Origin of the sequence: Legionella jamestowniensis (genome assembly GCF_001467745.1) — a bacterium.
Taxonomy (GTDB): domain Bacteria; phylum Pseudomonadota; class Gammaproteobacteria; order Legionellales; family Legionellaceae; genus Tatlockia; species Tatlockia jamestowniensis.
On record NZ_LNYG01000013.1, the window covers coordinates 52,230 to 101,985 of the forward strand.

Here is a 49,756-nt window from a genome sequence, read left to right on the forward strand (position 1 = left end):
CCGGGATCTTCGAGGGAAGAAGCTACTTGAAAGAATGGGAGCGAAGCATTGATTTCATGCTTTGAGCATTGAAGTAGAATCCCCGACTGCAAGCAACCGGGCTTCTACACGTACTGGATACCGCTGACAAAGCCTAATTTTCAGTCCTACCTATTCAATTTTAGTGCAACATTTTCAAGATGATCTTTTAACGTAGACTCATGACCACTGGCCGAAAAGAAACGGCTGCCATCGGCATAAATTGTCATGCTTTCATGTAGCCTGACATAAGGCGGTGTCCCTGCTTGAATTTTTCCAATCATCTCATCCATTTTATTTTTCAATTCAGGGTATTCATTGCTTATACTGTTTAATCCATTCACTACATTTTGCTCAAGAAAACTACTACCTTTTGGAATTAAAACACGTTCGAAAATAGATTGATTATGATGCATAAACGTATGAGTAGCTTCTTTACCATACTTAAAACGCTTTTCCTGGACAGTGTTTAATAGCTCTGCGAGACATGTTAAAAAATCTTGTTTGTGTTCAACAAAGTCATGCTTCCCCTTATTTTGGATTAATGAATCTAATTGGGTATTGAAGTTTTCAACAGCCTTTTCAATCTCAGCTGTTAACTTCACGTTGGTAAAATTTTGTCGTAGCAAATCACTCTTATACCAAAATTCGTAGCATCTAGAGCGACGATGTTTCGTTCCATCCAAATATTGAAACCCTTTTCTAAACTCTTCTATGACTTTTTGCATGTCAGGTTTTTGCATGTCAGGCATAAATAACTCCCCATTAAACAATGATGAGCTATCTTACTCGAAATAAATTTAAGATGCCTAATTTTTTTGTTATTAAATTACTCTTAGTGGACAATCCATTAGCATTACAAGCGTTCAGCGAATAGATAGCTTGATGATATGGGTAATTTTACCCATATAACAAAAATAATACCATCTGTATAATATTAAATCTTTACGGCTTAATTATTATTTAGGTGTCACTATGCCTTCAGATTTAGATCTTTTTAAACAATATTGCATGGAAGGACGATCGAATGAGGTGAAAACACTGGTAGAACGAGCGAAAAAAACTGATCCTCTTCAAGTTTTCCCTATTGATATACCAGCAAAATTTGGGCAGCTGGAAATTGTTAAGTATTTATTTGAAACCCAAAATGTTGATCCATCAAACATCCTTTACGGTCTTTTATTTCACATTTGCTCATGCAATGATGAAACAAAGCGCCGTCATTTATTGAATTGGTTGCTTGAAAATGATCGTTACAAGAGATTAGGTGAAGGAATTAGTGAAGCTCACCTTCAAGCAGCGCTAGGGCTACCCTATAATCATTTACCCGCTGAAGCACATCGAGGTCTTTATCCTATCCATTATGCTAGTCTTGTTGGTAGTAAGAATTTGCTTCATTGCTCGACTGATGAGTTGAATAAACCTATTACAAGCGGAGATTTTGAAGGTATAACCCCTTTTTACTTGCTCGTGCTAGGAGGCTGCACAGAGGTTGTTAGTTTACTTGTTAAAAAAGGGATAGCACCGAAATCTTTAAATACTTGTTCTATCAAAAATGTTCCTGGTCAAGAATTAACTTTAGCCTATATTTTGGCGAGTTCCGGTAACTTTAATTTGCTCAACTACTGGGATAGTCAAACTGCAGAAGCGATTAATCTAAATGCAGGTCCCACCCATCCCACCCACCCTAAACAAGGGGAATCATTAGGTTTACTATTATGTTTGGCAGGACAGATTGATTTATTTTCCAAATTTGTCAAAAAAAATCCGCAAAGCCTGTCGCTCAGTAAAACAGTGCTTCAAGGCCCTAATAAAGGATGGAACATTGCCTATGCATTAGCTTGTCTAGGTCATTTCGACGTGTTAAGTCAATTGGTAAAAAATTCCCCTGAATTTATTGATTTAAATACAGAGTATGAAGGGAAAAAAGGAAAAACATTAGGCTGGATTCTTGCCTTTCATTCACAAAAAGATTTATTAATCCACCTCTCCCAAGACCAAAAGGAGACTTTAAACTTAAATACAGCCCCACCATCTGAGCCCAATAAAGAGGTTTCCCTGGCTGCATTGCTTGCTGACTTGAATATACTTGATCAATTTGTTAAACAAACTAGACAGCCTGTTAATTTACACGCTCGAACAACCCAAGGAAAAACGCTATTTCAACAGCTTGTAGCCAGCAATCGATTTGAACTCATCGACACCATTCTAGATGTCTACCTGGAGCAACCCAATTGTGAGGAGCTGATGACAACAGTTTTCAACAAACATAATACATTAGAGGGCAACAGTCTCCGTCTTCGTTTGGCAATGCGATGTTATGAAAAAATTAAAGACTTATTAAGTAAAAAAGAAGAATTGGGCAATACATTGAATACTTCTCTTGAAGTCTATCTTGCCCCTTTCCTAAAACATATTAACGCGATTTCGCAAAACTTACCTGATTATAAAGAGGCACAATCCTTAAAAGGACATCTATATCTAACCTTAGCCGAAGCCTATGAGGCTGATAACCGTATTAATTTACACCCGCAAATTACAGTCAACTCGCTTTATGCCAGTGCAGTGATAGCATTCACACAGGCTGCAAATACAACAATGAACCTTCTTGTATTCATGCGCCAGCGCGCCACAATTACAGCATTACGAGATGACAATAAAAAGCACCAATCAACCATTGCCACCTTACAAGAGGAAAGTAAAAAGCGACCATTGCCAACGGCTGAAAGTTCGATTTCTCTTCCTTCCTTTTCATTTTTTGATTCCCTTGCAGAATCTGCCAAAAGAAGAAGAGTGGAAGATCATGAAACACCTGAAAATAAGCCATGACAGTTAGAAAAGTAGGTTGGGTCGTTTTCGAGCCAACCTTACATTCCATGCATCCTGTGTTGGTTTGTTAACCACTAAACCTGATGCGGATCAAATGCATCCCTTACAGCATCCGCAAATAAATTACTGGCTAAAACCAGAATAAACATAAAGACAAATGCCGACATCATCGGCCACCACACGATGGGCTCCCTGGCTAATTCAAGGCGCGCGCCATTAATCATATTTCCCCAACTTATTGTCATGGGCGATACCCCTACCCCTACGTAAGAGAGTACCGCCTCCGCTAAGACAAGAAAGCTAAAATCTAACACCAGCGTAATAAGCACAATATGCATGACATTCGGCAACAAATGTTTGCGAATAATCGTTAACGCGCTGCTGCCTAATGCTCGACCGGCTGTGACATAATCCACTTCTCTTAATTTAAGGGTTTCAGCACGTAGTAACCGGCATAGACTTGTCCAGCTCGTTACCCCAAGGATTAAACACAAAGCAAATAAACGTGCATCAGCACTTTGAGCCAAGGTTGTAAACTGTTCAGGGTGGTTGGCAATGTAGGTTTGCATGGATAATACCGAGGCAGTGATTAATAAAACACCAGGAATTGAACTGAGCGTGGTATAGATATATTGAATAATATCATCTATCAAACCGCCAAAATAACCAGCGCTAATACCGAAGATTAAAGCCAATGGCAGCATAAAAAGTGTCGTTAAAATGCCTATCACAAGCCCCGTACGGATACTTTTCACGGTATAGTAAAAGATGTCCTGACCAATTTTGCCCGTTCCAAGAAGATGAAAATGACGGGATAACCAATAGCTGGCCAATACGATAAAGAAGCAAATGAAACTGGTCAGTAAAATACTAAGACCTGATTTACCCGGTGCCACTTGTAGTGTTTTAGTCAGAAACCCTTTGCTAACGACGATCACCAACCAAAGTAAGCCGATAAGAACGACAGCCATGAGTAATGCCTTCACCAGAATTGCAGAAATCATTTGATGCTTATCCTGGTTATTCTTCACTGTTTGTGACACATAATTTAAACGTGGATAAAGTTGTTTTACCTTATCATCAATAAGGACGGTTTCCACACTATAAAGCTTTAGTGCCAGGGGGGCTGAATAAGTCTTTTCATAAGTAGCACCAAGTGGCGCTAATAGTCTATCTAAAATAGAATCATTTTGACCTAACGGGGCATTACCGGAATTTAAATGAATGGAATCAAGTATTCCAATCGTTAGAAAAAAGAGAAGCACCACACCTGCACTCATTGCCAAAGGTTTTTTACCAATGCGCGCAAATGCAACGCGGATATGTTGTTTACGCAAACTAAAAAGAGTAATGACTAAACTGACTAGCAATACAGCAAGAAAACATTTATCTGTCCATAAAAATTCCATATTAACTAAACCTCACGCGTGGATCGACTAACGTGTAGGAAATATCAGTCAATATCAAACCAACAATGTAAAGAATAGAACCTAAAAATACCATCGCCCTGACAATCGCAAAATCTTGTTGTTGAATGGCATCTATAATATAACTGCCTAATCCGGGTACACCAAAAAAAGATTCCAAAACCAGGCTTCCCATAAATAGGGAGGGAATTAAAACAACGATTCCAGTAAGGATGGGGAGCATGGCATTTTTTAGTACATGCCGAAACAATACCCTTACTTCGGATAAGCCCTTTGCCCTGGCAGTTTTTACGTAGTCTCGATTCATTTCCTCTAGAAATAAACTGCGATACCATCGCGAACCAGCCCCCAAACCGGCAATGACCGCAACAAGTACTGGTAGTATAATAAATTTGATACTGTCCAATCCACTATCATAACCAGAAATAGGTACTAACCGTAACACTTTCCCAAAGAGGTACTGACCACCAATAATGTAGAACAAACTGGAAATAGACATGAGGATGATGCATAAAACCACACCGCTGATATCAAGTAAGGTCGTGCGAAAAAATGCCATTGACATGGCAAAAATGATATTCGCTATAATGCCCAAAATAAGCACAGGGAGGGCAATGGCAAGACTTGGCCACATTCGGTGAGAAATATCATAACTGATGTCCCGTCCCGCATCGGATACACCAAAATCAAAAGCAAACAATTTCAAGGATTTTTGAAAAAAAAGGGTTTGGGTAATTGTTGTTAGACCCGTTTCGTTGACGTTATAAAATAAGGGTAAATCATAGCCATGTTGTACTTTCCATTGCTGGATGACTTGAGGCTTTACATGTTTTTCCCCAAGCTGCATACGCGCCATATCATCCGGTGAATTAACCATAAAAAATAGCGCAAACGTAATGATATTAATTCCCAATAAAATGGGAATCGCATAGAGGATTCGACGGAATAAATACTGAATCATAATTTTATTCTCGGAGCACTGCGCCGCTCTTTTTGGTAATAGGCAAAAAGTAGGGGCAATAGTAACAAAATAACCATTAAAAATAACAGGCCGATTGGCCAAAGCACGGGCTTGTTCCATAGTTCACGCAATTGGCTGCGTAACCCAACATCAATTGCCATGTATTTTAATCCGCTGGTACCAATCGTATTAGGTTTTGTAGGAGAAACCCATTGCTGGCTTAATATCAAACTTTGCGTGTTAATTCCCCATGCCCAAGGGGCATCATGCCTTACGATTTCTACTAAGGTATCAATTATTTTTTGACGTTCGGCATCATTGCTTCGGTTTTTCATTAATTCAAATAACCTGTCAAAGCGCGGATTTTTATAATTCGCAGCATTTTCCCCATTGTGTTTGACTTTGCTATTGGGGCCATAAAGCATGAACAAAAAGTTTTCAGGATCAGGGTAATCGGCATGCCATCCCCAGCTGAAAATTTGTGCGTTGCCTGTTCGCATTTTGTCCTGGAACCGGTTGTATTGTGTTGCGCGAATATTTAAATCAATACCAATACTGGCAAATTGTTTACGCATCCAGTCAAGCATTGCTTTATCGTCAGGTCCACCTGAAATAGGTGCATCATAGTGTAAAATGAGTGGTCGTTGAGTTTTGGGATCAATGCCATCCGCGTAGCCCGCTTCACGCATAAGACGTTTCGCATCTGCAATCGAACGACGTTGGGGTTTATTGTCTTCCCATCGATAAACATAGGGGTTAATGCCCTCCCTCCCTTCTTTATAACCAAAAATACCAGGTGGAATAGGCCCCTGCGCTGTTTTACCACGACCATTATAGAAAATGGCAATGTATTCATCATAATTAACCGCAATGGAAATGGCTAAGCGGAGTTTACGTGCCCTTTCACTGTTTCCGCCCACCACAGGATCCAACATGTTAAACCCCATGTAAAAAATAGTAGGATCGGTGGTTTGTACTAAACGTATTTTCTTCTTCCGCATGCCAGTTGTTAATGTGGGCTTGCCTGCAGCATTAATTTGAATGGCTTGATCAAAACTGTCCGCACTAATTCCCGATAAATCGTAGTAACCTTGCAGGAATTTGTTCCAGCGAGGGATTGATTCCTTTTCAAGGATAAAAACCGCTTGATCAATTAAAGGGAGTTTTTCACCAGCATGTTGTAAAAAGCCCTCTTTTTCATCCTCCACAGAACCATGTGCTGGAAAAAAGTCGTCGCGAAAATTAGGATTTTTTCTTAAAACCATGCGACGATTTGGATTATTTTCAGTCAGCATGAAAGCACCAGTACCTATCGGATACCAATCAAAACTTAAATTTTTATCATCCATCCCCGGTTGAGAATAAAATTTGTCCGCTTCCCAAGGTATGGGTGCAAAAAAAGGCATCGCTAACCAAAACATAAATTGGGGATACAGACCTTTTATGGTGATTTCAAAGGTATAATCATCAATTTTATGAAGGCCTGCCATTGAGTAATTTCTCAAGTCTATAAAGCTTCCCTTAGGCAAGTTTTTGCCAAATTCATCAAAACCCTCAATATACTCACTCATCAACCCATAAATCGGAGAGTTAACGACAGGGCTTGCCAGGCGTTTGATTTGATAGAGATAATCATCCGCAATTAATTCACGCGTGCCTGTATTCTTAAAATCGGATAATTTATTAATGTCATTATCTTCGAGATAATTTGCATCAAGATTAAAATAAACGTATTCCCCTTTTGCATTTTTAGCCAGCGCGGGATGTGGTTGATAATAAATACCCGGCTTGATATGAAGGGTGTAAACAGAAAAAGCAATGTCTGCAGGATTAGGGTTGCGAAGGGATTGTCGATTTTTATTAAGATAACGCACCCTAGGCATTGCAGCAGCAATTAAAGGTGCCAGTGTGTAAGGTCTGATGAAATAATCATACTGCAAAGGAGGCTCATAAATTTGAGCGATAAACTGATACTCATTACTTGAATAAGATTTCGCCGGATCGAGTGTTTTTGGTTGCTCGGCAAACGAAGAATAATAAATTTTTGCAAACGCATCATCCGGATAAGGGTTATTTAAAATCCAGTGGTTCGCAAAGGAGACACCCGTACTTAGCAGTAACATAATAAAAATCCTTAATCTGCCAAGTACTTCCAAAGCCAAATCCTAAAATATTCAAAATCATTATGATGGAAGTCCGCGACTTTTTAGTCAAGTAAGCAAAGCAAGAAATTCATCTTCATTCAGCACCTTAACATTCAATTCCAAGGCTTTATCCAGTTTGGAGCCTGCTTCAGCCCCAGCAACAACATAATCAGTTTTACGTGACACACTGCCAGCAACCTTAGCCCCTACGGCCAACAGCTGAGCTTTCGCCTCCTCTCGTCCCATGCTGTTTAAAGTGCCGGTTAGAACCAGGGTCTTACCAAAAAATGGATGCTTTTCATCAACAAGCTTACGTTCTTCCTTAGGCCAATGCACCCCATAGGTTAATAATTTATCAATCACGTCACAATTGTGAGGCTGGGCAAAAAAATGCACCACATGGTGAGCACAAACTGGCCCTATATCCTTTAACGCCATTAATTGTTCAACAGAGGCAGTTTTTAAAGAGGGAATATCCGGAAATGCACTAGCCAGCACCCGGGCACTCACTTCCCCAACTTCCCGTATACCCAGCGCATACAAAAAACGAGGGAATGTCGTTTTTTTACTTTTTTCCAGCGCTTCTAGTAAATTCTCAGCAGATTTTTTGCCCATTCTGGGAAGATTAGCCAACGTATCCAAATCCAGTGTGTAAAGATCAGCAACATCTTTTACTAATTCTTCTTCCACCAGCAATTCAATGATACCGGCCCCCAATCCATCAATTGCCATTGCTCGTCGTGACGCAAAATGCCAAAGCATGCGCTTCAGTTGAGCACTGCAAAACAAACCTCCTGTACAGCGTGCGACCGCTTCGCCCTCCTCGCGAATTACATCGGCTCCACAGACGGGGCAATGAGCTGGTAAATGAATAGGGTGGGTTTCTGCGGGACGCTTTTCCACTACCACTGAAACCACCTCAGGAATTACATCGCCAGCACGGCGGACAATTACCGTATCACCAATACGAATATCTTTACGCTGAATTTCATCCATATTATGCAGCGTGGCATTGCTAACGGTTACACCAGCCACACTGACTGGCTTTAAACGGGCAACGGGTGTTAATGCACCCGTACGTCCAACCTGAAAATCCACCGCTAATAGCTCTGTTAGTTCCTCACTGGCAGGAAACTTATGGGCGCAGGCAAAACGTGGGGCTCGCGCGACATAACCCAGATCGCGCTGCAATTTGATGCTGTCAATTTTGTAAACAACACCATCAATTTCATAGGGCAAATCCATTCGCTGCTTTAGCATGTCATTATAATAATCAAGACAGCCTTGCAAGCCTCTCGTTGTTCGAGTTTCACTTGAAACCCTAAACCCCCAGTGCTTGAGCAGTTCAAGTTGTTCAAATTGACTATTTGGTAATTCAAAATTCTCACAAGCACCAATGCCATAAAAATAAATGGCTAAGGGGCGAGACGCCGTAATGGCGGCATTCAATTGCCGTAAACTTCCTGCAGCAGCATTACGCGGATTAGCAAATGTTTTCTCGCCGGTCATTCTAGCTTTCGCATTATAAGCTTCAAAACCAGCCTTAGGCATATACACCTCACCTCGAATTTCAACCAATCCAGGGGGATTTTCGGCTAATATTTTTAGAGGTACAGCAGCAATGGTTTTGATATTATTAGTGATATTTTCACCCACAGCCCCATCGCCACGAGTCGCTGCATACGCCAAAAAACCGTCTTTATACGTTAAATTAACAGCAAGGCCATCGAGCTTCGGCTCGCAGGTAAACAGTAAATCATGTTCTGTGCTATCCAATCTATCGACAACACGCTTCATAAACGCTTGCAGCTCTTCGTTAGTAAATACATTAGCCAGAGACAACATAGGCTTAACATGTATTACCTCTTCAAAAGTGCCCTCAGGACTTATACCAACCCGTTGGGTGGGTGAATCCGGACTAATCAATTGAGGATATTCATTCTCAAGATGCTGTAACTCTTTAAAACAGCGGTCATATTCGATATCAGGAACCAAGGGAGCATCCAATACATAATAGTGATAATCATACAAACGAATGCGCTCTCGTAATTCATTAATTTTTTTTAAAACACGCTCTTGACTCATCAAGCAATTTTCTCTGAATAAAAGATGGAGTTTAGCATTTTCTCATTAAAACAACACCGCACCCCCACGTTATCCTGAAAACGGCGTAGACGCTTGAAGTATCTCGTGAATTTAGCATAAAGGGTAGTATACTATTCTCCGAAGAATACTAGTTCAACTAGAGTCCATACCTGACAGGAAGTTATTATGCATACTGAGTCATACGTTTATCTATTAACTAATAAGCATCACAACGTTTTATACACTGGCGTAACGAATAATTTGATACGTCGCATTTATGAGCATAAAAATAAACTGGTACGTGGATTTACTCAAAAATACAATGTGGATCGCTTAATCTACTATGAGGCTTGCGAAAATATCGTCGTCGCTATTGGGAGAGAAAAACAAATCAAAGGATGGTCTCGAAAAAAGAAAGATGACTTAATTAGTACATTTAATCCTCAATGGGAGGACTTGTATAGGTCATTATGTTGAATTGTGCCACTACCAAGAGATCCTTCAAGCGGCTATGCCGCTTTCAGGATGACATACGTGAAGGAGGTAAACCGTGCTATTTACTATTACCTCACGTCATTCTGAAAGCAGCGTAAGCTGCTTGAAGAATCTCCGCAAAGGGCTCCCTGCCGCCACTTGCCGGGCAAAGCCAGTGTATGCTATAGATATCGCTTGGGTTTTAGACAAGGATGAAATATATGGACTTACGACGTTTTCTTGCCTGCCTTTTTTTATTGAGTTGTACTTTCTTTGGTTCCTTTTCTTTTGCTGAAAATATTGGCATTGCTTTTATTCATGGCACCAATGATCATCGTGAAGATGCTGATGGCGGATATTGGAAAAGGCCGTTCATTGATTCGGTCGCGAATGTCCTGCCCGATCCAGGCAATCATGTGGTAATAGCGTGTGACTTTAGCCGTTACATGTGGCATGAAGATGCCGCAGGTTGCGTAACCAACCAATTGCTAGACTTTATTAAAAATAAGCAAATTTCCAAACTAACCATTTACACCCACTCAAACGGCGCCAATATAATGCGCTGGATTTTATCCAATCCAAGTTTTGATGCACGTTATGCGGCAATTAGTAAAACAATAGGCCAGATTATTGCCATAGCGCCATCCAGTGCGGGTACACCTTTAGCAGACCTCGTAATTGATGGCCAAAGCTTTGAGTCGAAAGTGGGCTGGTTGTTAGGTTATAAAAATGATTCTGTCAAACAACAACGTATAGGGGATATGTCCATTTACAATGGCGAACTATTATTTGGCACCAGCGGACGTCCTTCTGTCCCTGTACCATTTCGTGTCATCATTGGCACCGATGTCACCGCATCGCCGCTTTCCAAAGCCAGTTATTGCAATGGATACTTGCTTAATACCGGCCTAAAACTTACTCAAGTATACTTGGACAACTGTTCAGATGGCTTCCTAAATTGCCGCTCACAAGCCGCAGCAGGTAAAATATGGTTTTATGATTGGCAAAAAACGAAAAACCAAACTCCTTTAAGCCACAACCAAAGCCGACACACTTGCTTTGGATTTGAAGATATAATTCGCACAGACTTAATTGCACAAGGAGGGTTGCAATGAAATCATCCCATTTAGTTTTTTTGGCAACTGCCGTAGGGTTTACTCCATTATTTGCAATAACATTACCTACACAATCGGTGGTTTCATACGAATGTACTCAGTGCGAAAACTTATCCCATGATGATTTAAATTCCAGTTGGGCGACTGAGGATGAACCATTGAATGATAATGTTCTGCATCAACAAACCAGCCGACAATATCGCATTAAAGCGACAGCGCAGCAATTAAATGAAGGTATTGCCATTCATACACAAGCACCAGGTGCTGTCATTCATATAGCGAAAGCAAATTCAACCTCGCAAACCATCCCGTCCTTTTACATTAAAAACAGCCACGGCAAACAATTTAATCTGGCAGAAGCATCACATTTGCTTTCACAAAATGAGGCACTGAATAATACTGCCTTAGAGGGACAATTATTGGCATTGCAATTCAAACAGGAGTTAGGTTCAGGAAAATTTATTCTGGGAAGTAATACTCGTTTAAGCAACGACGAGGGCTCTTTTATCATTCACGTTTTTGACAGGAATGCCCCTACCTATTTAAGTGTGGAAACTAACAAAGGCCGTTATCATTATGGGGATAAACTAACAGTGACCATCCACTTAAGTGATGATGAATTAAATTACCCTATTGATGAGATAACTGCTTCTTTAATTAATCCTTCTGGCGAAATCACCAGTATTAGTCTCGAACAAATCAGGGATAACCTTTATCAAGGCCATGTGGATTTAATGTCTGATAAAAACCCACAGGGAGAAAACTGGTATATTGATGTAGTAACCTCCACACTTTTAGGCGAGCAAACAATTATACGCCAGGCTCACACTGCCTTTTCCTATATTATTCCTTCAGCCACCATTTACAAAATTAAACCAATAGCCAATAAACCTCTATCCTTTTCGGCCAAGGTGGAAGTAGCGACCGGTAGTCGTTATGCCCTGGAAGCAGTTCTTTTTGGCAGCGATAATCAGGGCAAATTACACCCCATTACCGCGGTTCAATCTGCAGCCTGGCTTTCCCCCGGCAAACATGCCCTTAATTTTTCATTTGATTCTGGGCTAAAAACTGATTATAAAGCTCCATATTATCTAGGCTATCTTCATCTGATAGATTTTGGTCAGTTAAAACCAGTTTATGAATATAATACACCCATTGAATTAGCATCTTTAGGATAACATGACTTTTCTTACTTCATTTTCACTTCTGGAGAGCATGGCCTTAGCACTTGTTCTCCAAGTTTTTCTAGGCCTTTGGATCCTTTGGCGTCAAGCAAAACAACGCACATTTTCGGAAGCTCAAACTGAAAAAATCCAACAAGCATTTATTACACAACTTCATCAGGTACATCTCGATTTACAGCAATCTTACCAAGCCAGCCAGCATCATATCCAAGAAAAAATGACGCAAGGCCAACTGGCAAGCCAGCAGTTAATCAGCGACACTATTCAGCGGCAAATGACCGATGTCCGTGAACAAATGAACCATAGCTTTAAGCAGCACGCCAGTTCTTTAACCTCCCATTTGCAATCACTCACTGAAGAAATACGTAATCATTTACACAGTTTGACTCAACAAGTAAACCACAAACTGACTGAAGGTTTTGAAAAAACTTCGTCTACCTTTACAGATGTCGTCAGGCGTTTAACCATTATTGATGAAGCACAGAAAAAAATTACTGAATTATCAACCCATGTCGTTAGTCTGCAGGATGTGTTAGTGGATAAGCGTGCGCGTGGCGCTTTTGGTGAGGTACAACTGGCCACTTTGATTGCTAATGTTTTACCCAGCACCCATTATCGTATGCAATACACGCTAAGCAATCAGAAACGAGCCGATTGCATTTTATTTTTACCCGATCCAACTGGTAATGTTGTCATTGATGCTAAATTTCCTCTAGAAACTTATCAAAAATTAATGAACACAGATAATGCCTCAGTAGAAAGAAAATCTCTACAGCAGCAATTTCGACAAGACCTACAAAAACACATTAAAGACATCGCTGAGAAATACATTATTCCTAACGAAACGGCCGATGGTGCGGTGATGTTTATTCCAGCGGAAGCCATTTTTGCAGAAATTCACGCCAATTATCCCGAAATCGTAGCACTTTCCCAACGTTTAAAAGTGTGGTTGGTTTCCCCAAGCACATTGATGGCTGTGCTAACCACTGCAAAAGCCGTATTAAAAGATGACGAAACACGTAAACATGTGCATATTATTCAAAAACACTTACAAGCGCTGGCGGATGATTTCCAACGCTTTGAAAAACGTATGGATAAATTATCCAAACATATTGACTTGGCACATCAAGACGTCTCGGAAGTGAATACCTCCGCAAAGAAAATAACACAACGTTTTCATAAAATTGAATCAGTGGATTTGGATTTACAGGAATTGGCAGGAGCGGTCCCCGCCCTGGAAGAAAATTAAATACCATGTTTTCTACCCCCTGCCATAACCAATAGAATCCTATCTCTTGAGTCATGCAAATGACGTCGCTGAAAAAAATTGCTATCATAAATGTATTACTCGCATGGAAAATTAAAGCTTAGATTTTTTTCCTTGCTGAAATTAAAAGCTTGACTGGCCAATCCCCTTATGCGAATTAAATCTTTACTATTTTTCTTTCTTTTTCTTTTCAACACCTATTCCTTTGCTTTTCTCGGAAAAAAAATATCGGAAGCCCCTTTATTTAATAATTTAGGGACTTTAAATTTCTCTGTTTCTACAAAAAATCCGCTTGCGCAACGTTTTTTTGAGCAAGGTTTAATGTTGTATTATGGTTTTGAATGGGGGGAGGCCATTCGCTCTTTTAAAGAGGCGACACGGCTCGATCCTACTTGTGGGATGTGTTACTGGGGACTTGCTTTGGCCTTAGGCTCTAAAATTAATGCGCCAATGTCTGGCAATGAATATAAAGTTGCACGTGCCGCCATTCAAAAGGCTGTCTCTTTAAAAAATTATGAGACCCCCCACGAACAGGGTTATATCAATGCATTAGCCTTGCGTTTTCAGCATCCACCTAAAAAAATAACGTCAGCAAAAGTCACCACTTTTAGTTGCCATACTGCTAGCACTACTTTTGATAAATCGACGCCCAAGGAAATTTTGGCTTATTCTAACGCCATGGAAAAATTAATTAAAAAATATCTCAATGATCAACATGCAAAAGCTTTATATGCCTGGGCTTTATTCGAAACGATTGAATGGAATTTCTGGGATATCCAGGGCAAAATTAACCCTGTGACACCTAAAATTATCGCTATTTTGAAAGAAGTTCTCGATAAAGAACCCTTACATGCAGGTGCAAACCATTATTATGTTCATGTGATAGAAACCTCTCCAACACCGGAAGAAGCTTTAGAAAGTGCCAATCGTCTGCAGACCCTTGTTCCTGGTTCTGAACATCTAATCCATATGCCCACTCACATTTACATGCTAACAGGGCGTTTTCACGAAGGGAGTGCATCGAATTTACAGGCGACTGCCGTGTTCAATGAATATAACAATGCCTGCCGTGCCCAAGGGTTTGAGCCTGAAATTAACTATCTTTATTTTCACAATTACGACTTTCTAAGAAGTACCGCGACCTTTGAAGGTCGTAAAGCATTGGCCTTGTCAGCCGCACAATCAATGGTTAGCCCCCCTTTTGTTGCATGGTTAGCCAATGAGCCTTCCCTGCAATGGTATATTCCTATCCCCTCTTATGTTAAAGCTCGCTTTGGGATGTGGAAAGAAGTATTGGAGGAAGCCAAACCGCCCAAACGATATCAATATGCCCTCGGTATGTGGCACTATGTTCAGGGCATGGCGTTACTTCATCTTAATAATAAAATGGCAGCCCGCCAAGAGTTGGTTCAATTATCTCATATTATCAGGCAAGGCCCTAATAATGAGAATTTGCAAAAAAATGGTATTCATCTCTTGAAAATTGCAAAAGCAATTCTTCAAGCGAATATTACTGATGCCAACCATGATCCGCAAAGCACGTTTCATTACCTTCAGAAAGCCATGAAATTACAGCAAAACATGCGCTATCACGAACCGCCAGACTGGTATTTCCCTGTTATGGAAATACTGGCTGACGCCTACTTAAAGTGGGGTTATCCTGAAAAAGCAATAGAGTATTACCAACAAGATTTAAAACAATTCCCAAAAAATGGCTGGGCACTTTACGGTTTGGCGAAGAGCTTACAACAATTGGGTAAAACTCAAGAAGCAAATGACATTTTTCAGCAATTTTCCGAAGCTTGGAAATATGCCGATATAGTTCACCCTGTTTCTATGTTTGAAAATTAAGCATGTTTTTCTTCTTTACTTCCCCTGATTATTCTCTTTATCATTAATCAATGTTCTACAATGATTATAAAAGACTAACAATCAGGAATACCCTATGAAACAGTTACCTCAAAATCAAGACTCTAAAAAAAGGCTTTACCGTTCGCGTCGCGACAAAATGATTGCTGGTGTATGCGGTGGTTTGGCAGATTATTTTAATATGGATCCAACCGTAATGAGATTAATTTTTATACTACTTCTCTTACTTGGTGGCTCCGCTATTTTAGTGTATTTAATCATGTGGCTTGTGGTGCCCTTGGAGCCTGTGGCCGATTGAGAGACATTAACACTAGAGCTTTCCCTGTAAATTCTTGTCCAATGTTTTGTCCCAAAAAGGCTGAGGCACTCCCAAAAACGTCCGTCATGTTGAACGTAGTGAGACATCTCCTGATACAAAGCAGATCCCTCACTACGTTCGGGATGACGGTCTTTTTTTTTTGACGTTTACCATCGTGTTGGGATACTCAGGATGAGCATTTGTTTACCCTGATAAGGTAGAGCTTCTTTTTGTTTCCAGCTATGTTATTCTTAATAAAAATCAATTGTTGGAATAAACCATGCGGTTATTGTGTAGTCTATTCATTGCTATTACCTGTTGTTTATTTGCTCCATCAGTAATCGGTGGGACAAAGGTAAAAATGATCTGCGATAATTCCACTACCTATACACCCGAGTGTGACAAAATGAACTGTTGCGGCAACATGGGCGGCATTAATTATTGCGATACTTCCGCTGGTCGTTATGTTTGTACGAATGGCTACTATTCCTCTTGCTACTGTACCCGACATGCTGTGATGGATTTACAAAAAATTCAAGGTTGCTGTCTATGGCAAGGTGGCGTTTTAAAGGTGGATGAAACAACGGGGGTTATTGTCTGCAATAATGGCGGTATTTCTGAAATATGCAGCATACAAACCCTAACCCAACCCGTTTCCCTTTGGTAAGTGAATTGTTTATTTTTATCATTACAAAAACAATGGTCTGGACAAGTAGGGTTCCAGACCGCATAATTGCCCTTTTTAAAACCAGAGCCCATGACGCCACTTATAGAAATTAAACAACTTCATAAGTCTTATAATTCATCGCCAATTCTCGATAATGTCACTTTATCTGTTTTTAATGGAGAATTTTTGACGTTGCTAGGACCATCGGGCTGTGGCAAAACAACTTTATTACGATTGATATCCGGCTTTGAACAGCCAACTGCCGGGCATATTTATATCAATGGTCAGTGTGTTAACGCCCTGCCCCCTCAAAAACGGGATGTCCATACTGTTTTTCAAAGTTACGCCCTCTTTCCCCATTTGTCAGTTTATGAAAACGTAGCGTTTGCCTTGCGTTGCAGAGGCGTTAACGAAAAACAAATTAAAGAAAGGGTTCAAGAATCCCTGCGCCTTGTGCAACTGGAGTCATTCGCAGCCCGTAATATTAAGCAATTGAGTGGCGGACAACAGCAACGCGTGGCTATCGCGCGAGCTATTATTAACCGCCCACAAGTTTTATTGCTAGACGAACCTTTAAGTTCTTTAGATTATCGCTTGCGTAAAGACATGCAGTCTGAGTTAAAGCAACTTCAAAAGACGCTTAATATGACGTTTATCTTCGTCACGCATGATCAAGAAGAAGCGCTTTCCATGTCTGATCGCATTGTGATTTTTAACCATGGTCATATTGAACAAATTGGCACACCTAGAGAAGTGTATGAAACGCCTAAAAATATTTATGTGGCACAGTTTATAGGCGAAACCAATATTTTCGATATTGAAGTGATTGAAGCCTCTGAACACACCTTGCTAACTACAATTGAATCGATGCCTTTGCATTGCAAAAACACCAACCATTACAAACCTGGAGATAAATTGCATTTAATCGTTCGGCCTGAGGATATTCGCGTCTGGAGTCTATCTGAAGTAGAAGATACCAATGACATGATACCCGGTAAAATTATCGACATCATTTATAAAGGTTCAACAGTGGATTTAAAAGTTGAATTGGCTTCAGGTAAAATTATTAATGCTTCTGAGTTTTTTGATGAAGATGATGATAAATTAGAATACTCGCCGAATGAAACCGTCTGGGTACACTGGCTCACTGGCTGGGAAGTTTTATTGCCACGCTCTTAAATAGTTAAGCTGTTAAACGTGCAATCCCTTATACCATTAACGATGAATAGCAATGAAGACATTTATTTTTGAAAATTTTACTGCTGAATTGGCTCGGATAGAGTCATGAAAGTTCGCTCGATTTCAATTTATTTCATCTATACCTGGCTAGTTATTTTTTGCCTCGTACCGCTTAGTTTGGTATTAATAGCGAGTTTTCTATCCAAAGACAGTGTTCATTTGGTTTCCACACCATTTACCTGGGACAACTACTCTACCTTGCTAACACCTACGTTTGTGAAAATTTTTTTTCGTTCTCTATGGATAGCGTTATTAACTACAGGAGGATGTTTGCTGTTGGCCTATCCTTTTAGTTACTTGCTCGTTAAATCCAGGCATCAATCTTTATTATTGCTGTTAATTATTATTCCATTCTGGACAAGTTCATTAGTGCGAACCTATTCTCTAATTGCCATTCTAAAAGCAAAAGGTGTACTAAATACCATTCTGCTAAAACTACACCTGATTGATAGCCCACTTTCATTGCTCTATACCAACTTTGCCGTGATTACCGGCTTAATTTATAACTTGTTTCCTTTTATGGTATTACCCATTTTCACGAACATGGAGCGTTTTGACTTCAGGCTGATTGAAGCTGCCAAAGATTTAGGCGCCAGTAAACGTAATATATTTTTTCGCGTTTTTTTACCGAATACGGCGAGCGGTATCGCTGCCGGTTGTCTATTGGTGCTGCTCCCTGCAATGACGCTATTCTATATCCCTAATGTCTTAGGCGGTGCTCGCTCTATTTTGCTGGGCAATTTAATTCAAGACCAATTCCTTGTTTTAAGTAATTGGCCACAAGGCGCTGCAACCAGTGTCATTTTAACCACCCTTTTGTTATTTTTGTTAGTCCTATTTCGACGTCAAAATAAGGAGGATTTGCGGTGAAAACCTTTTCGCAAAAACTCTTTCTTTTTTTGATTTATTCGCTGCTTTATTTGCCCATTTTGGTGCTGGTCGTTTATTCCGTCAATGATGCGAAGTTTTCCCTGCAGTGGCATGGTTTTTCAATGCGCTGGTATAACGAGCTTTTCCAAGACCGCGGTTTATGGGCTTCGTTTGCCCACTCAGTCCTTTTAGGCTTAAGTGCTTCAACCATTGCTACCACAATAGGCTTGCTTACCTGTGTAAATTTGTTTCTTTTTCGTAGCCGCCACCAGCGCTCACTAAATGCCTTGCTGCTGCTTTTAATCATTATCCCCGATCTGGTGTTAGGTGTGGCTCTCCTTATATTTTTCAACGCCAGCAATATCCCTTTGGGGTTTTTTAGTTTGTTAATCGCCCATATTACCTTCTGCATACCTTTTGTTGTATTAACCATTAACAGTCGGATTCATACGTTAGATCCCAATGTCTATTTTAGCGCGCTTGACTTGGGGGCCTCACGCTTTGCCGCGCTAACAAAAATTTTATTACCCTTGCTGTGGCCTGCCGTATTAAGTGCTTTTTTGCTGTGTTTTACCCTTTCTTTTGATGATGTCATTATCAGCTATTTTGTAGCAGGTCCTGATTTTAACATTTTGCCCTTAACCATTTACTCCTTAGTACGGGCTGGAGTGACACCCGAATTGAATGCCTTATGCACTATTACCATTTTGGTATCCATGGTTCTAGTCATTATTTCACACCGTTTATCAGGTAAATCACCATGAATCGCATCATTCTACTCTTCGCTTTATTGCTTGCTGTAACTTCGACCTGGGCGCAGCGGGTTGTGAATGTCTACGTATGGGGAGGAGAAATTCCCAAGAAAGTGGTTCAGCAATTTGAGCAAGAGACAGGTATTCGCGTTAACTTCTCGACTTATGACAGCAACGAAACGATGTATGCCAAATTAAAAGCAAGTAGCAAAAGTATTTATGATGTTATCCTACCCTCTGCTTATTTTGTTGAACGTATGCAAAAACAGGGTATGTTAACGCGTCTTGACTCGCAGAAACTGCCTAATTTAAGCAATTTGGCAGAAAATTTTACCCATACCGATTATGACCCAGGAAACTACTATAGCGTCCCTATTATTTGGGGAGCTACGGGTATTTTTTATAATGAAAACTATGTAGCGAACCCACCAAAAACCTGGCAAGAACTTTGGCAAAAACGCTGGCGAAGGCAGCTAATGCTATTGGATGACTCTCGTGAAATCTTTGCAATTGCTTTAATGAGTTTAGGCTTTGATCCAAACGATACCAACCCTGAACACATTGATAAAGCATTCCATCATCTGCTGCAACTGGTTCCTAACATCAAGCTATTTGCCAGTGATAGCGTCCAGGCCATTATGATTGATGAAGATGCGATAGCAGGGTCTTCCTGGAATGGTGATGCATTTAAAGCCCAAGTAGAAAATAATAAAATTGCCTTTAATTACCCACAAGATGGGTTTGTCATTTGGGTTGACTGCCTTGCCATCCCCTCTAATGCCCCTCATTTGGAAGAGGCTTATGAATTTATCAATTTTATTTTAAGACCAGATATTGGTGTGAAAATTGCCCTCATAGAAGGCCATGCCATTACCAATGCAAAAAGCAAAGCGCTTCTACCTGATTCGGTCAGTAAAAACCCTATCGTCTATCCCTCTCAAGAGGTTTTAAACCGCGGCCATTTTCAGCGCGATGTCGGCGAAGAAACCCTGACCCTTTATAGTCAATATTGGCAGCAATTGAAGTTAGCTTTTTAAGGTTTGATTACTAAAGTTTTAGGCAAGAAACTGTTGCAAAGACCGGCACTCTAAGCAAAGCAAAGAATCTCCAGCAAATGAAATCCTGATGTTTAGCGCAGGAGGTTATTCCTGCAGTTTATGCCGCATTTCAGGATGACGAAATCCGCTCCACTGTTGATGGTTCAAGCCCTTCATACAAGTGCTCTAGCGTTTTAACAAAATCAACCAGCTTTTCTATTTCGATTTGTTGAAGTGTATCCTGCTCCAATTTAAATTGATAATGATTTAACGCCGCATAGGATTGCTGACAAAAAATTTCCATTTCTTCATCATTTGATGAATGAGTATATAAATTACTTATTAAATCCAACGCTTTAGCAATTAAATCGTTTATTTTTTGTCCTGAATGTGGGAAAAAAAACATAGATTTAGGTTGTACCCGAAGAGATTGATCATCTTTACAAGTCTTTTTTACTGGATCTCCTCTAAAATTAGTTTTATAAAAATTCAATAGTATTTTGTCATGATCATCACGCGTGTGAGAAATGAGTGGGCGATGAATAACTGTAGGTTTAATCGTGTTAGACTTGGTATCATATCCTTGGCGCCTAATAAGATATATATAAGCGTTATCACAAAATTCATGCAGACGTTTCATCGCTTCAGGCAGATTAGTGATGAATAACTTAATCATTGAAGTATCAAATGCACTTTGATTTCCTTTTTTAAAGCCTTCCAGATCCCTCTCTTCAACAAATTTGTACACTAAAGAATTCGTATAATCGTCAGGAAATTGATTAAAACCCGTAGCTAGTAAACTTAACATCTCATGATAAGTAAAAACAGATCGCTGCTTATATTCGTTGGCTGCTAAAAATAGAGGGCTACCTTTTTCATCAAGGCCTATAAAAATGACATTCCATCCTTGAGCAATTCCTTCTGGATGTTTTTCTAAATAATCGCTATCCCCTTTTATATAAAAACGAGAACCAACGTATTTCTCAGGGGTATTTTTCAAATTACTGAGCGCAATATCTTCATTTCCTAGCGTCATGAAAAAATAGAGCGGTGTAAAGTCATACCAATCTCCAGTCCAGAGACTACCCATACTGCCAACTCGAAGGCGATTTAAATTATGGCTGTCACTGGATTTCGGTCCAAAAATAACATCAAAGATGGCCTGCCCTTTTTTATTACCATGAATCAATTGAAAGAAATCAAGCAGTGTTAAATAATTTGCAATTTGTATTGATGCAGAACACTCTAATGAAGTACGCGAAAATAATAACTCCAGTAGCGTTTGTGAGGGATTAAAATTGTCCTCTTGAATGACATAGGAGTTACAAATATGCAGTCGCTTAGAGGGCGAATCCTGTTGCACATTATAATATTCAATAGGTGCTAGCCCTAACATAGTCGTTAAGGAAGTATAATTCTCCTTGGGTGGCAGCAATTGATTAATAAAGTGATACGTATCCGTTCTGTAAAAAGCACTTCCACTAAAAAAGGCATGACAAGCCTTATACATATTCAGGACATTTCGGAGCCTTAGCCAGTCGCCAATGATCATTTCATCGAGTTGAGCGTGTTGCTGAAAATCTTCGACAATCCTTTTTCCAAGCTTATCTAGATTTGTTTTTGTCAGCTGGATTAAAGCACTTACAGTACCTTGATAATTATGTTTGTTATCCGTCATTCTAAAAAGAGCAATTTATTAAAAATTTGTCTAATTATAAATCAGATTGCAGGAAGCATGTATGGGTAGATTTACCCAGAGAGCAACAATTTACCCAAGATTAGAGTATCAAATTAATAAATGGTTTAACTTACTGAGATCTTATTTAGCTTTGCTTTTCTGAAATTCAAGGCTCTCGCCAAAGCAAAGAGCCATAAATAACAAAAAGAAATAACCAGAACCTGAATAAAGAAGCAAGGAGTCTGATAGATTACCAATCATGAATGGGATTAACATCGCAAAAGCGATCATTTTCATTTTATCCAGCCGCAGGCAAGCCTGAAAAAGGCTAATAAAAAAGAATAGCAAAGCCGCAATCCCTAATAAACCAAATTCAGCAGCTGTCAACCAATACTGACTGTGAGGTTCTGTCAATTTCCAGCTCCAGAATGGAACAGGATTCTCTTTGGCAAAATAATAAGTAAAACTGCCGGTGCCATTGCCCGCTATAGGATGTCGATTAAATAACTGATGTGCGTAATCATGAAACTGTAAACGCAAGCCAACATCCGTATCTTTCTGGTTGTGCTGGTAACTTTGTATCTGCTGAATAACACCATCCACACGCCCTTTCATTACCGGACTTGCCAAATAACTAGTTACAAATATGGCAAAAACCAAGCCTATTCCTGCTATGGCCTGACGCCAGGTGCATAACTGTACTATTAAAATTCCCATTAACAATAAATAAATGACATACCCAGTCCGTCCTCCGCTTACAAAAAGAACTTGATAACTAAAGAGTAATGCCAATACCACATACCCCAAGCGTGAATGTCCTTGTTGCCGATAAGCAAATAACCAGGATAAATACGCAGCAAAAGCCACCATGAAACCAGTCATAATATGATTACGGAACACATGATCAGGATCAAAATTAAATGACTGTAAAAAGCCATGAAATTTTAAAACAGACAGTGTACAAGTAATAACCATAGCCAATAAAAAAGCATGCAAGCTAAGCTTTCTTGTTTTAGCACTCTTAAATCCCGCAACTAAAAAGGGGAGATAAAGTAATTTACTGTATTTTTCAATCATAAATTTTTTATCGCTAAAACTGGCGGGGCTCCACAAACAGGCAAGAAGTACAATCAGAAACAGTAAAATAGCTGTCTTACCCCAGTGAGTCGCAAAAAGTGCTAATGCATCCTTGCGTAACGAGGGTGTAAGTAATATAGCGACTAGAGAAAGGCTTAAAAAGACACTTTTGGCAGTAGAACTCATGGGTAATGCCAATAAGGTAGCGCCTAAAAGAATTGAAACCCATGTTTGCATAGGAAATCGTTGGGAAAAGCTAAGCGAGGTGTCCATTCTTAATTCTCTCTGGGTGTACTGGGTAATTGCTCTACTTTTGAATCACGATACAGTTGTTTAATACCGCGATAAAAAGTGCCCTGGGCATTCAACACTGCTAATATAAAACCCTCCCTGCCGTCCAAAAATCCCCGCTGTAAAAAATAACAACGTACAAACATCCAGCTGGTACTAAAGAGTATTTTTGCGAATTTAGGGGAAGGCCGTTGCTCAATGCGAATTTTGGCACTATAAGAAGAATATTTGTTAACTTTATACAGGGCGTGGCTTAAATCCTGGAAGGAATGATGTTGAATTGCCGCTTTTAGGCGTCCTACCTTGGCCGTAGGGGGTAATATAACCTTTTCATGCACGATATCATCACTGTAACGCGCCCCAGCTCGTTTAAAAAGTCGAATGTGTCTTTTAGGACTCGAGGAAAAGCGCATGAGCTTTCCGTAAAACTTCATACAAATGGGAATACGATAAGCCTCTGCTTCATTGCTCTTTATCGCTTTTTTAATCGACTCTCGTAATTCACTACCTATTGATTCATCCGCATCCAGATTTAAGACCCAATCCCCTGTGGCATAAGATAAAGCACGTTGCTTTTGAACGCCATAGCCTTGCCAATCGGTACTGTAAACGTGGCTTGTGAATTCTTTTGCAATAGTAACCGTGTTGTCAGTACTCCCCGAATCAAGCACAATTATTTCGTCTGCCCATTGTACTGATTCTAGACAACGTTTAATGTTTGCTTCTTCATCCTTGGCAATAATGATGACACTCAGCATGTAATAACCAATTTGAATACAATGTCGCTATTTTAACCCAGAACTTCTGTAATGTCTTCAGCGGAACATTACACGGGTTCGCTCCTATTCAACAAATGATAAAATTTTTAGAAATCATTTCCAAACATACAATTGCGCCAACTGGATGACAAACGTCATAAAAAATGCGCCTTAAGGCGCATTTGATTGAGTATACAGTGTTTTAGAAAACCCCTTCGCGATGATCGTGGCTATCAAAGTGTAATTTGCCATCTTTTACTTTCAAAACAACGTGTCCGCCATTGGCCAACTTACCGAAAAGTAATTCATCTGCAAGAGGTTTTTTAACGTTTTCTTGAATTAACCTTGCCATCGGACGAGCACCCATTGCTTTATCATAGCCATGTTCAATCAGCCAGTCGCGAGCAGCTTGATCAACCTTAAAGGATACACCTTTATTGCTTAATTGCTCATCCAGCTCCATGATAAATTTATCGACAACCAAACCGATGGTTTCTGTATCCAAAGGTGCAAAATTAATAATGGCATCCAGCCTGTTTCTAAATTCTGGACTGAATTGACGTTTAAGAACCTCCAACCCATCGCTACTATTATCTTGCAAGGAAAATCCGATTGAATTTCGGCTAATTTCACTCGCACCCGCATTGGAAGTCATTACCAGAATGACATGTCTAAAGTCAGCTTGACGACCATTAGTATCCGTTAAGGTGCCATGATCCATGATTTGCAGCAGCAAATTAAATACATCGGGATGGGCTTTTTCTATTTCATCCAACAGCAGCACGGCATGGGGATTTTTAGTAACAGCCTCTGTTAATAACCCTCCCTGATCATAACCAACATAGCCTGGAGGAGCGCCAATCAAGCGGGATACGGTATGTTTTTCCATGTATTCAGACATATCAAAACGTAGTAGTTCAATGCCTAATACATTGGCAAGCTGTCTGGTAACCTCTGTTTTACCTACCCCTGTAGGCCCTGTAAATAAGAAACAACCTACTGGCTTTTGGGGCTCTCGTAAGCCGGAACGTGCAAGCTTGATGGCGGAGGCAAGCGCTGTAATCGCATCGTCTTGTCCATAAACCAATAATTTTAAGTCACGCTCAAGATTACGCAGCGTATCTTTGTCCCTGGCTGATACTTTTTTAACAGGGATGCGTGCAATTTTGGCAACAACACTTTCAATTTCGGCGACGCTAATAATTTTTTTACGCTTGTTAGCGGTTAACAGATTTTGATAAGCCCCTGCTTCATCGACCACATCAATTGCCTTATCGGGTAAGAAACGATCGTTAATATATTTTGCAGATAACTCCGCCGCAGCTTTTAGAGAAGGAATGGAGAACTTAACACCATGATGCTCTTCCAGACGACCTTTCAAACCTTTAAGAATTTCAAAGGTTTCATCAATACTTGGTTCTGTAATGTCAATTTTTTGGAAGCGTCTGGCAAGCGCCCTATCCTTTTCAAAGATACCACGATACTCCTGATACGTCGTTGAGCCGATGCATTTTAATTCACCATTGGCGAGCAATGGTTTAATGAGGTTCGAAGCATCCATGACACCACCTGAGGCAGCACCAGCGCCAATAATCGTATGAATTTCGTCAATAAACAGGACGGCACCATCTTGTTGGGAAAGTTGTTTTAAAACTGCTTTTAAACGTTTTTCAAAATCACCACGGTATTTGGTACCAGCCAATAAAGCCCCCAAATCGAGCGAATAAACAACGCAATTATGAATAGCCTCTGGAACCTCTCCATCAACGATGCGTCGCGCCAAGCCTTCGGCAATGGCTGTTTTACCCACACCAGCTTCGCCTACAAGTAAAGGATTGTTTTTACGACGTCGGCATAAAACTTGAATGGTACGTTGGATTTCTTCATGGCGACCAATTAACGGATCAATCTTACCAAGTCGAGCCCGCTTGTTAAGATTCATGCAATAGCTTTCCAGTGGTGACTCGTTTACCTCACCGCCAAGAGCCTCTTCATCCATCGAATTCATCCCTTCAGACATATCACTATGATATTTCGATACACCATGCGAAATATAATTTATAACGTCCAGACGAGTAATATTCTCCCGACGAAGGAAATAAACAGCCTGACTTTCTTGTTCGCTGAAAATAGCAGCCAGTACGTTAGCTCCTGTCACTTCAGTCTTACCAGCTGATTGCACATGAAATACAGCACGTTGTAAAACCCGTTGAAACCCAAGTGTTGGCTGAGTCTCTCTATCTAGCTCATCTTCCGGAATTCTGGGAGTGGTTTCATCAATGAACTCAATTAAATCCCGACGCAAAGCATCAATATTGGCATCACAAGCTTGTAATACATTGCCTGCAGCCGGATTATCAAGCAGCGATAACAATAAATGCTCAACAGTCATGAATTCATGACGCTTCTCCTTCGCTTCCTTAAAGGCTAGATTTAAGGTGAATTCAAGTTCTTTGTTTAACATTGCCGTTGCTCCTCTCTCCAGCCAACCACCAATTATTCTGGTTCCATGGTACATAACAGAGGATGTTGATTACTTCTAGCATGATCATTAACCAATGCAACCTTCGTTTCTGCTATGTCCCTTGTAAAAACACCACAAACACCTTTCCCCACAATATGAACCTGTAACATCACCTGGGTTGCTACCTCTTCACTTAAATGGAAAAACTGCTTTAACACTTCTACTACAAATTCCATGGGCGTGTAATCGTCATTAAGTAGGATAACTTTATATTTTCTAGGCTGTTTAATCTCGGGTAAAACTTCTGATTCAGCCTTCTTTCGTTCAACTACTTCCTCTAAAGACCATCCACTCATAACATACACCCTTTATTAATTTTATAGACTTCTAAAGCATTTTTGGCCAGTAAAAATTGATTAAATTCTTTAAAAAATTAAACCTTGCGATAATCAATAACAGCTTGATTAGATTGCACTCAAATTAGCTTTCCATTACTGGTTCTTAAAATCATCAGGGATCATCTTAAATACGATGGGAAAAACTATATAACCCTGCTTGTCCGTGATATCCAAAGATATCTTGGATGAAGCCTCTGCATAGGATAAAGACTTGAAACTGCGTCTTTGCGAGCTCTAGCGAAGCAATCTAGTACGTCTGTAAACAAAAATCTGTACTGGATTGCTTCACTTCGTTTGCAACGACTACATAAAAAAAGTTTGTCCCGTGCAAAGTGTTGCATGTGGCCTCTTGAGCAAGATCATGAAAAAAATGTCAACACGCTTTGCAAATTTCCCTGGCGACATTTACTCACCAAGAATAACTCTTTAAGTATAACTTACATGTGCTTGACTATTTCTTCACCAAAACCAGAACTACTCACGCAGGTTGCCCCTTCCATTAAGCGCTCAAAATCGTAAGTCACTGTTTTAGCTTCAATAGCCCCTTCAACCCCTTTGATAATGTAATCAGCAGCTTCCATCCAACCTAAATGACGCAGCATCATTTCTGCCGATAAAATTAGCGAACCAGGGTTCACTTTATTTTGACCTGCATATTTTGGAGCGGTACCATGAGTTGCTTCAAACACAGCCACTTTATCCCCAATATTGGCACCTGGCGCGATACCGATTCCACCTACCTGGGCTGCAAGTGCATCAGAAATATAATCACCATTTAAATTTAAGGTGGCGATAACACTATAATCTTCAGGGCGTAATAAAATTTGCTGCAGAAAGGCATCAGCAATGACGTCTTTGATAATGATTGCTTTTCCAGTTTTAGGATTGGTTAACTGCATCCATGGGCCACCTTGATATTCTGTTGCCCCAAAATTTTCGCGCGCAACCTGATAACCCCAGTCTTTAAAGGCACCCTCAGTGAACTTCATGATGTTTCCTTTATGGACCAAAGTGACCGAATCCCGATTATTGTCAATAGCATACTGAATAGCAGCCCTAACCAATCGTGAAGTGCCTTGTTGAGAGACTGGTTTAATGCCTATACCACAATGCTCTGGAAAACGAATTTTTTTAACACCCATTTCATTTTGCAGAAAATTAATCACCTTCTTGGCTTCTGCAGAATCTGCCTGCCATTCAATACCCGCATAAATGTCCTCAGAGTTTTCGCGGAAAATAACCATATCTGTTTTCCATGGTTCTTTTACAGGACTTGGGGTGCCCGAAAAATAACGAACGGGGCGCAAACAAGTGTACAGATCAAGTTCTTGACGAATAGCTACGTTTAAGGAACGAATGCCTCCACCTACGGGTGTCGTTAGAGGACCTTTAATAGCGACCACGTATTTCTTTAACGCATCAAGTGTTTCTTTGGGTAGCCACTGATCAGCCCCATACACTTTCGTCGCTTTTTCACCCGCGTATACTTCCATCCATGAAATTTTTCTTTGATTTCCATACGCTTTTGCTACAGCGGCGTCTACCACATGGATCATAGGCGGGGTCACGTCAACACCAATGCCATCACCCTCAATAAAAGGAATAATGGGGTAATCAGGAACATTTAAAGACAAGTCAGCAGAAACTGTAATGGCTTCTCCTTCAGCAGGAACATTAATTTTTTCGAATGTCATAGCAACTCCGTCGATTTGAAAGTGAGTTATCATAGCATGCTAAAACCCTTTGTCCCAAATGCGTTTCGCTGCATAATAAGTCTTTTTTTCCAATCCATTATAAAACCTGTGAGTGATATTTTATTATTTAACAAACCCTTCAACGTCTTAAGCCAATTTACTGGGGAAGAAGGGGATAAAACGTTAGCAGATTACATTAGCATGCCTAATTTCTATGCAGCCGGTCGTTTGGATAAAAATAGCGAGGGCTTACTTTTATTGACCAATGATGGGAAATTACAACATCGATTAACCGATCCTGCCTTTCGTAAAGAAAAATATTATTGGGTACAGGTGGAAGGTGTCCCCCAAGACAATGCGCTTTTACCCCTTCGACAAGGATTAATCGTTAAGCACACCCGATACTTACCAGCAAAAGTTCGCCTGATTGAAGAACCTGAACTATGGCCACGAAATCCCCCTGTTCGTTTTCGAAAAAATATTCCTACCAGTTGGTTAGAGATCATTTTACGGGAAGGTAAAAATCATCAAATTCGTAAAATGACAGCGGCTATTGGTTTTCCCACGCTAAGACTTGTGCGTCATCGCATTGCCAACTGGTCCTTAGAGGATTTGCAACCCGGAGAATATAAAAGAATCTGTGTTGATTTACGTGAATTAAAATAACTGGTCGCATTCCTAAAGTTTTTAAGAGAATTTATTCATTTCGGCTGATTGTAATTTGTCCTCTTCTACAAGAGGAAGAATGTGTTCTTTTATAAAGCCAATCCGATGCGCCAATGAACCCTTATTGTTTTGCAAGGGAATACAGCTTAATAGGTGCAAAAGATCCTTAAGATTATTGATGGCTTTATCCTGGCCTATTTCTTCAATGATGAGTGACAGCTCTACCACATGGTGCCGTCGCCAGTGGCCATGGAAAAAGCGGGAAATGCTTGAATTTGATTTTGTATAATCATCAAGAAGCGCTCTCGCTTTTGCAAGCGGGTCAGCATGGTTATCACATATTTTTGTATAAGAGGCGGGGTAAATAAATGAGGGCACTTCCTCCTGGCTTTTCACATCACCGGGCACTTTTCTTCTGGCAATGATCTCTTGCACCATTTTTGAAATAGCTGCCTTTTGTTTTTCGAATTTATCCGCTTCAAACGGATTTGCCGGTGAAACTTTACTTAGAGCGTTTAAATGTTTTTTAACGACGCGCAACAAATCTCGAAAAGTTGGTGCAGGTGTTAGCTGATATTTTTTTGCTTTTGTACAACAATAATTAAACGCTTTAAGCAGAGCATCAATAGTTGAAGCCTTAATCTCTTTTTCCAATAAAATAGCTTTAATTTCCTGTTCAGGGTAAGAAGGCATTTCTTTTTTAATCATACGCCTTGACAAAGCAGTCCCCGTCTGTAAACGTCCTCCCATCGTCGCAGGATTTTGTGTCCCAATGATTAGAAACCCAGGGTTTGCAGGGCGTCTTCCTTCAGGTGTTTTCCCCATTAAAAGAGCATTTAAAAGCCTCTCCATCATCGGGGAACTGTTTATTTCATCCACCACGACAACAGCCCCCTCATCGAATGCTTTCAATAAGAGAGTCTTTTTATCTTCGAACTGCATGCTGACAGGCATGCGATAGAATATTTTTTCTCCCGGCTTTCTTTCTTTTACGGTTTTGTCAAAGTGGACTTCCTGATAACCATTTTGAATTAAAGCAGCAGTTACAAGCTCACTCTTGCCAGCACCAGGCTCACCTTCAATAAGGAAGCCATTAATACCGCCATACTTTTGCGCTGCATTTTTCCCTTCTCGACGTAACAAACGTAATTGCAATAACTCATTCAATTGTTGATAGATTGCCTGGCGTGATGCAGTGACTAAAAATGAAGATTTTTTATCCGCACTGACCGCTTCCAATGTCTGTTTTATGGAGGGCTCATACGGTTTAAACCGTTCTTCAAACTTCCTTTGCTTTTCTTTAGGACATAAGCTTTCTCCTATTTCATAAGCGTAATGTTCCGCTAGCTCTGCTACCTTAAGTTCAGGGTGTTTTTTATGCGCTGCCAACACAAGCAGTGCCATCATCTGAAGCTCACGGGGCGAAATTAGAACTTCATCACGGGAATGCTTACAGAGATAGCTATAAACGGAAAGGATGGGCTCGGCGATATCAAGTACTTCCAGTTCCAAATCCGTTTGACTAAAAACAGGTTTGATTATTTTTTCATAAATAAATTCCTGCGGCATAACTTCAAAAAGAACCGCATTGCCATGGCGTACAAAAAATTGGGATAATTGTCGCTCCCCACCATAACTCAACGGATTACCTGCAAACACAACTTTGTGCTTATTCGTCAGGGGATGATAGGTTCCATCAATCAAAATGCCGGGAGGATTAGCAAACAAGCCTTCGAATTCGCTCCAATCACGATTTTCAATATTTACTTCATCGATAAACAAGATTTTTTCAAGATCAGAAGAGTCAGTAGCCCAGGATAAAATTTGTGACTCTCCCTGGAACAACTTTTTATTTTCATTACATAAATGCTCTTCGACAAAGGTTGACTTACCAACAGCCGTTAATCCCGTGAGGTAGGCATAAGGTGCCTGTTTAAGAACCTTATTAACTGCTTCGAGGCGCTTTTGTATAAATGCTTCGGCCACTTCTTTACTGCTGTGTGGTTTAAACGTACCAAGCTTGATACGGCTCTCTAAGCGAAACATACCTTTCCAGGCATCTTCTGTCGATTGTTCAGGATGAATGCAATAATGATCAAGCCTGGCTTTAAGTTGGCTTAATGACTCCCTTTCCAGTTGTTCGCGGGTTAAAACCTTATCAATGGTTTCAGAGGTTAAAACCATATCAGGTGCTGCTTTAATATAGCGTTCCAGACAAACTTTTTTCTCCGCCACACTTACTTCATGAGACAGTGGATTTAGATATCGAAAGGCTTGGCAATCACTACTTAAGATGGCCAAATAGCCGCTGGGCTGCTGTGATTTCTGCCTTTCAAGAAGTAATGATGCTAAGGTGTCTGCCAATTCCTGCGAAACTTTGCCTTTGAGGATGACTTTCTTATTATTGGATAGCGCAGTGAGAAGCGCTCGTTCGCTTTGTGTAAATTCAAAGCGTAAGGTTTCCTGATTTAATGAACCCTTCGTTGCTATCAATAAATCGGCAGATTGACATTCGCTGACATCAATCACTTGCCAATCCCCGTTCTTATTTAATTGATCAACGGTACTATCAACGTCTGAACTTTGAATAATCGTGGTGTAAGTGACATCACCTGTCCATAAATCAGACTTTTCAATAACTTCATGGGGTAGCTCGCCAGACAATTGTTGCGGGATAGTTACCCCTGGCGCTTTATGACAAATAATATTCACCTGATGTTTTTGACAGGTAGTTAAAAATAGCGCCCATTCATCGTCTGACAGGTTTGACGTTAAATTGATCTCCAGCGTTTTTCCTGCATGTGACTTTAAAATTCCCGGAAGAGGTTCAAGTGTTTTTGATTGGTTATCACAATGATATTGGGTAATAAATTGATTAAATTGCGTGGGGTTTAAAACAACTGCATCCAGGCTAATGCCAAGCTCTATATGGATTCGGGTTTTCAAACTCTCCCAGTCATAACCTTCATTTTTAACAAGTGTTAGATTCGGGGGAATATCAATACAACGCCCAGCATGGTTGATTTTGCCATGTAGTTTTGCATGTTGCCAAAAACGAACAAATTTTTCATCCTCCCAGGGTGCGTTTTGCAGCTCAATGGTTTTGCCCGAAGTTAACGCAGGCACTAACTCACCCTCTTCAAAATAAAGGTTATCTTTCTGAAGAACCCACCGTCCCAAAAGCCTTTCTTCCCAATCGGCTAGATGATAAAGGTTTATCGTTACTACCTCACTATCGCTTGTCTTTTCAGGAACAATTAACGGGGGTGCAGCATCCTGTAATGAGTGTGATGCCAATGGACAAGCTTCAACTTTGTCAAATCGCGAGTAAAAATCTTCACCACGATAAGCCGTTGCTTTTGTTGGATTAATTAAACCAACTACTTTGGTCGAGTCTGGTAACAACGTCCCATCGGCCTTTCTAACATCATCCAATAAGCTGTTAAAGCGAACGATATCCGCTGCGGTAAAATTGGCATAGTTAACCAACAAAACAGGAGATTGTTTCGGATCCTGATTCGCTTGAAGAAAATCATAAAGGGGGCCCCCAGGCCCCTTCTTCACTATCCCTTTTATCCCCTGACGTTCCACAAAAGCAGCAGAACAAATCAAATCATTGGGGGAGTCAATGTAATAAACAGGACGAGACGTACGCTTGGCATAAGACTGAAGGGAAAGTTGCAGTGCTTCAAGGGATGTATCATCGGCAATCTCAATTAAATGTTTGCCAATCTCATTTCGTTGAAAAATAGCCTGACAATACTGCGTAACAGAGGCAAACTGCGGTTTCTCTTTATTCCAGGTTTCAAGCTGTTGGATAAAAAGTAATTCTTCTTCCGAATGCAACTCAGGTTGATAGTTATCATGAAGTTTTAATTCCGCATCATAACCACCTAGATCACAGGAATGCCAATCACCATTCACATTTATTTCGACATAGGCATGGCAACCATTCGTAATAACTCGTACCGGAATGTCTGGGTAATGTTCTTCAAGGTAGGCCTTAAATGCAACACTACGATGACGGCATGCTCCATTTCCTTGTTCCAAGATATAACGTAAATAATCTTGGCCTGTTGGCTCTTTTTTATCAACTTTAAGTGCCTCTTCACCAAAAAATTTAAAATGCTCCACAAGTTTTGCGAATTCTGCAGGAAGCGGCGTTTTAGTCTTTGGAATCTGTATTAAAAAATCGAGCTCTATGTTCTTAATCCCTTTTTTAGAGCGGATGTAGTATTGATTGTCACGCAAAGAATATTGGATTTCGACATTGTCAGCAAAAGGCTCCACATGAAAATGGGTCATCCTTTCTTGTGCTGACAGTGAACACACAGCTTGCCATTCTTCCGTTAATGTAAAGGCTTGTTTACCATAAAAACAAGAAGAACCAGGCTCTTGAGGTAGAGCTTTAGCCAACGAAAAAACATCATGAGGGCAGCATTCGATATCAATAGACTTTAGTTTGAGATCACCTTTTTTGACGAGCGAAAATGCGTCCTGCATTTTGCAAGGTGAATCGGTTACTTCCAGGTTATTGAATACATTCTGACGGTAAAAACTTACATCCGGTATAGGAAATGATGAATCCGTAGGGTAAAAAATACGCTGAATATCATAAGTTGTTTTCGAGGTGTTACCGGTATGCGCATCAATAGTTTGCCGGGCATGGGCTTTGGAGTGGTTGACTCCACCATACTTTGCTTCACTCACCCCTTTTGTACCAGAGTGATGTTTTCGAATTACAGCTTCTGGAGGGGGGCTTTGATCGGCATACCTACCTAATTTGCGAGATTTTAACAAGGTTGCGAGATCGTTATGTGTATACAAAGAGTGATCAATCTGTAATGATTTTAAATTAGGAGCAGCATTTACAAGCCTGATAATTTCATCCTTAGTAATATTGCCGTCATCGAGGATAAGCGATTCAAGTGCACTGAATTGACCCGAATCAATTAAAAAAGACCAATCGGTATGAACATCCCAAGCCTCTAATGACTTAAGAGAACCTGCTTTTGGCCAGATATTTGGTATTTGATGAGCATCACTTCCATAGAGCTCTAATTCTGTAATGTTTGTAGGCACTATGAAACTTAAATTACCGGGAACTTTTCGGATGTCCAAAGACAAATGCTTAAGGTTTGGAGTCTTTTCGAGGAGCTGATGAAATTCTTCTGTACTAAACGTTGTTCCTGCTAAATTAAGCGATCGAAGCCTGGGAAATACCGTCTGCTTATCCAGCTTTAAACCTTTTAAGGAGTCCGGTAATTTTAATTGATGAAGGTTGGGAGAAGCATTGAGTAGCTTACTTAAGTTATCTGCCGATATCTCACAATGGGTGAGCGATAAATTTATAAGATTAGATAGGTCTAATCCATGGATTAAGTTTTGCTTGATTATTACATTTGAGAACGTTAACTGGGTTATATTTTTATTTAATAATTGGTTTAAATCCCATCCTGATAAATCCACTTTATTAAAATCAAGAACTTGTAAATGAGACAAGTTCAAATCATTCGTTGAAAATGCAGGCGAATTAACAAGAGTAAGATAGGTTAAATTAGGCGCGCTAAACAGTAAATTTTTAATAGAGTCCCCATCTACGGACGAGTGGGTAATATTAAGCTCTTTTAAAAGACTTAGATCATGGTGGTTTATTCTTCCTTGATTAAAATTAGGACAACGCCAAATCTTCAACCTCTTTAGATTTTTGGTAAATGACAGGAAATGATTCAAATCCTGCGTTGTAGAATTTTCAGAAATTAAAATTACATCTAATAGTTGAGCAATATTTTCCTCTTGTAAAACATCATGACCGTAAGTAATTTGTCCTTTTTCCCTAAATTGCTTTAATTTACTATCTTTTTCACACAACAATTTTTTATAAGCGTTTGGAAAATTGACGCCAGGAAAATGGGCTTGTAACTCTGGAAGCCTTGCTAGAGCGGCATTGGAGAACTCATCAACTAAAAAAGTTTCTACTGGGGGCTTTGCATCTTTTATAGCAGCAACAATATTTAATAAATCCCCGCTAGATATCTGACTTATAGGAATTTCTCTTGTCTTTTCTTCACCGTTTGGGTCGAGCAGGGAATCTACTTGAAAATTATCAAGAATTAAAAGATTTTTTTTATCAAAACTCTGCTCCTCAGCTCTTTTTAAAATTTGATGGTAGCGATGAGGTTGTATTGTATAGCTCGTTGGCAACATCAATAAATTGTTTAAATTATCTTCCCTTAGTGGATGAAGTTTACCCTCATGCCAAATGTATAGTTCAAAGCCATCATTCACACATTCCTGCAGTTTCTTGATTACCCCATTCAATTGTTCTCTTGTCCATCTATGCATTCTCCAGTCGGCAACAAGTAATTGTTTCTTTTGCAATCGAGCTACAGATTTTGTTTGACGCCAGTAGGGTTTACTTCTAAGAAGCTGATTCAAGTCGGGTTGACCAATAGGTGCGTAGCTATACTCTGTTGCTGTTTGTTGCGTAAGATTGTAAAAGCTAAGTGGATACTGCCGTTCTTGAGCCATGATAAAAAAATAAAGTTAATTTGTATAATTTTACTACATTTTAGGAATTTTTTTATCTTTTACCCTGTTTTCTCTTTTGGCAATAACCTCTGTATAGATAAAATTTTTTAGAAGTCGCGTTGTTGCGCCCATATCAAACATCAAACATCTTGGGTTCCGCCAAGGTCAATGACTTCTTGTCAGAATTGCCAAGCTTCAAATATGACTATACTAATTAAAAAATGACCTTAAAGCGCTTATCATGTTTATGAAAGTACCTATAAAGCGAAAGGAAGACTTTCCATTTAGGCTAATTGATAAAATCGAAAGCCGAATTGAAGATCTAACCCCGGAAAATATCAATGAAATTCTTAAAGAAGGGGTTATTGTCGAATTAAATTTCATGAACGATGCGATAGACAGTATGGATAAGGAGACATTGGATCTGTTGCAATCCCGCTTGAACTACGTCCTAAAATATCAGAACTTAGAACTTAAACATTTCTTGGAATTCGATATAAACTCATTACAGCAATTGAGTCCCAAAATAGTAAAATCGGTGCTACAAAATCCTGATGTTGTTGAACTTCTATCGGATGATTGCCTTAAGAAACTACTCACCTTTAGTGAAGAAGTTGCCGAATTTGCCATTCAGCAAAAACACATTGGTGAGCGTTTAAATCAAATCAATACTAATCCAAACCAGCAAACTTTTCCCAGTTCCTGTGCAGCAAGGGCTATTTTATTAATGATGTACCATACGGATCACATTAATGAAAAGGAGTGTACTCCACTTAAAGAATTTGAAATTTATAAATCCATTTGGACAACCCCTGGGGGTGTAGCTGATCCAGCAAAGCTCATGTCTTTTTTAGAAAATAATAAACTCAATGTCATTAGTATTGTCCTTGAGGACCGTGCTGCGCAAACTTTGAAAAATGCCGAAGGGAAAGACCCTGGTTTGGTTGCTGCTTATGGAATGTTTAAAAATCGTAGTAAAAATTTACAGAGCATCCCAAACTCGGAAAAGTATGTCTTCCCTAATAACTCCACAGCGCTTGTGATGGTAAGTAGTAAGGATATGCCAGGTGGTCATCTGGTTTTCTGTCGCTCAAACGACGATGGGGAAATCACTGTAGTTGACCCATCCTCAGGTGAGGCCAATACTCACAAAAATTTTCATGACTTTATGAAAAACAATGATGATTTAGGTGTTCACTTTCAATTTTCATGATGGTCGATGAACAATTTCATCGACTATATGCTGTTTTAGCCCTTAAGGTATCATCAGCCAGCAACCTTACCCAAGGCCATAAAATCATACTGATTGCAGCCCCACCGACAGACATAATAAAGCTAATATGATATCCCATAAAAAGTTCTATCATCATGATTAACGTTTGATAAAGAAGGCAGAAAAAGCCAATTAAAGCCATTTGCTGCCCCATTGAAAAAAGGTAAAAACGCCGCGCCTTATTACTCGCAAGCCAGGTCACTACGGACAATGCAAACGCATGTTCACCAAGCACCGTTGCCAATAAAACATCCAAAAGTAAGCCAACAATCAAAAGCAAGGTCACATTAAAATAATTGGGCAGAAAAAACTGCAAATATAAAATTAACATTAATATCCAGGGGGGCCTTAAACCAGTTAAAAAATCTGGTAGTGGTAAGATAGTTAATGCCAGGGAGATAAGAACCGCAATAAATAAGCGTAAGTATACATTCATGCAGTATCCCCTAACACATTTAAACGCTCATTAATCTGGGCTGTTAACGTGGCTTGCTCTTTATCAGGCCATATAAGCAGGACCAGTCTTGTTCGATTTAACAAGGCGATGGGTGACACATTCACTTTGATAAACGCTTCGCCAGGTATACTTTTTACTGTTTCAACACGCCCCACAGGATAACCTTCAGGATATAAACGTCCCATACCCGAAGTAACCAATAAGTCACCTTTACTAATGGATGAAGTTTTTGGCAAGTTAATCAATGATAATTGGCTCATGTCATTGGTACCTACCAAAATAGCCCGCTCACCAGTGCGATTATTTCGCACAGGTACAGCACTTTTGGAATCTGATATTAAAAGGACAGTGCTGGTCATCGAACCAACATCAATAATCTGCCCCATCACGCCTTTCGCATCGAGCACTGGCTGTCCTACGTAAACGCCATCACGCTTCCCTTTATTTAATACGACTAATTGGCGCGAACTACCGGTATCCACAGCCAGGATTTGTGCTGCCATAGCCTGCATTTTAGCTTTCGAAGAGGTCAGCAACAGCTCTCTGAGCTGTGAATTTTCTTCTTTAATAACAATTAGTTTCTGTAACTCCGCTTCAAGTAAAGTTTGTTGGTAGCGCAATTGCATATTTTCATTAATCAGCGCTTTTTTGGCACTGACCAAAGATTGAACCCAGCCGATAACTCGAACAGGATAATCAACGGCATATTGCAGTGGTGAAATAATTAATGCAAAACCACTGCGCATACTCTTCAAATAATTGTAATGATAATCAGAGAACATCAATAAAAAAGATAAAACGGAGGCAAACACAAAACCAAAAGCTTTATGTTTACCATGTTGTGCAAAAATCCTGCTTTTAGGATTATTCTGTTGAGAGGAAATCACCACCACGAAGATCCATGGTTTCTAACGCCTTACCACCACCACGCGCTACGCAGGTTAGAGGATCTTCTGCAACCAGCACGGGCAGGCCTGTTTCTTCCATTAATAAAGTGTCCATGTTCTTCAATAGGGCTCCACCACCTGTTAATACCATACCACGCTCTGCAATGTCTGCAGCAAGTTCTGGTGGGGCTAATTCCAAAGCAGCTCTAACTGCACCAACAATCCCTGAAAGAGGCTCTTGTAATGCTTCAAGAATTTCAGCACTGGTTAAAGTAAAGCTACGAGGTACACCTTCAGCCAAGTTTCTACCTCTAACTTCAATTTCAAAGAGATCACGGCTGGGGAAAGCTGAGCCAATTTCATGTTTAATACGTTCAGCGGTGGTTTCGCCGATTAAAGTACCGTAATTACGGCGAACGTAAGAAACAATGGCATCATCAAATTTATCACCACCAATACGTACTGACTGATGATAAACAATACCACTTAACGAGATGATTGCGACTTCTGTAGTACCACCGCCAATATCCACCACCATGGAGCCGCTTGCTTCTTCCACAGGCATGCCGGAACCTAACGCCGCAGCCATAGGCTCTTCTATCAAGAATACTTCACGAGCACCCGCACCCATCGCTGACTCACGAATAGCACGTCGTTCCACTTGTGTGGAACCGCAAGGTACGCAAACCAATACACGCGGGCTTGGTCGTAAGAAACGATTTTCATGAACTTTATGGATAAAGTGCTGCAGCATTTTCTCTGTGACAAAGAAATCAGCGATGACACCATCCTTCATTGGTCGAATAGCATTAATATTGCCGGGGGTTCTGCCTAACATACGCTTGGCTTCAAGACCAACAGCGGCAACTCGTTTTTGACCTGATTCATTACGGAGGGCTACGACGGATGGCTCGTTTAAAACTATCCCTTTGTCCCTGACGTAAATTAACGTATTCGCCGTTCCCAAATCAATGGACAAATCATTAGAAAAAACGCCCCTCAGTTTCCTAAACATGTGCAACACTACCTCATTCTTTTTTTGGCAACACTTTACCTTATATTTGAATAAAAATCGACAGATCTTTATTAAGATTTTTTAGCTTTGTATCGGGAATTATTTAACTGACTTTATAATCAGTCTTTTTTAATCAATTAGTGCAACTTGCTATAGATCGAAGGTGAATTTCACCCGAGTAAAGCGTGGAACGTAGAGCAATTTATTTTAAACCCAAACCAATGCTCTCCCAATGACATACGTCATGTCGAACGGAGTGAGACATCTCCATGATGCCAGGAGATCCCTCACTTCGTTCGGGAGGACGGATGTCTTTCCTGATGTTTGCCTCAAAGGGGCTAGAGCGCTCATAATGACTTGCTTCTAATACATGCTTCGCGACGGCTAACGCATCTTCTCAGCACGAACGGGTCCGTGCTACCCTTTTATAAAATGTTAAGAAAAAACTTAAGGCTAATTGGAAAGCTTTGTCCTTGAGATTCAGTGTCTTAACGCTACTTTCCGGATGCTGCGAACAAGCCACTGGAGGTAGGAAAGCAGACACACCATTATTTTCACTTAAAATAATGGCGGATAATTCCGCCATTATGCCCTAAAATTGCTTTAAAAAAACCTAGTCAAGTGTAAAAACCTCTTGAAGTTTGGACAAGTTGTTCTTTACAAATTGTTTTCCTAATCCCTTAACCTGAGACAATTCTTCAAGGGTTTTAAAACCATGGTGTTCTTCGCGATAACGAACAATTGCTTCTGCACGTTTTTTTCCAATGCCTTTTACTGATTTTGAAAGTGTATTCACGTCAGCCGTATTTAAATTAATTTTACTAAGCGGCGCCTTTGTTTTGGTATAGTTAGGGCTGACAACTTCCACTTTGGCATGAAGAGGAAGAGAGACGATACAAAGTGATAACACAGCAGCAAATAAATTTGCTTTCATTACTATTCTCCTTAATTGTTGGACTAAAACGGGACTAGTATTTTCCAAAAAAACTGATCCCTTCACCTTCTTGCTTACCTGCAAGAAGGTGAAGGAGTATCGCAATATTTTGATTAGCTGTCGAGTGTTATCTGAGTGGAATGTGAGTGCAGTACATAGGAAACGCAAGCCGTTAATTTTTCTACCATATCCAAATGTAAAAACTCATTAGGACCGTGCGCGTTGGAATGTGGGCCCAATACCCCTGTAATCATAAACTGTGCATCAGGAAATTTTTCACCCAACATCCCCATAAAGGGAATGGTGCCACCTTCCCCGATATAAGCAGCAGGTTTTTTATAAAACATTATCGAAGCATTATTTGCAGCCTCCTCCAACCAGGAGACCATTTTAGGAGCATTCCAACCTACAGCACCATCCTGGAGGTGAAAATCTACTTTCGCTTGATAAGGAGGGTTTTCAGTTAATGCACGCTGCATGGCTAAAGCCGCCTTCTGGGGGCAAACCAGGGGCGGGATACGCATTGATAACTTTAGAGATGTTTTTGGGCGCAGTACGTTTCCCGCATCACCCATTAAAGGCAAACCTGCAGCACCGGTAATGGCTAGTGCGGGACGCCAGGTGCGATTTAAAAGAAGCTGTTGTTTGTCTTTGTCAACAGGTTCGACACCAGAATGAAAAGGTAAATTCGTATAAACTGCATCACCAAGAATTTCTGCGCAAGCTGCTGCCTGCTGTACGCGCTCGTGCGGAATCTCACAGAATAACTCCTCAAGTTTGATCTCACCACTCGCTTCATCTTCAATCCGGCTTATCAATTGCTTGGCAATTCGAAAACTGTCAGCCACTATGCCGCTAGCATAGCCTGAGTGGACACCTTCTGTCAGAACCTCAACAGATAATTCACCCACGACATTTCCACGCAGTGAGGTGGTCATCCATAGCTGCTCATAATTTCCTGCGCCAGAATCCAAGCAAATTACCAGAGAAGGTTTACCAATCTTTTCTTTCAATGCATCGATATAAAACGGTAAATCATAGCTGCCACTTTCCTCGCAAGCCTCAATAATCAAAATATAGCGAGCATGAGGTACGCCCTGTTCCTGTAATGCACGTATTGCTGTTAATGAAGCATAGGCTGCATAGCCATCATCAGCTCCTCCTCGACCATAAAGACGGCCATCCCTAATCACAGGCTTCCAGGGCTCTAAACCCTCTTGCCATCCAGTCATCTCTGGTTGCTTATCCAAATGCCCATAAAGCAAGACTGTGTCATCCAGTTGTCCAGAAACTTCCATAAATAACAAGGGTGTTCGATTAGGTAAACGTACAATTTCCAGTGTCATTCCTGCTGGGGCATGGGTTTTGCACCAGTCCGCAACATGACTGACAGCCCGTTCCATGAAACCATGTTCTTGCCACTGTTGATCAAAATGCGGGGATTTATTGGGAATTTTAATGTATTCACAAAGGCTTGGAAGAATAGTCTCCTGCCATTGCTGACGAATATAGTCAAACAATCTCTGGGGATTCAACATGCATCTGCTCCTTGATCAATGCAATTATTTTTAAGGCAGCTGACTCAATATTAAGCGCCTTAATTTTTGCAACGATTTCTTCTTTATGCTGATTAACATCGTTAATAGCCTTTAAAAGAGTCTGAGCCGTAAGCTTTTCTTCTTCAACGACTACGCTAACCCCCTGCCCTTTGAAATAGTTGGCATTTTGAATTTGATCACCTCTACTCACTTTAGCAGAGAGCGGTATTAAAACGTGCGGTTTGCCTAAGGCAAGAATTTCACATAAAGCATTTGCTCCGGCCCGTGAAATGACCAAATCCGTAGCAGCAAATAAATCAGCCAATTCTTCATTAGCATATTCCAACTGACAATAGCCTTTTTTATTAAGCAAACCAGGGTCAACTTTTCCTTTTCCGCATAGATGGATAATTTGAAAATGTTCGCATAAAGCCGCTAAATTTTCCCTTAGTGTACTGTTTAATAAGGCCGACCCCAAACTCCCACCCATCACCAGGATGCAAGGCTTTTCCGTAGTAAAACCGCAAAGCTCCAACCCTTTTTTTTTAGAACCTTTGAATAACTGCGAACGTATTGGCGTCCCTGTAACTTCAATTTTTTGCTGCTTTTTAAAATGCTTTTTTGCCGCTGCAAATGTAACGCAAATTTTGTCCACAAAAGGAAAACTTAAACGATTGGCAAGTCCAGGCGTCATATCCGACTCATGGGCAATCACCGGAATACGGTTTAACCAGGCTGCGACAACAACAGGGAATGCCACAAAACCGCCTTTTGAAAATACTATATCTGCTTTTAACTTTCGCAATAAGCAATAAGACTGGACGACCCCCCCAAAAATTTTCAAAGGATCTAAAAAATTTTGCCAACTGAAATAACGTCTTAACTTGCCACTACTTATAGCATGATAAGGGATGTTTAAAGTACTTATCATACCTTTTTCTACACCTTCTTCCGAACCGATATAATCAATTTGCCAATCGTTTTTCTGTAAAATTTCAATTAATGCCAAATTGGGTGTTACATGTCCGGCTGTTCCGCCCCCGGTAAACACGATTCGTGGATTCATTTAACTTCCCTAACTAATAAGCTTAAATCAATTGCCCGAATTGATTTGGTAATGGAACCGACTGAAATATAATCAACACCGGTTGCGGCAACAGCACTGATAGTATTTAAATCTATACCGCCTGATGCTTCTAGTTCACAACGCCCCTGATTTATTTTTACTGCTTCCAAAAGCATAGCATTGCTGAAATTATCAAGCAAAATACGATCAGGCCTTACTGCTAGCGCTTCTTGAAATTCCTCCAACGTTTCAACTTCAACTTCAACAAGGAGGTCGCCATGCTTTTTCCTAGCCATCGCAATTGCATTGGTAATTGAACCGCAAGACTTTATATGATTTTCCTTGATTAAAAAGGCATCATACAGGCCCATCCGGTGATTAACACCACCTGCACAGGCCACTGCATATTTTTGCGCCAAGCGTAGGCCAGGAATTGTCTTACGGGTATCCAATAGCCGTGTCTTTTTGTCCTTAATCTGAAGCAAATATTGATGTGTTTGGGTCGCTGTTGCGGATAAGGTTTGTAAGAAATTTAAGGCTGTACGCTCAGCAGTTAGGATATTCGCTGCAACTCCTGTTATCTTGCATAATGTGGCTGGCTTATCAAGCCACTCCCCTTCTTTCACCAACCACTCCAGTTCTATATGGGGATTAATTTCCGTAAAAACAGCCTCCACCCATGGAATACCACAAACCACCATAGGCTCGCGGGAGATAATCTCAGCATTGGCTATTCGATGTGATGATAATAACTCTGCACTAATGTCTCCTGAGCCAATATCTTCAGCTAAAGCCCGCCTAACATCCTCCAAGACTTGCGTTTTATTTATGTTCATGTTTTATATCCCGAGGATTTTTAGCATACCTTGCTTTAAGCAAGGGTGGTGCAAGAAATGTGGTTACAACCACCATCAGAATTACAGCGGAGAAAAGCTGATCAGAAATAACCCCAAGCGTACGTCCAATGGATGCAAAAACCAACCCTACTTCACCCCTAGGCAACATACCAACACCTATCAATAAACGATCATCTTTCTTATTGCCGCCCAAACCACTTATTAACTTACCTACTATGGCAGCAACAATAAGACCCGCTGACATAGTTAACACAGACCAGTTGGCAAATGTTTCGAGTTTTACTTGAATACCAATTAAAATAAAAAATAATGGGGCAAGAATTGATTCAAGTGGTCCCACCAAACTTTTAATACTACGTGACTCATGATGGTGGTTTCCGTTTTTCGACGTGAAAAAATCATCATGGAGAATTAAACCAGCTGCAAAAGCTCCAATAATAGCGGCAAGATCAACCAACGTGGCTAACCAGGCCAGGACCATTACAAAAATAAACGACGCCAGTAATTTTACTTCCCAGAAATCAAGGAAATGATCAAAGAAATTGACTACCTTTCTTAAAATAAATGGTCCAACTGTTAGCGCTACTACAAAGAACATTAACGCCGAAAGAACGATACGGACAACCACTGAAAAATCAACGGCATCATTGATTACGAGTGAACTGACTATCGCTAAAATAATTAATCCCAATATGTCATCAATCATTGCCGCACCGAGAATAGTTCGTGCTTCACGGGTACGTAATTTTTTCATTTCGGCAAGGACGCGCGCTGTAATACCCACACTGGTTGCCGATAACGTGGCAGCCACAAACAAATCAACCTTATAAGAAGCGGCCGGGAGTAAGAGATGAGCAACGATAAAACCTAAGAAAATAGGCGCAAGGACACCAAGCACCGCCACTTGAATTGACTCACGCCCCGTATGCTTTAATTCTTCTACAGAACTTTCCAAACCCACCATAAACAATAAAAAAATTACGCCGTAACGCGAGAAAACATCGAGTACATACCCTATTTTGATTAAATCAAGGCCGTGCGGCCCAGTGAGTGCCTCTATGATCTCCCGGGCATAAAAAGGATTAGTAATATGGGTTGCGACTGCCTGGGGTAATGCTTCCCCTCTCAAGATAGCACCCATGATATTAAAAATTTCAGGGCCTTCTCGCAAAATTACCATTAAGTCCGAACCAAAATAATAGCTAAGGTTTCCTAATAACACGCCCATTAACAATTCCCCAAGTACGCCGGGTTGTCCTATGCAGCGGGCTAAATAACGCCCTACCAGCGCGAAAAATAGAATGAGCGTAACCCACAGTAGGATAGGGGCAATTGGATCATGGGGGGCATCTTTTTGTACGTTCGCAAACAATAAAGCAGGATAAGATCCTGCTAATACTAAAAAAAAGTAGAAATAACGCTTCATTTATGGCCTGCAAGGAAGAGGCACGTTTCAAGCACCGAATCAGGGTTAAGGGATACGCTATCAATTCCTTCTTTCATTAACCATTGTGCGAAATCCTGATGATCAGAAGGACCTTGGCCGCAAATACCAACATATTTCCCTGCTTTTTTACAAGTAGCAATAGCCATATGCAGTAATGCCTTAACTGCTGGATTTCTCTCATCAAACTGGGACGCAACTAGGCCTGAATCTCTATCCAAGCCAAGGGTAAGTTGAGTTAAGTCATTGGAACCGATAGAAAATCCATCAAAATATTCCAGAAACTCACTGGCTAATAGGGCATTTGAAGGTAATTCACACATCATAATGATCCGCAAACCGGCTTTGCCTCGTTCAAGACCCTGTTTTTTCAATACATCAATAACCTCTTTTGCTTCACTCACCGTTCTTACAAAAGGAATCATGACTTCAACATTACCAAGTCCCATATCCTCACGAACGCGGCGAACAGCCTGACATTCAAGCGCAAAACATTCGGCGAAGTCTGCAGAAACATAGCGTGAAGCACCACGAAAGCCAATCATGGGATTTTCTTCATGGGGTTCATAAAGCTTGCCGCCTACCAAATTGGCATATTCATTGGATTTAAAGTCAGACAGCCTGACAATCACCGGCTTCGGATAAAAAGCAGCTGCAATCGTAGCAATCCCTTCTTTTAACCGCTCAATATAATACTCAACTGGAGAAGCATAAGCTGCTGTCTTTTCGTCAATGAACTCTTTTAACTTTTTATCTTGAAGTTTGTCATAGTCCAACAAAGCCTTAGGATGAATACCAATCGTATTTGAAATTAAAAATTCCAATCGCGCGAGCCCTACCCCCGCATTAGGGATGGATTGAAATGCAAATGCGCGTTCCGGATTCCCGACATTAAGCATCACTTTAAGTGGCAGCTCAGGCATCGTCTCGACATCAAGACTAACTTGTTCAAATGGCAGCAAACCTTGGTACACATAACCTGCATCGCCCTCAGCACAGCTTACTGTCACTTCACTCCCATCCTTTATAGTTTTGGTGGCATCACCACAACCAACAACGGCGGGAATTCCAAGTTCACGTGCAATAATGGCTGCATGGCATGTTCGGCCGCCACGATTGGTTACAATAGCTGAAGCACGTTTCATGACCGGTTCCCAATCAGGATCAGTCATATCAGAAATTAAGACATCCCCCGGTTCAACACGGTGCATTTCACTAATATCGGTAATAATTTTTGCACGTCCTTGCCCAATTTTTTGGCCAATACTTCGACCTTCAGCGAGTATTTCACTTTTCGATTGCAAACTGTAGCGTTCCAATACTTGCATATTTGCACGACTTTTTACGGTTTCTGGTCGGGCTTGCAGGATATACAGTTTCCCATCTTTCCCATCTTTGGCCCATTCAATATCCATGGGACGGCCATAATGCTGCTCGATAATCAATGCATGACGTGCTAATTGTTCGATTTCATTGGTTGTCAAAGAAAATAGAATGCGATGTTTTGGCTCAACGTCCATTGTGGTAACGCTTTTCTCAGCAGCCGCCCCTTCTGCATAAACCATTTTCATCGCTTTGCTACCCAGAGTACGGCGAATGACTGCGGGTTTTCCAGCACGCAGCGTTGGCTTATGCACGTAAAACTCATCCGGATTGACGGCACCTTGTACAACCATTTCCCCAAGTCCATAAGAGGACGTAATAAATACCACTTGGTTGAAACCCGATTCGGTGTCCATGGTGAACATGACCCCACTAACCGCCAAATCACTGCGAATCATTTGTTGGATACCTGCTGACAGAGCAACATTGTTATGAGCAAACCCATGATGAACACGATACGTTATCGCACGATCATTAAACAAAGAGGCAAAAACTTGCTTAATTGCAATTAAAATGGCGTCAATGCCGCGCACATTGAGATAGGTTTCTTGTTGGCCAGCAAAAGAGGCATCGGGCAAATCCTCAGCAGTGGCGGAGGAACGAACAGCAACACTGAAATCATTGTGACCGATTCTTTTGGCTAACTCATCGTAAGAGACACGAACAGCATTTTCAAATTCTTTGGAGAACGGGGCATTGAGTATCATTTGACGAATTTGCTTGCCAACGGCAGTTAATGCAGCAATGTCATCGGTATTTAATGAAGAGAGCAGATCATAAATTTTTTGATCCAGATTATTTTGAGCAAGAAATTCACGAAATGAATCTGCCGTAGTCGCAAATCCAGTAGGGACAAGAACACCAGCCGAAGATAAATGACTTATCATTTCTCCTAAAGAAGCATTTTTACCACCTACTTGCTCCAGATCCCGCATGCCCAAACGCTCAAAATCGATTGTATGTACACTGACTGCCATAGCCCTTATCCCCTACTCCTTAAAAATGTCCACTATTCTACTTAAAATAGAAGATGATGTGAATGAACATGTATGAGAACGCGGTGTTATAGCGTAATTAAGCTTGGCCTTTTTTGATTATTTCGTTAACATAAAGCGCTTTTTTTGAAAAAGGATCTCGTTATGTTGCGAACTCTCAACAAGGTTAGCGGTTATATCGCAGGTATTATTTTATATCCACTGAAATCCTTGTTCGTTAATTTTCTTGTAGCGGCTGCAACCGTTTCCATAGCCACTTTAATACTTATAGGCCTCCCCTTCTATTACGCGAGAAATGCTTATAACGCGGCCGATGAGAGGAAATTTAGTGCCGCGGTTTTTGCAGGAATTCAAACAGCCGTGTACACACTCACTATAGTGCCTTTGTTTACGGGTATCGCACTTACCATTGGAAGTATCGTTGCTATATACGATGTAGTTAATAGTGCTTATCTAGGTGCGGTGGACGGCTACGAAAGAGGGTTATTTTATTATGTACTTAAGAAAGCATTTACGAAGTTTACTGTATTTAGCACCAGCCTCGACACAATTTCCACACTAGTTAATCAAAGGAATACGACACCAATTAATCAACATGCCCTCGAAGAATTATTAGTTGACAGTGAGATGGATTATACTAATCTAGTGGATGTTCCCCGCCCACCAAAAGAAGTACCAGAACTATTTGAGACGACAGAAATTTCAGCATCGAGTGACGCGTTCCTAACAGAAAATGAAATCAATGAAGCCCAAAAAATTACCGGATTACAGGCACCTCTAACTCAATACAAAGAATTATATAAACGCCTATCGTTTATAAACCAAGCGATGGATGAAAGAAGCCGCAACACTTTTGGACGCCAACAGCTAGCAAAGGTTATTCTTGGTAAAGTCCTTGAGCTTCACCAATCTACAACGGTCACAGAAAGTTCGACTAAAAGTAAGGATTTTGGGCAATTTGAAAATCCGTCACCAAGTATTGAAGACAAGGCTCAACAACTTATTTCTCATCTTCAAGATCCAAACCAGGAAGCAAACTTTAGGAAATTAGTTAAAGTCCTAACCGTCAAACATTTTAACGCCGATTGTATTAACAAAAATTTAGAGCTGTTGCGGCTAATTCAACCATCAAATTTCAGTAAAATTGCCAAAGCAATCCATGAAGAGCCCCAAAAAAATCAGGCCATCGCAAATTTAAAACGCCTTAACCAGCACCTTAAAACATCTTCAACCAGCGAGCATGCACAACTCATCAATAATGCTCACACTCTTATTCCTATTATTGAAGATAATACCGAATCGTTAATGCTTGACATAGCTGGTATAAAAAATACCGATACCTTAGCTGAATTACTGGGTGATAAAGATTATGAGAAAAATCTTCCAAAAATACTTCAGTTATTTAAAGAAATCCATCCGGATCACTTTGGTAATCTCGCCAAGCTAATTCGAGGTGATTCACTCAACTTTGACTTTGTGTCAGATAAAACCGACTTTGTGTCATCAGATGAAATTTTTTTTCTGGATATTGAAAACCCTGCTTTAATGGTAAAACTGTATGAATATGAACCTAACAAATGGCGACCTATTATTAGCTCAACTAAAATCATTGATTTTGCCAATCTTGAAGAATGGCTTACAAAAAATAACTCTCACCCATTGACGAGGGAACCATTAGATAATGCAAACCCCTATGAATTAAATGGAGTACGGTACAACACTAAATACCGTATTTACCCTTATAAAGGCTTTCATAGCTCCCACGAATTAAAATTATTGGCACAACACATCCGCACCACATTGGCAGCTAATACCCCCCCTTCCCCATTCCCACGCCCTTCTACAGAATTGTCTGCGACCACCTACCAAGAAACAAGCTCTCAACGATTCTTCGAGCCTGAAACCCCTTCTCAACCACCTGGAGAGACACCGCAAAATAACTCGGGTAACGATTTTTACTTCCAATAGGATATGTCCCCGGCTGCAAGCAGCCGGGCTACAGCAGGCCGGGGCTACATTTGGGGCTATTATACGTAGCCGGTTGCTTGCAACTGAATCTTATACACATCTCTGAAAACCCAGTCCAGTTCTACTTTCCGAAGTCCCGCGGCTTG

General features: G+C 40.5%; 36 protein-coding genes. 15 read left to right on the forward strand and 21 right to left on the reverse strand.

What is annotated here, in order from left to right; translation table 11 throughout:
- Positions 1–146 precede the first annotated feature (146 nt).
- Entirely contained in the window at positions 147–770 is a 624-nt protein-coding gene (locus tag Ljam_RS04720; protein WP_058448982.1) for a hypothetical protein, read from the reverse strand.
- Positions 771–993: 223 nt separating this feature from the next.
- On the opposite strand from Ljam_RS04720, the gene Ljam_RS04725 reads away from it, so the two are divergent.
- Complete coding sequence (locus tag Ljam_RS04725; protein ID WP_058448983.1) at positions 994–2,847, forward strand: hypothetical protein; 1,854 nt, start codon at positions 994–996, stop codon at positions 2,845–2,847.
- 74 nt (positions 2,848–2,921) lie between these two features.
- On the opposite strand, the gene Ljam_RS04730 is transcribed toward Ljam_RS04725, so the two are convergent.
- The 4 genes from Ljam_RS04730 to ligA all read right to left on the reverse strand — a co-directional run bounded on the left by Ljam_RS04730 (position 2,922) and on the right by ligA (position 9,464).
- A complete protein-coding gene (locus Ljam_RS04730; RefSeq protein WP_058448984.1) occupies positions 2,922–4,256 on the reverse strand; it encodes an ABC transporter permease in 1,335 nt (444 codons plus the stop codon).
- A 1-nt stretch (position 4,257) separates the two neighbouring features.
- Complete coding sequence (locus tag Ljam_RS04735) at positions 4,258–5,235, reverse strand: ABC transporter permease (RefSeq protein ID WP_058448985.1); 978 nt, start codon at positions 5,233–5,235, stop codon at positions 4,258–4,260.
- Positions 5,232–7,358 carry an ABC transporter substrate-binding protein gene (locus tag Ljam_RS04740; RefSeq protein WP_058448986.1) on the reverse strand — a complete coding sequence of 709 codons (2,127 nt, stop codon included), beginning with the start codon at positions 7,356–7,358 and terminating at the stop codon, positions 5,232–5,234. Before Ljam_RS04740 ends, Ljam_RS04735 begins: the two co-directional genes overlap by 4 nt.
- A gap of 87 nt (positions 7,359–7,445) precedes the next feature.
- The gene (gene ligA, locus Ljam_RS04745; protein ID WP_058448987.1) at positions 7,446–9,464 is read right to left on the reverse strand and encodes an NAD-dependent DNA ligase LigA; all 2,019 of its coding nucleotides are present in this window, start codon (positions 9,462–9,464) and stop codon (positions 7,446–7,448) included.
- Between the two features lie 186 nt (positions 9,465–9,650).
- Here ligA and Ljam_RS04750 point away from each other — a divergent pair, with 186 nt between their 5' ends.
- The 11 genes from Ljam_RS04750 to Ljam_RS04800 all read left to right on the forward strand — a co-directional run bounded on the left by Ljam_RS04750 (position 9,651) and on the right by Ljam_RS04800 (position 20,236).
- On the forward strand, positions 9,651–9,941 hold the full coding sequence (locus tag Ljam_RS04750) for a GIY-YIG nuclease family protein (RefSeq protein WP_058448988.1): 291 nt from the start codon (positions 9,651–9,653) through the stop codon (positions 9,939–9,941).
- Positions 9,942–10,159: 218 nt separating this feature from the next.
- Positions 10,160–11,053 carry a hypothetical protein gene (locus Ljam_RS04755; RefSeq protein ID WP_058448989.1) on the forward strand — a complete coding sequence of 298 codons (894 nt, stop codon included), beginning with the start codon at positions 10,160–10,162 and terminating at the stop codon, positions 11,051–11,053.
- Entirely contained in the window at positions 11,050–12,231 is a 1,182-nt protein-coding gene (locus Ljam_RS04760; RefSeq protein WP_058448990.1) for a DUF4785 domain-containing protein, read from the forward strand. Before Ljam_RS04755 ends, Ljam_RS04760 begins: the two co-directional genes overlap by 4 nt.
- Position 12,232: 1 nt before the next feature.
- The gene (locus tag Ljam_RS04765; protein WP_058448991.1) at positions 12,233–13,486 is read left to right on the forward strand and encodes a DNA recombination protein RmuC; all 1,254 of its coding nucleotides are present in this window, start codon (positions 12,233–12,235) and stop codon (positions 13,484–13,486) included.
- A gap of 168 nt (positions 13,487–13,654) precedes the next feature.
- A complete protein-coding gene (locus Ljam_RS04770; RefSeq protein WP_058448992.1) occupies positions 13,655–15,355 on the forward strand; it encodes a tetratricopeptide repeat protein in 1,701 nt (566 codons plus the stop codon).
- A gap of 94 nt (positions 15,356–15,449) precedes the next feature.
- Positions 15,450–15,671: a PspC domain-containing protein gene (locus Ljam_RS04775; protein ID WP_058448993.1), complete on the forward strand. Its 222-nt coding sequence runs from the start codon at positions 15,450–15,452 to the stop codon at positions 15,669–15,671.
- A gap of 361 nt (positions 15,672–16,032) precedes the next feature.
- A complete protein-coding gene (locus tag Ljam_RS04780) occupies positions 16,033–16,338 on the forward strand; it encodes a neurogenic locus notch (protein WP_238583741.1) in 306 nt (101 codons plus the stop codon).
- 90 nt (positions 16,339–16,428) lie between these two features.
- Positions 16,429–17,517 carry a spermidine/putrescine ABC transporter ATP-binding protein PotA gene (potA, locus tag Ljam_RS04785; RefSeq protein WP_058450739.1) on the forward strand — a complete coding sequence of 363 codons (1,089 nt, stop codon included), beginning with the start codon at positions 16,429–16,431 and terminating at the stop codon, positions 17,515–17,517.
- A 105-nt stretch (positions 17,518–17,622) separates the two neighbouring features.
- A complete protein-coding gene (locus Ljam_RS04790; protein WP_058448995.1) occupies positions 17,623–18,447 on the forward strand; it encodes an ABC transporter permease in 825 nt (274 codons plus the stop codon).
- The gene (locus Ljam_RS04795; RefSeq protein ID WP_058448996.1) at positions 18,444–19,211 is read left to right on the forward strand and encodes an ABC transporter permease subunit; all 768 of its coding nucleotides are present in this window, start codon (positions 18,444–18,446) and stop codon (positions 19,209–19,211) included. Before Ljam_RS04790 ends, Ljam_RS04795 begins: the two co-directional genes overlap by 4 nt.
- Positions 19,208–20,236, forward strand: coding sequence for an ABC transporter substrate-binding protein (locus tag Ljam_RS04800; protein WP_058448997.1), 1,029 nt, complete (start codon positions 19,208–19,210; stop codon positions 20,234–20,236). The genes Ljam_RS04795 and Ljam_RS04800 overlap by 4 nt, the downstream gene beginning before the upstream one ends.
- A gap of 130 nt (positions 20,237–20,366) precedes the next feature.
- Here the strand turns inward: Ljam_RS04800 and Ljam_RS04805 are convergent, their stop codons facing one another.
- The 6 genes from Ljam_RS04805 to icd form a co-directional block, all read right to left on the reverse strand.
- Positions 20,367–21,914 (reverse strand): hypothetical protein, encoded by a 1,548-nt coding sequence (locus Ljam_RS04805; protein WP_058448998.1) that lies wholly within the window; start codon positions 21,912–21,914, stop codon positions 20,367–20,369.
- A 141-nt stretch (positions 21,915–22,055) separates the two neighbouring features.
- On the reverse strand, positions 22,056–23,264 hold the full coding sequence (locus Ljam_RS04810; RefSeq protein WP_082651576.1) for an O-antigen ligase family protein: 1,209 nt from the start codon (positions 23,262–23,264) through the stop codon (positions 22,056–22,058).
- Between the two features lie 2 nt (positions 23,265–23,266).
- Complete coding sequence (locus Ljam_RS04815; protein ID WP_058448999.1) at positions 23,267–24,040, reverse strand: glycosyltransferase family 2 protein; 774 nt, start codon at positions 24,038–24,040, stop codon at positions 23,267–23,269.
- Positions 24,041–24,242: 202 nt separating this feature from the next.
- On the reverse strand, positions 24,243–26,504 hold the full coding sequence (gene clpA, locus Ljam_RS04820; protein ID WP_058449000.1) for an ATP-dependent Clp protease ATP-binding subunit ClpA: 2,262 nt from the start codon (positions 26,502–26,504) through the stop codon (positions 24,243–24,245).
- A 32-nt stretch (positions 26,505–26,536) separates the two neighbouring features.
- Positions 26,537–26,860: an ATP-dependent Clp protease adapter ClpS gene (gene clpS, locus Ljam_RS04825; RefSeq protein ID WP_058449001.1), complete on the reverse strand. Its 324-nt coding sequence runs from the start codon at positions 26,858–26,860 to the stop codon at positions 26,537–26,539.
- Between the two features lie 479 nt (positions 26,861–27,339).
- Positions 27,340–28,596 (reverse strand): NADP-dependent isocitrate dehydrogenase, encoded by a 1,257-nt coding sequence (gene icd, locus Ljam_RS04830; protein ID WP_058449002.1) that lies wholly within the window; start codon positions 28,594–28,596, stop codon positions 27,340–27,342.
- Positions 28,597–28,704: 108 nt separating this feature from the next.
- Between icd and Ljam_RS04835 the strand changes: the two genes are divergently transcribed.
- Complete coding sequence (locus Ljam_RS04835; RefSeq protein WP_058450741.1) at positions 28,705–29,262, forward strand: pseudouridine synthase; 558 nt, start codon at positions 28,705–28,707, stop codon at positions 29,260–29,262.
- Between the two features lie 21 nt (positions 29,263–29,283).
- Here Ljam_RS04835 and Ljam_RS04840 read toward each other — a convergent pair whose 3' ends face one another.
- Positions 29,284–35,793 carry a DUF5617 domain-containing protein gene (locus tag Ljam_RS04840; protein ID WP_058449003.1) on the reverse strand — a complete coding sequence of 2,170 codons (6,510 nt, stop codon included), beginning with the start codon at positions 35,791–35,793 and terminating at the stop codon, positions 29,284–29,286.
- 241 nt (positions 35,794–36,034) lie between these two features.
- On the opposite strand from Ljam_RS04840, the gene Ljam_RS04845 reads away from it, so the two are divergent.
- Entirely contained in the window at positions 36,035–37,006 is a 972-nt protein-coding gene (locus Ljam_RS04845) for a hypothetical protein (protein WP_058449004.1), read from the forward strand.
- A 16-nt stretch (positions 37,007–37,022) separates the two neighbouring features.
- Here the strand turns inward: Ljam_RS04845 and mreD are convergent, their stop codons facing one another.
- From mreD to ppsA, 9 genes are all read right to left on the reverse strand, one after another.
- Complete coding sequence (mreD, locus tag Ljam_RS04850; protein WP_058449005.1) at positions 37,023–37,502, reverse strand: rod shape-determining protein MreD; 480 nt, start codon at positions 37,500–37,502, stop codon at positions 37,023–37,025.
- Entirely contained in the window at positions 37,499–38,410 is a 912-nt protein-coding gene (gene mreC / locus Ljam_RS04855; RefSeq protein ID WP_058450742.1) for a rod shape-determining protein MreC, read from the reverse strand. The genes mreD and mreC overlap by 4 nt, the downstream gene beginning before the upstream one ends.
- Entirely contained in the window at positions 38,388–39,425 is a 1,038-nt protein-coding gene (locus Ljam_RS04860; RefSeq protein WP_025385468.1) for a rod shape-determining protein, read from the reverse strand. The genes mreC and Ljam_RS04860 overlap by 23 nt, the downstream gene beginning before the upstream one ends.
- A gap of 613 nt (positions 39,426–40,038) precedes the next feature.
- Complete coding sequence (locus tag Ljam_RS04865; protein WP_058449006.1) at positions 40,039–40,359, reverse strand: ComEA family DNA-binding protein; 321 nt, start codon at positions 40,357–40,359, stop codon at positions 40,039–40,041.
- Between the two features lie 113 nt (positions 40,360–40,472).
- A complete protein-coding gene (locus Ljam_RS04870) occupies positions 40,473–41,897 on the reverse strand; it encodes a M20 family metallopeptidase (RefSeq protein WP_058449007.1) in 1,425 nt (474 codons plus the stop codon).
- Positions 41,872–42,963 (reverse strand): undecaprenyldiphospho-muramoylpentapeptide beta-N-acetylglucosaminyltransferase, encoded by a 1,092-nt coding sequence (locus Ljam_RS04875; protein ID WP_058449008.1) that lies wholly within the window; start codon positions 42,961–42,963, stop codon positions 41,872–41,874. Before Ljam_RS04875 ends, Ljam_RS04870 begins: the two co-directional genes overlap by 26 nt.
- The gene (nadC, locus tag Ljam_RS04880; RefSeq protein WP_058449009.1) at positions 42,960–43,799 is read right to left on the reverse strand and encodes a carboxylating nicotinate-nucleotide diphosphorylase; all 840 of its coding nucleotides are present in this window, start codon (positions 43,797–43,799) and stop codon (positions 42,960–42,962) included. The genes Ljam_RS04875 and nadC overlap by 4 nt, the downstream gene beginning before the upstream one ends.
- Positions 43,786–45,246 carry a cation:proton antiporter gene (locus Ljam_RS04885; RefSeq protein WP_058449010.1) on the reverse strand — a complete coding sequence of 487 codons (1,461 nt, stop codon included), beginning with the start codon at positions 45,244–45,246 and terminating at the stop codon, positions 43,786–43,788. Before Ljam_RS04885 ends, nadC begins: the two co-directional genes overlap by 14 nt.
- The gene (gene ppsA, locus Ljam_RS04890) at positions 45,243–47,624 is read right to left on the reverse strand and encodes a phosphoenolpyruvate synthase (protein WP_058449011.1); all 2,382 of its coding nucleotides are present in this window, start codon (positions 47,622–47,624) and stop codon (positions 45,243–45,245) included. The genes Ljam_RS04885 and ppsA overlap by 4 nt, the downstream gene beginning before the upstream one ends.
- Positions 47,625–47,786: 162 nt before the next feature.
- Between ppsA and Ljam_RS04895 the strand changes: the two genes are divergently transcribed.
- Positions 47,787–49,610 carry a hypothetical protein gene (locus Ljam_RS04895; RefSeq protein ID WP_058449012.1) on the forward strand — a complete coding sequence of 608 codons (1,824 nt, stop codon included), beginning with the start codon at positions 47,787–47,789 and terminating at the stop codon, positions 49,608–49,610.
- Positions 49,611–49,756 lie beyond the last annotated feature (146 nt).

Coding starts and splice junctions, on each gene's coding strand:
- Ljam_RS04720 (WP_058448982.1), bottom strand. CDS start 770: ATGCCTGACATGCAAAAACCTGACATGCAAAAAGTCATAGAAGAGTTT.
- Ljam_RS04725 (WP_058448983.1), top strand. CDS start 994: ATGCCTTCAGATTTAGATCTTTTTAAACAATATTGCATGGAAGGACGA.
- Ljam_RS04730 (WP_058448984.1), bottom strand. CDS start 4,256: ATGGAATTTTTATGGACAGATAAATGTTTTCTTGCTGTATTGCTAGTC.
- Ljam_RS04735 (WP_058448985.1), bottom strand. CDS start 5,235: ATGATTCAGTATTTATTCCGTCGAATCCTCTATGCGATTCCCATTTTA.
- Ljam_RS04740 (WP_058448986.1), bottom strand. CDS start 7,358: ATGTTACTGCTAAGTACGGGTGTCTCCTTTGCGAACCACTGGATTTTA.
- ligA (WP_058448987.1), bottom strand. CDS start 9,464: ATGAGTCAAGAGCGTGTTTTAAAAAAAATTAATGAATTACGAGAGCGC.
- Ljam_RS04750 (WP_058448988.1), top strand. CDS start 9,651: ATGCATACTGAGTCATACGTTTATCTATTAACTAATAAGCATCACAAC.
- Ljam_RS04755 (WP_058448989.1), top strand. CDS start 10,160: ATGGACTTACGACGTTTTCTTGCCTGCCTTTTTTTATTGAGTTGTACT.
- Ljam_RS04760 (WP_058448990.1), top strand. CDS start 11,050: ATGAAATCATCCCATTTAGTTTTTTTGGCAACTGCCGTAGGGTTTACT.
- Ljam_RS04765 (WP_058448991.1), top strand. CDS start 12,233: ATGACTTTTCTTACTTCATTTTCACTTCTGGAGAGCATGGCCTTAGCA.
- Ljam_RS04770 (WP_058448992.1), top strand. CDS start 13,655: ATGCGAATTAAATCTTTACTATTTTTCTTTCTTTTTCTTTTCAACACC.
- Ljam_RS04775 (WP_058448993.1), top strand. CDS start 15,450: ATGAAACAGTTACCTCAAAATCAAGACTCTAAAAAAAGGCTTTACCGT.
- Ljam_RS04780 (WP_238583741.1), top strand. CDS start 16,033: ATGATCTGCGATAATTCCACTACCTATACACCCGAGTGTGACAAAATG.
- potA (WP_058450739.1), top strand. CDS start 16,429: ATGACGCCACTTATAGAAATTAAACAACTTCATAAGTCTTATAATTCA.
- Ljam_RS04790 (WP_058448995.1), top strand. CDS start 17,623: ATGAAAGTTCGCTCGATTTCAATTTATTTCATCTATACCTGGCTAGTT.
- Ljam_RS04800 (WP_058448997.1), top strand. CDS start 19,208: ATGAATCGCATCATTCTACTCTTCGCTTTATTGCTTGCTGTAACTTCG.
- Ljam_RS04805 (WP_058448998.1), bottom strand. CDS start 21,914: ATGACGGATAACAAACATAATTATCAAGGTACTGTAAGTGCTTTAATC.
- Ljam_RS04810 (WP_082651576.1), bottom strand. CDS start 23,264: ATGGACACCTCGCTTAGCTTTTCCCAACGATTTCCTATGCAAACATGG.
- Ljam_RS04815 (WP_058448999.1), bottom strand. CDS start 24,040: ATGCTGAGTGTCATCATTATTGCCAAGGATGAAGAAGCAAACATTAAA.
- clpA (WP_058449000.1), bottom strand. CDS start 26,504: ATGTTAAACAAAGAACTTGAATTCACCTTAAATCTAGCCTTTAAGGAA.
- clpS (WP_058449001.1), bottom strand. CDS start 26,860: ATGAGTGGATGGTCTTTAGAGGAAGTAGTTGAACGAAAGAAGGCTGAA.
- icd (WP_058449002.1), bottom strand. CDS start 28,596: ATGACATTCGAAAAAATTAATGTTCCTGCTGAAGGAGAAGCCATTACA.
- Ljam_RS04840 (WP_058449003.1), bottom strand. CDS start 35,793: ATGGCTCAAGAACGGCAGTATCCACTTAGCTTTTACAATCTTACGCAA.
- Ljam_RS04845 (WP_058449004.1), top strand. CDS start 36,035: ATGTTTATGAAAGTACCTATAAAGCGAAAGGAAGACTTTCCATTTAGG.
- mreD (WP_058449005.1), bottom strand. CDS start 37,502: ATGAATGTATACTTACGCTTATTTATTGCGGTTCTTATCTCCCTGGCA.
- Ljam_RS04860 (WP_025385468.1), bottom strand. CDS start 39,425: ATGTTTAGGAAACTGAGGGGCGTTTTTTCTAATGATTTGTCCATTGAT.
- Ljam_RS04865 (WP_058449006.1), bottom strand. CDS start 40,359: ATGAAAGCAAATTTATTTGCTGCTGTGTTATCACTTTGTATCGTCTCT.
- Ljam_RS04870 (WP_058449007.1), bottom strand. CDS start 41,897: ATGTTGAATCCCCAGAGATTGTTTGACTATATTCGTCAGCAATGGCAG.
- Ljam_RS04875 (WP_058449008.1), bottom strand. CDS start 42,963: ATGAATCCACGAATCGTGTTTACCGGGGGCGGAACAGCCGGACATGTA.
- nadC (WP_058449009.1), bottom strand. CDS start 43,799: ATGAACATAAATAAAACGCAAGTCTTGGAGGATGTTAGGCGGGCTTTA.
- Ljam_RS04885 (WP_058449010.1), bottom strand. CDS start 45,246: ATGAAGCGTTATTTCTACTTTTTTTTAGTATTAGCAGGATCTTATCCT.
- ppsA (WP_058449011.1), bottom strand. CDS start 47,624: ATGGCAGTCAGTGTACATACAATCGATTTTGAGCGTTTGGGCATGCGG.
- Ljam_RS04895 (WP_058449012.1), top strand. CDS start 47,787: ATGTTGCGAACTCTCAACAAGGTTAGCGGTTATATCGCAGGTATTATT.